General features: G+C 72.2%; 34 protein-coding genes and 1 tRNA gene. 27 read left to right on the forward strand and 8 right to left on the reverse strand.

From position 1 onward, the window contains the following. Window positions 1-1732: 1732 nt before the first annotated feature. Window positions 1733-2542 carry a heliorhodopsin HeR gene (gene heR / locus VMV22_09625; protein ID HUY22589.1) on the reverse strand — a complete coding sequence of 270 codons (810 nt, stop codon included), beginning with the start codon at window positions 2540-2542 and terminating at the stop codon, window positions 1733-1735. 81 nt (window positions 2543-2623) lie between these two features. Here heR and VMV22_09630 point away from each other — a divergent pair, with 81 nt between their 5' ends. From VMV22_09630 to VMV22_09645, 4 genes are all read left to right on the forward strand, one after another. Then, entirely contained in the window at window positions 2624-3088 is a 465-nt protein-coding gene (locus VMV22_09630) for a hypothetical protein (GenBank protein HUY22590.1), read from the forward strand. A gap of 141 nt (window positions 3089-3229) precedes the next feature. Then, entirely contained in the window at window positions 3230-4093 is an 864-nt protein-coding gene (locus tag VMV22_09635) for an SDR family NAD(P)-dependent oxidoreductase (protein HUY22591.1), read from the forward strand. Between the two features lie 740 nt (window positions 4094-4833). Then, the gene (locus VMV22_09640; GenBank protein HUY22592.1) at window positions 4834-5436 is read left to right on the forward strand and encodes a reverse transcriptase domain-containing protein; all 603 of its coding nucleotides are present in this window, start codon (window positions 4834-4836) and stop codon (window positions 5434-5436) included. Beyond that, complete coding sequence (locus tag VMV22_09645; GenBank protein ID HUY22593.1) at window positions 5427-6035, forward strand: group II intron maturase-specific domain-containing protein; 609 nt, start codon at window positions 5427-5429, stop codon at window positions 6033-6035. The genes VMV22_09640 and VMV22_09645 overlap by 10 nt, the downstream gene beginning before the upstream one ends. A gap of 207 nt (window positions 6036-6242) precedes the next feature. Here the strand turns inward: VMV22_09645 and VMV22_09650 are convergent, their stop codons facing one another. From VMV22_09650 to VMV22_09660, 3 genes are all read right to left on the reverse strand, one after another. Further along, complete coding sequence (locus tag VMV22_09650; GenBank protein HUY22594.1) at window positions 6243-6674, reverse strand: type II toxin-antitoxin system VapC family toxin; 432 nt, start codon at window positions 6672-6674, stop codon at window positions 6243-6245. After that, the gene (locus tag VMV22_09655; GenBank protein HUY22595.1) at window positions 6667-6918 is read right to left on the reverse strand and encodes a type II toxin-antitoxin system prevent-host-death family antitoxin; all 252 of its coding nucleotides are present in this window, start codon (window positions 6916-6918) and stop codon (window positions 6667-6669) included. The genes VMV22_09650 and VMV22_09655 overlap by 8 nt, the downstream gene beginning before the upstream one ends. A 65-nt stretch (window positions 6919-6983) precedes the next feature. Beyond that, on the reverse strand, window positions 6984-8168 hold the full coding sequence (locus VMV22_09660; protein HUY22596.1) for a tyrosine-type recombinase/integrase: 1185 nt from the start codon (window positions 8166-8168) through the stop codon (window positions 6984-6986). Window positions 8169-8276: 108 nt separating this feature from the next. Here VMV22_09660 and VMV22_09665 point away from each other — a divergent pair. From VMV22_09665 to recA, 6 genes are all read left to right on the forward strand, one after another. Then, window positions 8277-8365, forward strand: a tRNA-Ser gene (locus tag VMV22_09665). 70 nt (window positions 8366-8435) lie between these two features. Then, window positions 8436-9758: a 30S ribosomal protein S12 methylthiotransferase RimO gene (gene rimO, locus VMV22_09670; GenBank protein HUY22597.1), complete on the forward strand. Its 1323-nt coding sequence runs from the start codon at window positions 8436-8438 to the stop codon at window positions 9756-9758. Then, complete coding sequence (locus VMV22_09675; GenBank protein ID HUY22598.1) at window positions 9755-10498, forward strand: CDP-alcohol phosphatidyltransferase family protein; 744 nt, start codon at window positions 9755-9757, stop codon at window positions 10496-10498. The genes rimO and VMV22_09675 overlap by 4 nt, the downstream gene beginning before the upstream one ends. Beyond that, window positions 10495-11760 carry a competence/damage-inducible protein A gene (locus VMV22_09680; GenBank protein ID HUY22599.1) on the forward strand — a complete coding sequence of 422 codons (1266 nt, stop codon included), beginning with the start codon at window positions 10495-10497 and terminating at the stop codon, window positions 11758-11760. The genes VMV22_09675 and VMV22_09680 overlap by 4 nt, the downstream gene beginning before the upstream one ends. A gap of 175 nt (window positions 11761-11935) precedes the next feature. Next, entirely contained in the window at window positions 11936-12466 is a 531-nt protein-coding gene (gene thpR / locus VMV22_09685; protein ID HUY22600.1) for an RNA 2',3'-cyclic phosphodiesterase, read from the forward strand. A 143-nt stretch (window positions 12467-12609) separates the two neighbouring features. Continuing rightward, window positions 12610-13659, forward strand: a complete 1050-nt coding sequence (recA, locus tag VMV22_09690) for a recombinase RecA (GenBank protein HUY22601.1) — start codon at window positions 12610-12612, stop codon at window positions 13657-13659. 82 nt (window positions 13660-13741) lie between these two features. On the opposite strand, the gene VMV22_09695 is transcribed toward recA, so the two are convergent. Then, window positions 13742-15136, reverse strand: coding sequence for a DUF3048 domain-containing protein (locus VMV22_09695; GenBank protein HUY22602.1), 1395 nt, complete (start codon window positions 15134-15136; stop codon window positions 13742-13744). A 124-nt stretch (window positions 15137-15260) separates the two neighbouring features. Between VMV22_09695 and VMV22_09700 the strand changes: the two genes are divergently transcribed. Then, window positions 15261-16028: a methyltransferase domain-containing protein gene (locus VMV22_09700; protein HUY22603.1), complete on the forward strand. Its 768-nt coding sequence runs from the start codon at window positions 15261-15263 to the stop codon at window positions 16026-16028. A 47-nt stretch (window positions 16029-16075) separates the two neighbouring features. Next, on the forward strand, window positions 16076-16804 hold the full coding sequence (locus VMV22_09705) for an acyltransferase (GenBank protein HUY22604.1): 729 nt from the start codon (window positions 16076-16078) through the stop codon (window positions 16802-16804). Here VMV22_09705 and VMV22_09710 read toward each other — a convergent pair. Next, window positions 16720-17667 carry a class E sortase gene (locus VMV22_09710; GenBank protein ID HUY22605.1) on the reverse strand — a complete coding sequence of 316 codons (948 nt, stop codon included), beginning with the start codon at window positions 17665-17667 and terminating at the stop codon, window positions 16720-16722. The two genes, VMV22_09705 and VMV22_09710, sit on opposite strands and share 85 nt — an antisense overlap. A 60-nt stretch (window positions 17668-17727) precedes the next feature. Here VMV22_09710 and VMV22_09715 point away from each other — a divergent pair, with 60 nt between their 5' ends. The 10 genes from VMV22_09715 (at window position 17728) to VMV22_09760 (ending at window position 30560) form a co-directional block, all read left to right on the forward strand. After that, window positions 17728-18324 (forward strand): hypothetical protein, encoded by a 597-nt coding sequence (locus tag VMV22_09715; protein HUY22606.1) that lies wholly within the window; start codon window positions 17728-17730, stop codon window positions 18322-18324. Beyond that, window positions 18321-20162: a DUF4012 domain-containing protein gene (locus VMV22_09720; protein HUY22607.1), complete on the forward strand. Its 1842-nt coding sequence runs from the start codon at window positions 18321-18323 to the stop codon at window positions 20160-20162. Before VMV22_09715 ends, VMV22_09720 begins: the two co-directional genes overlap by 4 nt. A 608-nt stretch (window positions 20163-20770) precedes the next feature. Then, window positions 20771-21088 (forward strand): hypothetical protein, encoded by a 318-nt coding sequence (locus tag VMV22_09725; GenBank protein ID HUY22608.1) that lies wholly within the window; start codon window positions 20771-20773, stop codon window positions 21086-21088. Window positions 21089-21133: 45 nt separating this feature from the next. Then, window positions 21134-22645 (forward strand): sugar transferase, encoded by a 1512-nt coding sequence (locus tag VMV22_09730; GenBank protein HUY22609.1) that lies wholly within the window; start codon window positions 21134-21136, stop codon window positions 22643-22645. Window positions 22646-22737: 92 nt separating this feature from the next. Further along, window positions 22738-23907, forward strand: coding sequence for a glycosyltransferase (locus tag VMV22_09735; protein ID HUY22610.1), 1170 nt, complete (start codon window positions 22738-22740; stop codon window positions 23905-23907). Window positions 23908-24019: 112 nt separating this feature from the next. Next, on the forward strand, window positions 24020-25255 hold the full coding sequence (locus tag VMV22_09740; protein HUY22611.1) for a glycosyltransferase: 1236 nt from the start codon (window positions 24020-24022) through the stop codon (window positions 25253-25255). Continuing rightward, on the forward strand, window positions 25252-26457 hold the full coding sequence (locus VMV22_09745) for a glycosyltransferase family 4 protein (protein HUY22612.1): 1206 nt from the start codon (window positions 25252-25254) through the stop codon (window positions 26455-26457). The genes VMV22_09740 and VMV22_09745 overlap by 4 nt, the downstream gene beginning before the upstream one ends. Window positions 26458-26465: 8 nt before the next feature. Further along, window positions 26466-27599 (forward strand): glycosyltransferase family 4 protein, encoded by a 1134-nt coding sequence (locus tag VMV22_09750; protein ID HUY22613.1) that lies wholly within the window; start codon window positions 26466-26468, stop codon window positions 27597-27599. After that, entirely contained in the window at window positions 27596-29023 is a 1428-nt protein-coding gene (locus tag VMV22_09755) for an O-antigen ligase family protein (protein HUY22614.1), read from the forward strand. Before VMV22_09750 ends, VMV22_09755 begins: the two co-directional genes overlap by 4 nt. A 4-nt stretch (window positions 29024-29027) precedes the next feature. Next, on the forward strand, window positions 29028-30560 hold the full coding sequence (locus tag VMV22_09760) for an AAA family ATPase (GenBank protein HUY22615.1): 1533 nt from the start codon (window positions 29028-29030) through the stop codon (window positions 30558-30560). On the opposite strand, the gene VMV22_09765 is transcribed toward VMV22_09760, so the two are convergent. Beyond that, a complete protein-coding gene (locus VMV22_09765; GenBank protein ID HUY22616.1) occupies window positions 30545-31669 on the reverse strand; it encodes a glycosyltransferase family 4 protein in 1125 nt (374 codons plus the stop codon). The genes VMV22_09760 and VMV22_09765 overlap by 16 nt on opposite strands. 89 nt (window positions 31670-31758) lie before the next feature. On the opposite strand from VMV22_09765, the gene VMV22_09770 reads away from it, so the two are divergent. The 3 genes from VMV22_09770 to VMV22_09780 all read left to right on the forward strand — a co-directional run bounded on the left by VMV22_09770 (window position 31759) and on the right by VMV22_09780 (window position 36137). After that, window positions 31759-33525: an oligosaccharide flippase family protein gene (locus VMV22_09770; GenBank protein ID HUY22617.1), complete on the forward strand. Its 1767-nt coding sequence runs from the start codon at window positions 31759-31761 to the stop codon at window positions 33523-33525. Window positions 33526-33663: 138 nt separating this feature from the next. Next, window positions 33664-34968 (forward strand): hypothetical protein, encoded by a 1305-nt coding sequence (locus VMV22_09775; protein HUY22618.1) that lies wholly within the window; start codon window positions 33664-33666, stop codon window positions 34966-34968. Continuing rightward, window positions 34965-36137, forward strand: a complete 1173-nt coding sequence (locus VMV22_09780) for a hypothetical protein (GenBank protein HUY22619.1) — start codon at window positions 34965-34967, stop codon at window positions 36135-36137. Before VMV22_09775 ends, VMV22_09780 begins: the two co-directional genes overlap by 4 nt. A 16-nt stretch (window positions 36138-36153) precedes the next feature. On the opposite strand, the gene VMV22_09785 is transcribed toward VMV22_09780, so the two are convergent. Beyond that, window positions 36154-38730 (reverse strand): EAL domain-containing protein, encoded by a 2577-nt coding sequence (locus VMV22_09785; GenBank protein HUY22620.1) that lies wholly within the window; start codon window positions 38728-38730, stop codon window positions 36154-36156. A 515-nt stretch (window positions 38731-39245) separates the two neighbouring features. Between VMV22_09785 and VMV22_09790 the strand changes: the two genes are divergently transcribed. Together VMV22_09790 and VMV22_09795 are read left to right on the forward strand one after the other, a co-directional pair. Beyond that, on the forward strand, window positions 39246-40382 hold the full coding sequence (locus tag VMV22_09790; GenBank protein ID HUY22621.1) for a beta-ketoacyl synthase N-terminal-like domain-containing protein: 1137 nt from the start codon (window positions 39246-39248) through the stop codon (window positions 40380-40382). A gap of 88 nt (window positions 40383-40470) precedes the next feature. Beyond that, window positions 40471-41394 (forward strand): NAD(P)-dependent oxidoreductase, encoded by a 924-nt coding sequence (locus VMV22_09795; GenBank protein HUY22622.1) that lies wholly within the window; start codon window positions 40471-40473, stop codon window positions 41392-41394.

The raw sequence follows: 41394 nt of genomic DNA on the forward strand, positions 1-41394 counted from the left end.
CACTTATGCCGGTAATCAGAGATTACCGAAGCCCTTCGGGCGGCATAAGTGCAGATCATGCCGGTAATCGTTCGCTGCTCTGCTGAATGAAACGACGTGACGATTACCGGCATATCTGATTCTTTGTGCGTGGGGTCGTGTCGCCATGTGATCAAGGCCCGAGTGTCTCGTGGGACAGCGAACTCCTCGCTGCCCCGGGGTCGCTGAGAGTCACACCGGGTGACTCCAGGCGTAGGCTTCCCCTATGAAGCGGGGGCACTTGTCCTGTGTCTTGTGGGCCGACGCCACGCTCAAAGTTCGCAGTGAACGAGGGGCCGCTCTCCCTCTGATGACGGTAGTCATCTTTCTCACCCTGGTGGCAGGCGCTGCAGTCGGCTCGGCCATGACTGCGCCCGCTCAATCCTCGTTCACAGCCGCACCGACAACCCCGGTTCCACTTCCCACTACCGTTCCTCCTCCGACAAGCACAGAGCCACCTACGACGACGACCGTCCCGGCGCCGCCGACAAGCACCGTGCCTTCTACCACTATCACTGTCCCCATCGGCTCCGTCCCGCCCGCCGGTGCGTTGTCAAGCGCCATCGAACTACCCACGACCACACTGGTGGGGGGCTCCACGGTCAGTGGTGTGCTCGTTGTAACGAACCATACCGACAAGACCATCAACCTGACCGAGACCTGCTCCCCGGACTGGGAGGTCGGTCTCCAATCAGCGACCATCCCGTTCAACCCTGCCTTCCCGGCGGATTGCAGCACAGGTCCGTTCCTTCTCCAGCCGGGGACGAACCGCCTGCCCTTTACCCTCGACGTGAGTTACAACGCTTGTACGAACGGTGGGGGCGCCTCTCCATCGGTCCCGCCCTGTCTCACCGGAGGAATACCGCCCCTGCCTCCGGGCCCATACCAGGCGATACTCGTGGGTCCCTCGGCGCTCAGCGCGAAGCCCGTTGACGTCGAGGTGGTCCCTCCACCCGGCTGACTGGGGTGTCTCGCGCGAACGCGGTAGCGCGTACTGCCGGGATTGCTCGGCCAGCCCGGACGACCTCGTCAGGGACGATGACGGCAAATGCTCTGGTCCGGTGATACTGCTCGGGCGGCTCCCTGGCCAGGGCGAGCAGATCGGCACGTACCGGGTGCTCCAGCATGCGGCCCGCTCGATGTTGAACCCGGATCCAATGATCCGAGATTCTCATGATCTTCACAGCGGGTGCCTAGTTCACCCCAATCCTCGCCTGAGAGCATGAATTCAAGACGGAATCCCCAAATCCCGGAGTTGGTCCATGCTCGGCAGCACCACCGCTCGTAAGGAAACAACAGATCGGGGACGGAGGGCATGGTTTGGGCGGCACCGGCTCCAATCCATCGTCATCGCCGTTGCGTCAGTGGGGATGTTGGCGGGCTACCACGTCACCAGTCCGAAGACGGCGCCGAACACTGCCCTACGGGGAAACCACATCGTCATCACGACCTCAACTGACGGGACGGGTGGGACGGAATCGAAAGTCGACGTAGGTGACACAGATGAGCCGCTAGGGACTCCGCCACATAGTCTATGACCGATGTAGAGACCGACCGGAATTGCCGGGAGTAGCGCACCCCCCCCGGGGGTCCCTGACCGGCCAGACCATCCGGGATCGCTCCAGGCCGCGGGATTTGCGGGTGCCCTGTCGAGCCTCACGGCCAGGGCCGATGTATCGGCACGTTGCGCGTACCCTCCCCGGGCGTGTGCCCGTCAGTGTGCAGCGTTCGAAGCCAGAGTCGATGCAAAGATCTGCCAAGCCAGCAAGCTCTTGGCGACAAGGGACAACGTGACATACGCCCGCTCGCCAGCCAGATAGTCCTTCCACCGGCCCACCTGCCTGTACTGCAGCCACTGGTTGACGGCGAAGCAATTGAAGAAGGCAAAGAGGGAAAAGAAGATCCCATACACGAACCCTGGTGGGTGCGCGCCGGCGCCCGGTCCGAACAGATAGATGGCTATGGCGATCCAGGGGACGATGCCGGCGATGCAGCCAATCCAAAAGGGTCCGAGTCCCGCCCCGGGGGTTTCGTAGCGCTCCTGCATCCAGCCAAACCCGATCATCGAGGCATTGACGCCCACCAGGGCAACCAGGGCGGCGATGTCGTTGATGCCGACAAGCATGGCGATCAGCACGATCATGATCGAGGCGCTCAGCGAGTACTCCAACCAGCGGTAGGGGTTACGGCCCTTGCCGAGTTGGACCTGATACGACGTCCAACCGGGGCCCGCCACGGTGAAGTGCGCCAGAGCCGAGAGTGCGAAGAAGGCAGCGATGGCCCAGGGAAAGCTGAGGTTGAACAAGGAGACCGTCTGGCTTCCCACCGTCGGGCCAGGAGGGCCCGTCATGTAGGTGGCCCGTACGGGCAAAGCGAAGGCGTGGGCCAGAACCACAATGGCCCCTGCTTGCGCCAAGTGGAGGAACCCCGCCACGAGGTTGTAGGGACGGAGTCGAGCCAGTGATGAAGCGCTGTTACCCACATCGTAAGCATAGGCTCCGTGGTCCGAGGGCTTCGGACGCACTCGTCGCCAAGCCCGGGCGTTCTACTCTGGCGGCTCATGTCGTGCGGCTGCCCGACCCCAGCCCCCGCTTAGGCTGACCGAGTGCATTCCGACACCGCCTTCCCGAGCGTCTTGGCCCGCGACCTTCAGGGTCTCGATGTCAGGCTCCCTGGTGCGTTTCGCGGCGAGCGCAACATCGTGCTCATCGCGTTCTACCGTCGTCATCAGGAACTCGTCGATTCCTGGGTGCCCTGGCTCGAAGAGCACGTGGCAACCGATCCCGATCTCCAGTTCTACGAGTTGCCCACCATCGGCCGGATCTGGGCGCCGATGCGTAACCTTATCGACGGAGGGATGGCGGCGGCGATCCGGGAACCAAGGATCCTCAAGCGCACCTTGACCGTCTACGGCGATGTGCGTCACGTGACGCGACCTCTCGGCATCGAGGATCGCTCTACGATTGCCCTCGTCCTTGTGGACAGTTCAGGCATTGTGCGATGGTCCGGCGCAGGCGGGTTTGATCCGGATGTCGCCCGAGATCTTCTGCGGGCGATGGGCGATTCGTAGGCAGCTTCGCTGCCGGGGGATGCCGAAATCGATGTGTTTCTTACCAACGTGGTGGATGGAGCGGCCCAATCAGTGGTGGGGGCCTAGACATGACCGCAGTTCCGCGGACGTTGCGGTGACTGTCGCCATGAGGTCGCGGTCATGAAGACCATGGTGATCACGGGTGGTGGGCGTGGTTTGGGGCGGATCACTGCCGAGAAGCTCGCTCGAGCCGGCCATCAGGTGGTACTCGTAGCGCGAATCCGCTCCGCCGCCGATACTGCCGCACGCGAGATCCGTGCGGGTTGGCCGACGGCGATTGTCGACCCAAGGGCGGTCGACTCGTCCTCCATGGATTCGATCAGGGCGTTCGCTCCCGCGTTGGCCGACGACCTGGGTCGGATCGACGTGTTATTCAACATCGCCGGCGTGATGCAGACCAGCCCCACGCGGCGAATCACCATGGACGGCTTTGAGGAGACCTTCGCCGTCAATGCGTTGGCGCCCTTCCTGCTCACCGGGCTGCTACTCCCGGCGCTTGAGCGTGCCGATGCCGCCCGGGTGGTCAATGTGAGTTCACGGCTCCACCTGCCAGGTTCTCGGGGCAAACCCGTCAACTTCGACTTCGACGATCCCCAACTCGAAAGTGGGTACAACCCCGATCGGGCCTACAAGAACTCGAAGCTGGCCGTCTTGTGGTTTACCTACGAACTTCAGCGCCGGTTGGGGGCGAGCGCCGTCACGGTCAATGCCGTCTGCCCCGGATTCGTCCCCACGACTGCCGCGGCGAGCACCTCCGGCGCGATGCACTGGCTCATGGTCCACGTCATGCCGCACATGCCCTTCGCGACTAGCGTCGATGCCGCCACGGACTCCTTCGTGTTCATGGCTGTCGATCCCTCGCTCGGTGGAGTGGGGGGTAGGTTCTTCGGAGAGAAGCACGAACTCCGATCAAGTCCCGAGTCATACGACCTGGACAAGGCCAGACACTTCTGGGAACTGGCGACAGAGCTCACGAGCCTGTAGGGGCACGAGAACCGGCTAGAGCCACAGCGCGCAAGTGCCAGGAGTGCTCGGCCAGGGGGCCGCCTGATCAGCCCAGACGCACAGGATCACTGTGTGCCACGAACGAAAGGAAGGTGACGATGTAGAGGATCGCCGCCAGCCAATCGATGCTGTACCGGAGATGGGGGTCGGCCCCCCGGGATCGCCCTGCAGGGGGAGGTCCCAAACCACCGCAAGCTGCGTCGGTCAAGAGCCGGGGTGGTGAGCGTTGCGGACAAGGTGCACCGAGAGTGCGTCAGGTGTGGACCAGGAAGGCGAGCGAGAGCGAACCGCTGATGACGTGTCGAGAGTGCCTACCGACATCGAAACCAGGTCAGAGTGATAGGTCTGGGATGAGTTCGGGAGTTCCCTGTATCACTGCCCGAGCGGTGTCCGGCATGGAGGCGGCGCGAGCCTGGTCCAGGCTCCGGTACGGAACGTGGGAACCTGTCGTCCCGATAGCGACGGCCGTTCACTGGACCGAAATGGTCCCCCGGCCGCGAGAGGGAGAACCCCAAGCAGAGACGACGGCGAGGGCGAGAGTACCGATGCGGGGCACAGGGGCAGACCGGCCCGTCGTAGCGATGAGGCCCGGTAATGCGGGCGGAGCAAAGGGGCCGGGTCATCCGGGCTCGGGCGGTGGTCAACCGTGGTGACACGGGAGGAGCCGACGAACGAGTCGAAGCCAAAGGCACAGAAGTCGTTTGCCATCTCCAAAACGGGTGGTCTGGGAGGCCTACGAGAAGGTCAAGGCCAACCAGGGGGCCGCCGGTGTCGACGAGGAGTCCATCTCCGACTTCGAGGTTGACCTCAAGGACAACCTCTACAAGCTCTGGAACCGGATGTCCTCGGGGAGCTATTTCCCGGCGCCGGTTCGGGCCGTGGAGATACCGAAGAAGGCAGGTGGGGTCCGCATCCTCGGGGTTCCCACCGTGGCGGACCGAGTCGCCCAGACCGTGGTGGCCATGTACCTGGAGCCCGAGGTGGAGCCGCTGTTCCACCCTGACTCCTATGGCTATCGCCCGGGGCGCTCGGCTCTCGATGCGGTGGCGAGCTGCCGGGTGCGCTGTCAGAAGATGGGCTGGGTGATCGATCTCGACATCCGGGCCTTCTTCGACAGCTTGGACCACGATCTTGTCCTTCGCACGGTGTCGAAGCACACGGGACTGGCATGGGTGCTCCTCTACGTGAAGCGGTGGCTCACTGCGCCGCTACAACACGCTGACGGCACGATGTCGGCACGGGACCGGGGGACCCCGCAGGGTTCTGCGATCTCGCCCCTGCTGGCCAACCTCTTCCTCGCTATGCGTTCGACATGTGGCTGAGCTGGGAGTTTCCCGATGTCAGCTTCGAGCGCTATGCGGATGATGCGGTGGTCCACTGCGTGAGCAGGTTCCAGGCACAGCGTGTCCTGGACGCCATCAGCCAAAGGCTGGCGGGTCTCGGTCTGGAGCTTCACCCGGACAAGACCTGCATCGTGTACTGCAAGGATGCTCGGCGCCGGGGTGATCACGATCACACGAGCTTCGACTTCCTGGGCTACACGTTTCGTCGCCGGGCGGTGCGGAGCAAGGCCGGAGAGGTCTTCGACGGCTTCGCTCCCGCTGTAAGCGACTCGGCCGCCAAGGCGATGCGTCAGCAGATTCGACGCTGGCGGTTGCATCATCGCAGCGAGTCATCGCTCGTGGACCTCGCCAAGCAGATCAATCCCATCGTGCGAGGGTGGATCAACTACTACGACCGCTTCTACCGATCGTGGCTGGCACGGTCCCTCGCCCGCATCAACGACTACTTGGTGCGATGGGCCCGACGGAAATACAAACGGCTGGACAATCACCCGAGCCGGTCCTGGAGATGGTTGGAGGGAGTCGCGCGACTTTCTCCCGCCCTTTTCGCTCGCTGGAAGATCGGGGTGCTGCCCTAACGCTGGATGATGGGAGCCGGATGAATCGAGAGGTTCACGTCCGGTTCTGAGGGAGCCGGGGGGTGCGATTCCCCCCGGCCACCCGCTCAGGCCCACGTCAATCCCGGGCGGGTGCCGCAGATGGAACCATGGCCGCACCGCTCACTCTGATCAGGCAACCGTCGAGGCGAATTCCTTCGTAGAGCAACGAGGGCCGCATGCACCGACTCAGTGCTGCGCGGGTTTCTCTATAGATACGACTTCAACGAGATCGTCGATCCCTCGGAAGTCGTCCGGGTTACGCGTATAGAGCGGCAGTTGGACGGCACAAGCGGTCGCGGCTATCAGGAGATCGACCGCTCTAGGGCCTCGAGCCTTCCGACCGAGGCTGGCGACCGCCGCATAGATTCGACCGTAGGCGCGCGCTGCGTCACTATCGAATGGCAACGGGTCAAACGCAGCTTCGGCGCGCTGTAGGCGATCCTGCCGACGGCCTCTCTCATCGGGGTCGTCGGTCGCGTGTGGGCCTGCTGCGAGCTCAGCGAACGTGATGGCGCTGACTGCTACCTCGAGGGGCAGGGCCAGAGGGTCGAGGCGTTCGAGATCAATGAGAACGGAAGTGTCGATGATGCCCCGAGGCGGGCGGACATGGTCAGCCATGCGGCGTCGGATCTTGGGAGCTCACACGGTCGAGGTCCTCACGGAATTGTACGTAGTCGACGCTGGGAGCCTGGCGGAAGACGGCTACGGCCGTGTCGGCCTGTACGAACCGATGCCGACGAAGAGGGGTGAGCTCCCCGACAGGTACTCCATTTCTGGTCACGACAAAGGTCTCACCGTCATCGAGACGACGCATGATCTCGCCGCTCTCGTTGCGCAACTCTCGTTGGGATATTTCCCGCATCCGGCTAGTGTAGCACAGGGTGCTACACTAGCCTGCGTAGAAGAGGCCGCTGCCCGGCAACGGCCCTACGTCGCCGGATCCAGGATGGTGTCCTGAGGGTTCGGCAGCATCCGTCCGAGGACCACCGCCGCAACTCGATCCTGGGCGGTCAGTGCGTGCGCATAGCGATCGAGCGTCATCGTTGCCGTTGCGTGTCCCAACCTGCCCGAGACGGACTTGATGTCGACGCCGGCCGCCACGAGCTGGGTGGCGGCGAAGTGCCGGAGGTCGTGGAACCGGAAACGGAATGGCTCGCCTGTCTGCCGGGCGGCTCTCCGGCACAGTCCGACGAACTGGTTGGTGATCCGGTCGGGCTTCACGTGCGTGGCGCCGTTGGCGTTGTAGCTGAGCACGAAGGGGTCGTCGACCACGGGCGAGTCGGCCCGGTCGGACAGATCCAGTTGCCACTGCTGGTGGCCGGCCAGGATGCCGACCGCTCGCGGGTCGAGGGCCACGTGACGGATCTGGTGGGTCTTGGTGGGGCCTTCGTGGACCTCGTGGTCGGTCTCGGTCAGCGATCGCCGAATGTGCACCACCCCGACATCGAGGTCGATGTCGGACCATCGCAGCGCCACCAGCTCGCCCCTCCGCGCCCCGGTGAGGGCGGCGAGGGCCACGGCCACCGCCATGACGGGGTCAGTGTCCAGGGCCAGGCGGTAGAGGAGCTCGAGTTGCCCGGGACTCGGCGGGGTCAGCTCGATGCGGCGTTGGGGTGGGGCCGACGACCGCTGGGCGGGGTTGCTCGCGATCCACCCCCACTTCACCCCCTGGGTGAGGGCGGCCGAGATGACGGCGTGGTGGCGCCGGATGCTCGAGTCCGAGAGGCCCTCCGAGCGCCAGGTGCGGTAGGCGGTGTCGAGGTCGTGGGCGGTGAGCTTGCTCAGCTTGGCCTGGCCGAGGCGGGGCCGGATCCGGGTCTCGACCTCACGCCGGTGCTCGGCCATGGTCCGGGGTCGGCGAGCCGGCTCGACCATGTCCAGCCACGCGTCCAGGAGTTCGCTGAATGTGGCTGAGGGCCCGCTCTCGGTGCCGGCCTTGGCTGCGGTGGCCAGCCTGGAAAGCTCGGCCCTCGCAATGGTCTTGGACCCCCGGAAGGTCCGGTCGATGCGGGTCGGGCGGCCGGCGGCGTCGGTCCCCATGACCCGGAGCCGCCACACGCCGGGGGACCGCTCGAGCATGCTTCCCCCGCCGTAGCCATTGCGCTCGGCCATCGGACTTTCCCCCCTGGCTGGTAGCTTGGGCCCTGCCGGGACCGAGCCTAGCTCTGAATGTGGCCAAGATTGGTCAAGAGAAGGAGCTCCAAGGGCAAAGTCCCAGCTGGAGAGGTGCGAGAGCGGCCGAATCGGACTCACTGCTAATGAGTTGACCTGGGAAACTGGGTCCGAGGGTTCAAATCCCTCCCTCTCCGCTCAGGGCGCCCCGTCTCGCCCCACCGGCGGGGTCGGGGCCGTGCAGGCGTGCGCCGGTAGATTGTCCAGGTGCCCGAGCGATACTGGCTGGAGACCCTGGGCTGCCCCAAGAACCAGGTCGACTCGGACAAGCTGGCCGGCACCCTTCGTTCGGGGGGCTACGAGCCCGCGGCGTCACCGGCCGAGGCCGACCTCGTCGTGGTGAACACCTGCGCCTTCATCGAGGCGGCCCGCCAGGAGTCGATCGACACCATCCTCGAGCTCGCCGACGCCCGGCCCGAGGGCGCCCGGCTGGTGGTGACGGGGTGCCTCGCCGAGCGCCACGGTGCCCAGCTGGCGGCCGCACTGCCCGAGGTCGACCTGGTGGCGGGCTTCGGAGTGCCGGTGACCCTGAGCCGGCGGGTGGGCGCCCCCCTCACCGGCGGGGGCACCCTCACGGACGAGGGCGCCACCCTCGAGGCCCTGCCGTCGTTCGACCTCCTGAACCTCCCGCGTCCCGCGGCCGACGCGCCGTGGGCGTACGTCAAGGTGGCCGAGGGGTGCGACCGGCGCTGCGGCTTCTGTGCCATCCCGTCGTTCCGCGGTCGCCAGCGGTCGCGCCCCGAGGACGCCGTCCTGGCCGAGGTCGACGAGCTCGGCGACACGGTGCGTGAGGTCGTGCTCGTCGCCCAGGACCTGGCGTCGTGGGGGCTCGACCGCAGCGTGGCGGAGCGCGTGGCGCGCCCCGCCGGGGGTCCGCGCCCCATCGTCGACCTCGTCCGCACGCTGGGCAGGCGCGTCGACCGTGTCCGCCTGCTGTACCTCTACCCCTCGGCGCTCGACGACGCCCTCGTCGACGCCATCGTGGGCACGGGCGTGCCGTACTTCGACCTGTCGCTCCAGCACGTGTCGCGTCCCCTGGTCGAGCGCATGCGGCGGTGGGGCGACGGCGACCGCTTCCTCGAGCGCATCGCCGCTATCCGGGCCGCGGCGCCCGACGCCGCGCTGCGTTCGTCGTTCATCCTCGGCTATCCGGGCGAGACCGAGGAGGACCACGACCTCCTCCTGTCGTTCCTGGCCGAGGCCCGCCTCGACTGGGCCGGCTTCTTCACGTTCTCCCCGGAGCAGGGCACCTACGCCGCGGACCTGCCGGGCGCGGTGCCGGCCGGGCTGGCCGTCGAGCGGCTGCGGGAGTGCGCGGAGCTCCAGGACGCCCTGACCGCCGAGCGCCGGGCCGCGCTCGTGGGCGAGCGCTTCGAGGTCCTCGTCGACGAGCCCGGCGTGGCCCGCTCGCACCGCGAGGCGCCCGAGATCGACGGTGTCGTCCACGTCCCGGGCATGCTGGCGGCCGGCGAGTTCCACAAGGTGACGGTGTCGAGCGCGGCGGGGCCCGACCTGTGGGCCGAGCCGTGAGCGACCGGCCCCGCGAGGCGGCGCCCCTGCGCGATGCAGGGGCGCCCATGTCCGAGGCGCCGGCGCCCCGCCGCGACGCCGCGTCCGGGCGCGAGGCGGCGCGTGAGCCGCTGCGCGAGCTGGTGCGCGAATTCACCTTCGGCCCGTCCGCGCTCATCACGCCGGCCAACGGCATCACCGTGGTCCGCCTCCTCGCCACGCCGGTGCTGGTGGTGATGATCGCCGTGCACGGCCCCGGATGGGCGCCGTTCGCCGTGGCCCTCGCCATCGGCCTGACCGACGGGGTCGACGGGTGGCTGGCCCGCCGGCAGGGCACCACCCGGTCGGGCGCGTTCCTCGACCCTTTGGCGGACAAGGCGGCCGTGGTCGGCTCGCTGTGCGCCATCGCCGCCAACGGCGAGGTGGCGTGGCTGCCGGTGGGCATCATCGCGGCGCGTGAGGTGTGGATGAGCGCGTACCGCGCCGTCGTCGGCCGTCGCGGCATCTCCATCCCCGCCCGGCTCACCGCCAAGGTGAAGACGCTCGTCCAGGGCATCGCCATCCTGCTGTGCCTGGCACCCTCGGTGGCGCCGCACCGGCGCGTGCTCGAGGTGGCGGCGTGGGTGGCGGTGGTGTTCACCGTCGGCACCGGCGCGCAGTACCTGCTCGACGGGCGCCGCGCCTCGCAGTCGGCCAACGGGATGGGCCCGGTCGGCGGCGGCCCCGGGGGCATGGGGCCGGTAGGCGGGGTCGCCCCGTGAGGGTGGAGGTGCTGGCGGTGGGGACCGAGCTGCTGCTCGGCCAGATCGTCGACACGAACTCCGCGTGGATGGGCGAACAGCTCGCCCTCGCCGGCGTGGATTCCCATTTCCACCAGGTGGTGGGGGACAACAAGGCGCGCATCGTGCTCGCGCTGCGCACCGCGCTGGCCCGCAGCGACGGCGTGGTGGTGTGCGGGGGCCTCGGGCCCACCCACGACGACATCACGCGCGAGGCGATCGCCGAGGTGATGAACGTCCCCCTCGTGCGCGACGCCGGCATCGTGGAGCGCATCCGCGCCATGTTCGGCTCGCGCGGCCGGGAGATGCCCGAGAGCAACGGCCGCCAGGCCGACGTCCCCGTGGGGGCGGAGACGATCCCCCAACAGCTCGGCACCGCGCCGGGTCTGATCTGCCCCGTGGGCCACAAGGTCGTCTACGCGCTCCCCGGCGTGCCCTACGAGCTCGCCGAGATGTTCACGCGCGGCGTCCTCCCCGACCTGCGCCGCCGGGCCGACCTCGGCGGCGGGGCCGCCGTGATCGCGAGCCGCGTGGTGCGGACCTGGGGCATGAGCGAGTCCGGCCTGGCCGAGCTCCTGGCCCCGCGTATCGAGGCGCTCGACGCCGCCGGCGGCAACCCCACCATCGCCTTCCTGGCGAGCGGGATCGAGGGGATCAAGGTGCGCATCACGGCCAAGGCGCCCGACACGGCCGCCGCCGGCGCGCTCCTGGGCGCGGAGGAGGCCGAGGTCAGGGGGCTCGTGGGCGAGGCCGTGTTCGGCGTCGACGACGACACCATGGAGAGCGCCGTGGCCGCGCTGCTGGTGGCGCGGGGCATCACCCTCGGGCTGGCGGAATCGCTCACCGGCGGACTGGTGGCGTCGCGGCTCGTCGCCGTGCCCGGCGCCAGCGTGTGGTTCCGGGGGTCGGTCGTCAGCTACGCGTCGGCAGTCAAGCACGACGTGCTGGGCGTGCCCGACGGTCCGGTCGTCACCGAGGCCGCGGCGCGCGCCATGGCCGAGGGGGCGCGGCGCGTGCTCGGGGCCGACGTCGGCCTGGCCCTCACCGGCGTCGCCGGCCCCGACAGCCAGGAGGGCGTCGCACCCGGGACCGTCCTCGTCGGCCTGGCGCTGCCGGGTCTCGACGCCGACTCGCTCGAGGTGCACCTGCCCGGCGACCGCGAGCGGGTGCGCCAGTACGCGGCCATCTCCGCTCTCGACCTGCTGCGGCGACGGCTGGTGGCCGAGGTCCCCGCCCCCGTCTGACACGTTCGGGGTGCCGGCGCTCCGCTCAGGGCTCGAGGAGCCCCCGGTGGAGCTCGCAGGTGGCGCGGTCGAACGCACCGGCCCGCACCGTGCAGCACCGGCCCAACCGTGCAGCCCCGGCCCGACCGTGCAGCCCCGGCCCGACCGTGCAGCCCCGACGGTCAAGACTGTGGCCATGCGGCTGTTCGTGGCGGTGTCGCTCCCGACCCGCGTCGTGGGGATGCTCCGGCGCCTCGACCGCCCCGCCGCGGCGCGGTTGCGGTGGACCACGCCGGACCAGTGGCACGTGACCCTGCGGTTCCTGGGCGAGGTCGCCGATCCCGGGCCCGCGGCGGCGGCGCTGGCGGCGGTGCCCGCCGAGCTGCGCGCCACCGGGGTCGTGGCGGTCGAGGCCGTGCTCGGGCCGGCGGTGGCGTGGTTCCCGGGCCGCCAGGTCCTGCAGGTCCCGGTGGCGGGGCTCGACGGTGTCGCCGACGCCGTGGCCCGGGCGACGGCGTCGTGGGACGACCAGGCGCCGGTGGGCCCGTTCGCCGGGCACCTGACCCTGGCCCGCGTGCGGGGGCGGGAGCCGGGCCCGGCCCACCTGGCCGGCGCCGCGCTGCGGGAGTCGTGGCGCGTGGAGGAGATCGAGCTCGTGTCCTCCACCCTGGGGCCGGGCGGCTCGACCTACACCGTCCTGGCGAGGGTCCCGCTGGCGCCCGCCTGAGCCGGGGAAATCCGTCCCCCACCGAACAGGTGTTCGCAACTACACTGCTGTGAGTCACGAGGGATGTCACACCCCGTTCGTAGGGTCGGCCCGGTCGGAGCGGACGTAGCCGGATCACACAAGCGAAGAGAGGCATCGGGAATATGGAACGCGACAAGGCGCTCGACATGGCGCTGAGCCAGATCGAAAAGCAGTTCGGCAAGGGCTCCGTCATGCGGATGGGCGAGAACCTCAACATGGGGATCGAGTCGATCCCCACCGGGGCGATGGCGCTCGACATGGCGCTGGGCATCGGCGGCCTCCCGCGTGGTCGCATCGTGGAGGTCTACGGTCCCGAGTCGTCGGGGAAGTCGACCCTCGCCATGCACGTCGTGGCCGAGGCGCAGCGCAACGGCGGGATCTGCGCCTACATCGACGCCGAGCACGCCATGGACCCGGTGTACGCCGGCGCCATCGGCGTCAACGTGGACGACCTGCTCATCTCCCAGCCCGACACCGGGGAGCAGGCCCTCGAGATCGCCGACATGCTGATCCGTTCCGGTGCGCTCGACGTCCTCGTCATCGACTCGGTGGCGGCCCTCACCCCACGGGCGGAGATCGAGGGGGAGATGGGCGACAGCCACGTCGGGCTCCAGGCCCGGCTGATGTCCCAGGCGTTGCGCAAGCTCACGGGCACGTTGTCCAAGTCGGACACCATCGCCATCTTCATCAACCAGCTGCGCGAGAAGATCGGTGTGATGTACGGCTCACCCGAGGTCACCCCGGGCGGCCGTGCGCTCAAGTTCTACGCCTCGGTGCGCCTCGACATCCGCCGTATCGAGCAGATCAAGGACGGCGCGGAGGTCATCGGCAGCCGCACGCGGGTGAAGGTCGTCAAGAACAAGTGCTCCAGCCCGTTCAAACAAGCCGAGTTCGACATCATGTACGGCAAGGGGATCAGCCGCGAGGGCTCGCTCCTCGACGTCGGCGTCGAGCTCGGCTTCATCAAGAAGTCCGGGGCGTGGTTCACCTACGAGGGTGAGCAGCTCGGCCAAGGGCGCGAGAACGCCAAGCAGTTCCTCCTCGAGACGCCCGAGCTGATGATCGAGATCAACGAGCGCATCCGGTCGCAGCTCGCCGGCACCGTGGTGCCGGTCGGCACCACGGTCGGTGCCATCGAAGGCGACGACGTCCCGATCACGTTGAAGGACTGACGGGGCGTCCCGGGTCGTCGGGACCGCACGCGGGCCGGGTCGCCGTCGGGCGGTCCGGCCCGTGGCGCGTCCGGCGGTCCTCTCAGCGGTGTGTCGTGGTCGTGGTGGCGCCCGGTGACGTCGTGGTGACCGGGATCGCCGACGGCACGATCTCGACCCAGGTGGGACCGGGCCGCAGTGCGATGGTCGAGCCGTCGGCCGCCGTCAGGGTGGTGGGGTCGCTCGACGACGCCCGCCGCCAGGTTCCGGTGACGGCGACCCCGTCGCGCAGGACGGTGAGCGGACCGCTGCCGATCAGCTGCGACTGCACCTCGAGGCCCCCGACGTCGTTCTCGAGCCACGGGCCGTACGTGACGTGCACCGTCTGGATGACGATGTTCGACGTGGCGATCTGCCCGCCGCCGGCCACGGTGGCGTTGGTGCCCCGGTACGACAGCAGCCACTGCCCGCTCGCCGCGTTCCATGTCCACAGGGTGTCGTTGGTGGAGGCGAAGGGGATGTGGACCGTGCTCACCGGCGTGCCCGGCGGTGCCGTGGCGGCGTAGGTGAACAGCGCCGCCGGCGGTGTGGTGTCACTCGGGTCGAGCCCCCAGCCGGCCGCCGCCGAGATGTAGGTGTCGTACGGCGCCTGGCGACCGGCCAGGGTCTGGACGATCGACCCGTGGGTGAAGAGGTTCTCGTCGTTGAGGTTGCCGGCGCGCAGGAGGGAGATGACCGGGTCGATGCCACCGACGTGGATGAAGACGGGCTGGCTCAACTGGTCGAGGATCGGCACGTCCACGGCACGTGCCGATCGGATGGGGCCGACGAGCGACGGGCTCTGGCACTGGAACACGGCCACCAGCCGCGTGATCCCGCCCTCTACCGGCTCCTCGAAGACGATGTCGGCTTTGTCCAGGCCGGATTGCGGCCGGGCCTGCGGGTAGTTGTCGACCTTGACGGCCAGCGCGGGGCGCTGGGGCACCTCGTTCCCCGACGACGGTGTCCCGGTCAGGGGGCACGGCGGGCCGGGCTGGGTCGTGGGCGTGGGCCCGGTCGAGCCGCTGCCCGCTGCCTTGGGGTGGTTGTTCCCGCCGGAGACCGCCAGGGCGATCCCGGCCGCGGCGAGGAGGACCGCCGCCGCCACCAGGCCGATGAGCAGGGCGCGGTTCGTCGAGCTCGCACGCCCGGCGTCGCCCCCCGAGGGCGCCGCCGGTGCCGCCGCTCCGGCGGCGGGTCCCGCACCGGCCCCCGCGGCGGCTGCGGGGGCGGCAGCCGCGGTCCCCGTCGGCGGCGTGGCGCCGAAGGGCACGGCCTGGGTGGTCTCCCCAGCCGGGCCGCGTGCACCCGACGCGTCGGCCGGCACGGCCTGGGTGGCCTCGCCGAAGGGCACGGCCTGGGTGGCCTCGCCGGGGAGCGGCTCCGGGTGTCCGCCGCCGGGGCCGCCACCGGCGGCGTCCGCGTCGGCAGTGTCGTCAGGATCGGTGTCGTCGGGCATAAAGCTCTCGGGAGGCTAGTGCTCGTCCTCGGAGCCCCCGGCCATCCCGCCCGACGGCGACATCCCGCTCGACCGCGGGGTGCCGTCCGTGCGGTCCACCACCGGTGCGGGCTATGACGGCGGCATGGGCACCGAGGGTGTGCACGGCACGGCGACGGCCTTCTCGGAAGCCGCCGACGTCTACGAGCAGGCCCGACCGGGCTACCCGCCCGAGGTCCTGGCGTGGCTCGGCGAGCACGCGGGCATCGGCCCGGGCGTCCGCGTCCTCGACCTCGCCGCCGGGACGGGCAAGCTGACACGGGGGCTGGTCGCCCTCCGGGCGGCGGTGGTGGCCGTCGAGCCCGTGGCCGGGATGCGCCGGGCCCTGGCCGCAGCGGTCGCGGGCACGCCCGTGGTGGCCGGCGTGGCCCAGGCCATCCCCTTGGGCACGGGAACCGTCGACGCCTGCACCGTCGCGCAGGCGTTCCACTGGTTCGCCACCGAGTCGGCCGTGGCCGAGCTGCACCGCGTGCTGCGCCCCGGGGGCGCCCTGGCCGTGGTGTGGAACCGCCGGGAGCTGTCCGACCCGCTGCAGGCGGACCTCCAGCGGCTGATGGCGCCCCTGCGCGGCGATGCGCCGTCGTTGGAGTCCGGACTGTGGCGCGCTGCGCTCGAGGGCCCGGGCGGCGGGGCGCGCTTCACGCCCGACGCGCATTTCACGGTCGACTGGCGCCAGCCGATCGACGTCGACGGCGTGGCCGACCGGGTGGCCTCGGTCAGCTTCGTGGCCTCCTTGGCCGAGCCCGAGCGCGCCGGAATCCTGGAGCAGGCGCGCGCCGCGGCCCGCTCGCGCCCCGCCCCCCTCGCCCTGCCCTACACGGCCGAGGCCACCTGTTACCGCCGCAGGGACTGACACCGCCGGGGTGGGCGGCGGCCACGCCCGCCGGGTACGTTCGCCGGGTGCCGTCGCCCCGCCAGGTCCCGCCCTGGGCACGCCGCCTGGCGGCGGCCACCATCGACACCGCCTGGACGTGGGTCTGCGACCTCGGCGCCATCGGCCCCGACCACCCCCGGGCCCGCCGCTTCGGGGCCTTCGGCGAGGGGAGCCTGATCGCCTTCCCGCCGGGCGCCATCTTCAACGAGCAATGGATCCGCATCGGGAGCCGCACGATGATCGGGCCCCACGTGTCGCTGTCGGCGGGGATGGCGCCGGGGCAGGAGATGGTCAGCGACCCGGTCGTGTCGATCGGCGACCGCACGCTCATCGGCCGGGGGAGCCACATCGTCGGCCACTTCTGCATCGAGATCGGCGACGACATCCAGACGGGGCCCTACGTGTACATCACGGACCAGAACCACGTCTACAGCGACCCCGACGTGCCCATCGGCGCGCAGTGGCCCGTCGAGGCGAGCGTGCGTATCGGGTCGGGGAGTTGGCTGGGGACGGGCGTGGTCGTGCTGCCGGGCAGCACGATCGGCCGCAACGTCGCCGTCGGGGCGGGATCGGTCGTGACCGGGGACCTGCCCGACCACTGCGTGGCCGTGGGGTCGCCGGCGAAGGTGGTCAAGCGCTACTCGCCGGGCGAGGGATGGCGCGCCGTCGGTCAGAAGCTCGCCGGCAGCAGGGGGCTCACGGCGCCGAAGAAGAAGAAGATCGCCACCAGCGAGGCCGCGCCGCCCACGACGTAGACGGCCCACCGCTGCGCCCGCCGCCGCCGCCGGCGCGCCACCGACAGCACGGCGCCCACCACGACGGCGCTCAGCAGGCCCAGCCACAGCGCGGGGACCCAGTCGCCCTGGTCGCCGCCGAGCCCGCCGACCGAGCCGCGCGTGCCCCGCCGCCCTCCCGTCGACGGCGGTGCCAGCGCCGGCGCCGGGGGCGTCGTCAGATAGGCGTGGACGATCAGGCGCTGCGTGTCGCTGAAGCGCGGGTTGCAGGTGGTCAGGGTGAGCTCCGGGATGTCGGTGTTCGCCACCACCGACACGTCGTCGGGGCTCACGACCTCACTGCTGTGCACGACGTAGGTGAACGTCCCCTGCACCGTGGTGACGTCGATGGTGTCGCCGGGCACGAGTTGGTCGAGGTTGTAGAAGGGCGCGCCGTAGGTCGTGCGGTGCCCGGCGACCGCGGCGTTGCCCGCCTCCCCGGGCAGCGGGGTCCCCGCGTAGTGCCCCGGCCCCTGTTGCAGGTCGGTCGTGGAGGTCCCCTGCACGATCACCTTGTCGAGGCTGATCCTGGGGATGCGGATGACGCCGACCGGGCTTCCGTCGCCCGGCGCGGCCGTCGTGGCGCCCACCGTCGGCTGCTCGCCGGTGGTCGACGTGGTGGACGAGGGCGTCGGCGTCGGCGTCGGCCGGGACGTGGTCGTGGAGGTGGCGCCGGGAGGCGCGCCGTGGTGCAGCAGCGTGTCGAAGCGCCGGCGCAGGGCCGCCTGGCTGTGGGACTCCGCCAGGCCCGTCCCCCACAGCTGGTACGCCACGAAGAGCAGGATGACGACGCCGGCGCCGAGGAGGATTCGGCCCAGTACGCCGGTGACGAGTCCCGGTCGCACACACCGAGACTACCGACCACTGACCACGTTCAACCTGCATACCGCAGGTACACTCTCCTGGTGAAGGTGCTCTTCGTGTGCACGGCCAACCTGTGCCGGTCGCCGATGGCCGCCGCGCTGTTCCGCCGCCGGCTGCGCGCCCCGGAGTCCACGACGGCGCCCGACGGCACGCTCGAGACCGTCGCCATCGGCTCGGCCGGCCTGCTCCCGAGCGGCGTGGCACCCCCCCGGGAGGTCGTGACGGTCATGGCCGAGCTCGGCATCGACCTCGCCGCCCACCGCAGCCGGCAGATCTCGGCGGAATTGGTGGCCGTGGCGGACGTCGTCGTGTGCATGGGCCGCCGCCATGCCCGCGAGGTCGTCCTCGTGGACCCCGCGGCGTGGCCCCGGACGTTCACCTTGAAGGAGCTCGTGCGCCGCGGCGAGCGCGTCGGGCCGCGCCGGGCGGGCGAGCTGCTTCCCGACTGGCTCGGTCGCCTGCACGCCGGCCGGGAACGTGCCGGGCTCGTCGGGCAGTCCACCGACGACGACGTCGAGGACCCCCTCGGCGGCCCCCTCGACGCCTACCGCACCACCGCCGGCGAGCTCGCCGGGCTCGTCGACCACGTCGCCGGGCGGCTGTGGGCCCCGCGCATGGCCCGTCGGCGGTCAGGGTGAGCGACACCCCCGAGCCGCCCGGGACGCCCGGGCCGGAGCGGGCGCCCGGGGTGGGCCCGCCCACCGCGCCGGCCGAGGTCGACGGCACGCGCCGGCGCCGCCGGCGCCGGCGCGTGGTGTGGGGCGTCGTCGTCGTGGTCGTGCTGTGGCTGGCGGCATCGGCGGCTGTCCTGGCCGTCGGGCTGCTGCACGCCCGCAGCGGCATGGCCGACGTCGAGCAGGCGAAGAGCCGTCTGTCGGCGTCCGACGTCGTGTCGCGCTCGGCCGCGGCGCCGTTGCGCGCCGCCGGTCGGCAGTTCGATTCGGCCGGCGGCCTGCTGCACTCCCCGGTCCTGGCGCCGTTCGACATCGTGCCGGTGCTCGGCCGCCAGCTGCGCTCGGTCCAGGACCTGGCGGCGGCGGCCGGCAAGGTGGCACAGATCGGCGTCACCGCCATCACCCGGGCGCACGAGGTGCTGCACTCGCCGCACACGAGCGGGCCCGACCGGGTCGCCGCCCTGCGCGCGCTGGCGGGGTTGGCGACGACCACGGACCGGGAGCTCGCCCGGATCGACACGGGGCCGGGGCACGCGCTGCTCCCTCCGCTGTCGTCCAAGCACGACACCTTCGTCCGCGACCTCGCCGACGTCCGCACCCGGCTCCAGCACGCGTCGGGGGTGGCGGCCACGCTGGCGGGGATCCTCCACGGGCCCCAGACCTACCTCCTGGTGATGGCCAACAACGCCGAGATGCGGGCCGGGTCGGGGGACTTCCTCGAGGTCGGCACCCTCACCACCGCCGACGGCCGGTTCCACCTGTCGGACCTCCAGCCCACGGTGGCCATCCCCGTGGCCCCCGGCAAGGTGACCGCCTCCGGGGACCTCGAGGCCCGCTGGGGATGGCTGCGCCCGGGGGTCGACTGGCGGAACCTCGGCTTCACCCCCCAGTTCGACGTCAACGGCCCCATGGCGGCTCGGATGTGGGAGGCCGAGACGGGCCAGCATGTCGACGGCGTCCTGACCGTCGACGTCGAGGCGCTGCGCCAATTCCTCGAGGTGACCGGACCGGTCACCCTGCCCGACGGCGCCGTGGTGGGCGCCGACAACGTCGTGCCGCTGCTGACCCACGACCAGTACGCCGGGCTGACCGACCAGCAGACGAACCAGCAGGCCCTGGCCGAGGCCGGGCGCGAGGAGCGGCTGGGCGCCCTGGCCAAGGCCGCCCTCGACGCCCTCCAGAACGAATCGCTCGACCTGAGATCCCTCTCCGACGCCATGGCCGCCGCCACCCAGGGCCGCCACCTCCTGGCCTGGTCGGCCGCGTCGTCGGCCGAAGCAGCCTGGCAACAGGGCGGGGTGGCCGGCACGCTCACGTCGGACTCGATGATGGCGGCCGTCATCAACCGCGGCGGCAACAAGCTCGACCAGTACATGTCGGTGAAGGCCGGCCTCGACCTGACGGCGCACGGGGGGCGGACCGACGGGACGCTGACCGTCGACGTCACCAACCACACCCCTCCGGGCCAGTCCCAGTTCATCGCTGGGCCCTATCCGGGCCTGGGCACGGTCTACGGCGAGTACGTCGGGATCCTGGCCGTGAACGTCCCCGGGTACGCGTCCGTCCCCCACATCGACGGCAACCCCACCCTCGACGCCCTGGGCGCCGAGGGCCCGACCTGGGTCATCGCCACCCCGGTGGACGTCAAGGCGGGGGAGGCGCAGCGGTTCGTCGTCCGGTTCGTCCTGCCCCAGGCCTCGGGAAGGATCACCGTGCTCCCGAGCGCCCGGCTCACGCCCGAGACCTGGCACTACCGCAGCACCACCACGACCGACGCGGCGCGGTTCACGGTGTCCTGGTGAGCGACGGGCCCTGCCGGACGACCGCGTCCCGGTGATCGACCGCTCCGACCACGCCCCGCCGTCGCGATGACCCGCCCGGTGCCGGGCGGCCCCGCCGGACACCTGCGTGCCCGGTGTCGCGACCCGGGCGCGACCGGCAGCCGCCCGGGTACCGGCCTCGGGTACGGACTTCCCCGGCCCACCACTGTCCGCGGCCGTTTTCAGCTATCCTGCGGAGCGACCACTTTCCGCGCGGCCCGGGCGGGCGAGGGACTGGGTCATCGGCGGGGCATGCCCCCGCCGACCAGGACTTTGATCCGCTCAGCCCGTTCGGCAGTTGACCGAAAGTTGAGTTTCCATAGGGGCTGTGTCGATGCTGGTCCGTGACAATCCGTTGTGACACCCTCACGCAGTGGTGTGGGTGGCGACACCGGTGGATCGTGCCCAGGCAAGGGGCACAACACCGGCAGAGCAGGATCTTTGTTGCAGGTGACGGTGGTGGCGGGACCTTCCACCGGTGCCGAAGAGGTGGGTAGTGGGCTCCGGTCACAGGCGGTGGCGGGAGTCGATGACCAGGGAAACCGGCTGCGGGGGCATCTGCCGCAGCACGATGAAGGGTTGCGAGCGACATGAACAGGAAGCTCCTCGGACTGGGACTGGGCATTGCGATGTCCACGTTCGGCGTGGTGGCGGTCCCGACGATGGCATTCGCCGACAGCACCTGCTACACGGGCTGCTCGGCGCCTGGGGACGGCGGGACGACGCCGGCGCCGGCGCCCGTGCAGCCGGTGAGCGCACCGGTGGCGCCGACGCAGGCGCCCGCCTCGGGTGGTCTGGCCTTCACGGGCGCGGACATCGAGGGCATGGCGGCTGTCGGCGCCGGGGCCCTCGTCGTCGGTGGCGTGCTGGTCCGCCGCAGCCGCCGGCACCGTCAGGCCACGGCCTGATCGCACGCGCAGATCCCGAAGCGAACGACCACACCCCCCAGAGCGATGTCCGTCGGACTGAGCTACCAGTCCTGGGTCAACGCCAGGCCGTCTGACCGGCGCGCCCGGGCGCTGCCCCTGCGGGCCCGGGCCTCGGTGGCCTCGGCCATGCGGGCGGTCGCCGTCGTCGACGCCGTCATCCTCGCGGCGGTGTCGGCCGCCATCGGCCTGCCCGTCGGGACGTGGTGGGCGTGGGCCCCCGTGGTGGCCGTCGTGGTCGCCCTGACCGCCACCGGGCACTACCACTCGCGCATCACGCTGAGCGTGGCCCGCGAGACGGGACCGCTGGTGGCGTGGGTGGGCGCCCCCTTCATCCTCCTGGCGCTGGTCCGGGTGCACGGCGCCTCCACCGCCACGCTCGTCGTCACCGCCGCCGTCTCGGCCGTGGGGCTGCTGGTGTCGCGCAGCGTCATCTACGCGTTGGTGCGCCGGCTACGCACGCGCGGCTGGTTCGCCGAGCGGACGCTGTTCATCGGCGCCGGCCAGGTGAGCGCCAAGCTGGCTTCGACGCTCCAGGAGCACCCCGAGTACGGGCTGCGCCCCGTCGGGTTCCTCGACGAGGTCGACAGCGCCGGCCTTCCGCTGCCGCTCTTCGGTGGCGTCGGCATGCTCCGCATGGTGCTGTCCGAGGAGCGCATCGACCGGGTCGTGGTCGCCTTCGGCGTCACGCGCGAGTCGGACATGGTCGACGTCTTCCGGGCGTGCGAGAACGCCTCGGTCGACATCCACGTCCTGCCCCGCTTCTTCGAGCTCGCCACCGCGGTGAGCAGCCGCAACGTCGACGACGTGTGGGGCTACCCGCTCCTGCGCCTGCGGCGCTCGTTGCTGCGGCGCCACGCACGCGCCGTGAAGCGCACCTTCGACGCCGCCGTCGCCGCCGCTGCCCTGCTGCTCGTGTCCCCGCTCTACGCCGCCATCGCCCTGGCGGTGAAGGTCACCAGCCCCGGGCCCGTCCACTTCCGCCAGCAGCGAGTGGGCCAGCGTGGCGTCATCGTCGAGGTCCTGAAGTTCCGTTCGATGCGGGTGAACTCGCGCTCGGACGTCGAGTGGAACCCCACCAACGACGCCGTGACCCGGACGGGCCGCGTGCTGCGGGTCACCGGGCTCGACGAGCTCCCCCAGTTGTGGAACATCCTGAAGGGCGACATGTCGCTGGTCGGGCCCCGTCCCGAGCGCCCGTTCTTCGTGGAGCAGTTCAAGGCCGAGATCCCCCGGTACGACGACCGCCACCGCGTGCCCGTCGGCCTCACGGGTCTGGCCCAGGTCCACGGGCTGCGGGGGGACACCTCGATCGACGAACGGGCGCGCCTCGACAACCAGTACATCGAGAACTGGTCACTGTGGCGCGACGTCGTCATCCTCTTCCAGACGGTGTCCGCTGTCGTCCGTAACATGCTCGAGCCCAGCGGCGAGACCGGCAAGGCCGAGCCTGCGGCCCTGCGCGTCGTACGGGTGGACGAGACTCACCCCGTCGACACCGCCACTCCCGGCACGAAAGAGTCGACGCCGATCGGGTGATCCCGGCGCCGGTCGTGTCCCCGTCCGCGACGGACGGGGCGTGCCGAGGGCGCCCGCATGTCTACAGTTCATCGACCGCACCGCTCACGGCCATGACCGCTCACCCGTCACCTGACGACCCCGACGGGGTCGTTCCCGCACAGGCCCCGGTACCGGCCGCGCCCGTGCACCTGCGCGTCCTGCTCGTCGACGCGTCGGACCGCGGGGGCATCGCCCGCTACACGGCGTGCCTGCGCAGCGCCCTCGAAGCCGAGCGCGTCGACGTGGCGCTGGCCGCGCCGGCGGGGGTGGGTGATCCCGGCCTCGCCCTGCGGGGCCCGCGTTGGGGCCCCGAGGTCGCCCGCATGGGCAGGGCCCGGCTCTACGCCGTGCGCCTGGGCGAGCTCGCCCCGTCGGCACGGGCGTTCAGCCGAGCCGTCGCCCGGGCGCGCCCGACCGTGGTGCACGTGCAGACCGAGGTGGTCCCCGGCATCGACCCCCTGGTGCTGGCGCGCATCTCGCGACGCGTCCCGGTGGTCCTCACCGTCCACGACCCCGTGCCGCTCGAGGGCGGGGCGCGCGCCGTGGCCGACCAGGCCCGCCGGTGGCGTGCCGCCGACGCCCTCGTCATCCACGGCGAGGAGCCCCGGTGCTTCGTCGAGGCGAGCGCGCCGGGCGTGCCCGTCCACGTCGTGCCCGTCGACCTTCCCCTGGGCGGCCCCCGGGTGCCGCGTGCCGACGCCCGACGCAGCCGCGGGCTCACCGACGCCCCCACGGCGCTGTTGCTCGGCCAGGTCCGACCGTACAAGGGCGTCGGCCTGCTGGCCCGGGCGTGGCCCCGGGTGGTGGCCGCCCTGCCCGCCGCCCGCCTCCTCGTCGTGGGGGAGGCCTACGACTCGGCCGACCTCGCCCGCCTGGAGGGTTGCCCGGGCGTCGAGGTGCGCCGGGGCTTCGTGCCCGAAGAGGACCTCGACGGGTGGGCCGCCGCCGCCGACCTGCTCGTCCTGCCCTATGCCGTGGGATCGCACTCGGGGGTGCTGCACCGGGGCCTGGCGGCGGGGACCCCCGTCCTGGCGTCGCCGCCCCTGGCCGAGGAGGTCTTCCGGACCGGCGCCGGAGCCGTCGTCCCCCTCGACCCGGGCGCCTGGGCCGACGCCATGGTGGCCGCCCTGGGCGACCGGCCCCTGCCCCCGCCCGAGGCCCCCACCGGGCGCGGCACGGCGCAGGGCACCATCGACGTCTACCGGTCGGTCCTGGTCGCCCGGACGCGGGCGGTGGCCTAGCCATGCCACGCGGCGCGACCTCGGGGGACGCCCGGCGGCCTCCGGGCGAGGGGGCGGGCGCGGGCGCCGGCGTTCCTTCAGGGGGCGCCCGCACGGGTCGATGCAATTGCCCATGACCCGACGCTCCCGGCTGACCGTCGCCGCCCTGACGGCGGCCGCCTCGAGCGGCCACGCGCTGTACCCGGCCTGGCTGGCGCTCGCCTCGCGCCGTCACCCGGTCCCCTCCGTTCCCGAGCCGGCGCAGTGGCCGGCCATCACCGTGCTGGTGGCGGCGTACAACGAGGCGGACATCATCGCCGACAAGGTCCGCGACGTCCTCGGCAACGGGTACCTCGGCCCGCTCGAGGTGATGGTGGTGGCCGACGCCGACCTCGACACCGCCGAGCGCGCCGAGCAGGCCGGCGCCACCGTGATCACCGCCGACGACCGGCTCGGCAAGGCGCAGGCGCTGAACCTCGGCTTGTCGAAGGTGACCACGCCCATCGTCGTGATGAGCGACGCCAACAACGTCCTCGCCCCCGGCGCGCTGGCGGCCATGGTGCGGCACTTCGACAACCCGCGGGTGGGCGCCGTCGCCGGTGAGAAAGTGGAGGTCGACGGCGGCGGCGAGGACCTCTACTGGCGGTTCGAGTCCTGGCTCAAGCAGCGCGAGTGGCGGCTCGGCACCACCATCGGCCTCGTGGGCGAGCTGGCGGCCGTCCGCACCGAGGCGTGGCGGCCCATTCCCGCCGACATCGCCAGCGACGACCTGTGGATGGCGCTCGACCTGTCGGCGCGCGGGTACGTGGTGGCCTACGAGGCGAGCGCCAAGGCCTACGAGCCCCCGGTGCTGACCATGGGACAGCAATGGGAGCGCCGCACCCGGGTGGTGGCCGGGGGGCTCCACGTCCTGCTGCACCACCGGTCCCAGCTGGGGCCGAAGGGCGGGCTCATGGCCGTGCAGGCCTGGGGGCACCGGCTGGTCCGCTACACCGTGACACCTTTGGCGCACGTCGCCCTGTTGTGGATGGCGCTCCGGCGCGTGCGCTCCAGCCGGCTCGCCAAGCTCTTCCTCCTGGGCCACGTCGTCGCCGCGTGGCCCCTGCTGCGCCAGGCGCGCGACGACATGGCGGACGGCGACCCGGTGCGGCGGGTCACGCTGCCCGGCGACACCGTGCCCGGTGCGGCGCCCGGCACGACGGCGACGCGCTCGGCGGTCACGGTGACGGCGGACCGCGCCGTGAAGGCGGCGGGGCAGGCGCTCTTCCTGCATGCCGTCGCCCTCAAGGGGATGATCCGCTACCTCGGCGGCGATCGCCAGACGCGCTGGACGATCGTGCGCCACCGACAGAGCCCACCCCCCTCATGACCACCGTCGCACGGCTCCGCGTCCTCGAGATCAGCTACTCGCGCCAGGTGTGGGGGGCGGAGCTCGCCACCATGGCGCTCGCCGGCCCGCTGGCCGACCGGGGGATCGACCTGACCCTGGGCGCCCCGCCGGGGGGCGACCTCGAGGAGCACTGGCGCCGGCTCGGGCTGCCCTTCGTGCCGCTCGACTTCCCCGATCGCATCGGCATCCGCGGCGCCGATGCCGAGGGGCGCCCCACGCCGGTGCAGTTCGCCGGGGAGCTCGTCACCACCGCCCGCTCCGTGCGCCTGATCGCCCGGGCGGCGCGCGGTGCGGACCTGGTGCACTCCAACAGTCTGTGGGCCCACCTCGACTGCGCCGTCGCCGGCCGCCTGGCGCGGCGTGCCGTGGTCCTCGAGCTCTACGACATGGTGCGGCCCGGGCTGGGTCGACGCGTCCTCACGGCGGCGGCGGGCCTCTCGACCGTCGCCATCGCCATCAGCCACGCCGTCGCCGACTGCGTCGGACCCCGCGGCGAACGCCACGTGCAGATCGTCCCGCTGTCGGTCGACCTGGCGCGGTTCGGGCCGGGCCCCGCCGCACCCGACGTGCGCCGCCGGCTCACCTCCGACGAGCACGCCCCGCTGGTGGGGATCGTCGGTCGCATCGACCCGGAGAAGGGCGTCGACCTCCTGGTGCGGGCCATGGGCTCGCTCCGGGGCCCCGCCGCCGCCGCCCATCTCGTGGTGGTGGGGAGCGGCGGGCTCGCGCCCGACGGTTATGCGGCGCACGTGCGGGCCGAGGCCGAGCGCCTGCTCGACGACCGCGTCCGCTTCGTGGGCCGCACCGACGACGTGCCCGGCACCCTGCGGGCCCTCGACGTCCTGGTCAACGCCTCGGTGGCGGAGCCGTTCGGCCTCAGTGTGCTCGAGGCCCAGGCGAGCGGAGTCGCCGTCATCGGGACCCGGGCCGGTGGCATCCCCGACTTCGTGTTCGACGGCGACAACGGGCTCCTCGTGCCCAGTGGCGACGCCGACGCCCTGGCCAAGGCGCTCGACCGGCTGGTGACCGACCCCGAACTGCGCGCCCGGATCGCCGAGCGCGGCCGCGTCACCGCCCAGGCCCGGGGCATCGAGGCCCGGGCCGACGTCATCGCCGAGCTCTACCGGCGCGTGGCGCGCCGTGACGGCCGGTCGGAGCGCCGGGGGGCCCGCTCCCGGTGAGGGCGCTCATGGTCACCAAGTTCGTGCCGCTCCCCGACAACGACGGGGGCAAGCAGCGCGCCCTGGCGGTGGCCCGTCGCCTGGCGCAGGCGGCCGACCTCGTCCTGTGCGCCTACGACGACGGCGGCGCCGACGTCGCCGGCCTGACGGCGCTCGGCATCGACGTCCGCAGCGTGCCGTGGCGGCCCACCGCCGCCCGGGCGGCGCGCGGCGTGGCGCGCACCCGGAGCCTGTCGGCGGGCCGTTTCTACGGCGCCGACCTGGCCGCCGAGGTGCGCCGTGGCGCGGCCGAGGGCCCCCTCGACCTCCTCCAGGTGGAGTACCTGCAGATGGCGCCGCTGGCGCACGGCCTGGGCGCGGGCCGCCGGGTGCTCGACCTGCACAACGTGGAGTCGGCCCTGGTGCGCAGTTACGCCCGGGCGGGCCGGGGTCCGAGGGGGCTGCTGGCCCACGCCGAGGCGGTGGCGTTGGGGGCGATGGAGCGCGCCCTCATCCCCTCCTTCGACACGGTCGTGGTGGTGAGCGAGCAGGAGCGGCACCGCCTGCCGGCCGGGGCCCGCCACGTCCTGGTCTGCCCGAACGGCCGGGACCCGGACCCGCTGGGACCGCCACCCCTGGCCGAGGAGCCCGTGGCGGCCTTCGTCGCCACCCTGGGCTGGGCGCCCAACGTGGACGCCGCCGTGTGGTTCGGGCGCCAGGTCTGGCCCGAGGTGCGCCGGCGCGTGCCCGCGGCGCGCCTGCTCCTGGTGGGCCGGGACCCGGCGCCCTCCGTGCAGGGGCTCGCGTCCGATTCGGTGGAGGTTTCCGGTACCGTTTCCGACATCCGCCCCTACCTTGCCCGGGCACGTGTGGCGGTCGCGCCATTGCGAGCCGGAGGAGGTACCCGCCTGAAGATTCTCGAGGCACTCGATGCGGGGCGTCCCGTGATCGCCACGTCGATCGCCGTGGACGGGCTCGAGGACCTGATCGGCGAGGGCGTCGTGGTGGCCGACGACCCTGGCTCGATGATCGAGGCCGTCTGCGGGCTGCTCGACGACCCCGACCGGGCGGCCGCCCTCGGCCGCGCCGGGCACGATGCCGTGGCCGCCCGGCACACCTGGGACGTGGCCCTCGCCCCCCTCCTGCAGGCGGTCGCACCGTGAGCAAGCTCCCCCTGCTCCTGGGCGCGGTCGCCGTGGCCGGCCTCCTGCTGCACGTCTTCGTCCGGTGGGAGCGCGCCGGGCGCGAGCACTGGGTGGTGTTCCTGCTCATCGGGCTGCTCGTCTTCGAGTCGAGCCTCTACGAGAACGAGACCTACGTCCCTCGCAGCATCTTCCACCCCGGGAGCGGCTCGTTCCAGTTCCGCCTGCCCGAGGTGATCATCGCCCTCGCCATCGCGGCCCACCTCCTCGTCCGGGGGAAGCCCCGGCGCATCGGCGCCCCGGCGTTGTTCTGGGTGGCGGTGGCGGCCTGGTGGACGCTCGAGATGGTCGAGGGACTGCTCCGGCACAACAGCACGGTCAAGCTCCCCTACGAGGCCAAGGCCGTGATCTACGTGATGGGCGGCTACGCGCTGGCCTCGGCCGTGCCCATCCGGCGCTTCCTCGACGGCCCGGGGCTCCAGCGCCTGGTGCGCTGGTCGGCGCTGTCGGCGACCATCCTCCTCGTGCTCACCGCGGGGGGGAAGACCTTCTCCCTCCACGTCCCGCTCGTGCCGCTGAGCGACTTCGGCTCCCTCGGGACCGACGCCGCCACCATCTTCGTGTCCATCGGCGTCATCGGGTTCCTCCTCGAGCTGGCCAAGGAGCACCGCAGCCGGCTGAACCTCCTGTGCACCGTCCCCCTGCTGTTCAGCGCCTTCTTCGCCTACCAGCGGGCCGTGCTGCTCACGCTGGGCGCCTGCGTGACCGTCATGGTCGTGGTGGCGCTCGGGTCGACGGCCCGCCGGCGGCTGCGGGTCCGCGGGGGCGAGGTCGCCATCGTCGCCCTCGCCGTGGTCGGCGTCGTGGTGGGCGTGTCGGTGGTCCCCGCCATCACGTCGCAGCGCTCGGTCACCGGCCCGCTGTCGTCGGTGCTGTCGCAGACGGTGGGCGCCACGATCGGGTCCGAGGCCAAGGCCCAGTCCGCACAGAGCCGGCTCAACAAATGGAGCGTGGCCCTCGGCTACGCCGAACAGGACCCGATCCTGGGGAAGGGCCTCGGGTTCGAGTACAGGTACTTCACCCCGGGGCCGAACATCTTCGTGTTGACCGACCTCACGGAGAACATCGGTCTCGACCTGTGGCTCCGGACCGGGCTCATCGGCGTCGCCCTCTTCCTCGTCGCGCTCCTGACCTCGCTCGTCAACGGGTTCGCGGCTTGGCGCCTCCACTCGGACAGAATGGTGGCGGTCCTCGCCCTCGCCCTGTTCGCGGTGGTGATCGGGCTCATCGCCAAGGGCCAGGTCGAGTCGATCTTCGAGAACTATCGATTGGCCACCATGCTCGGGTTGTCGCTCGGCATGCTCAGGAGCGCGGTGACCTCCGGAGGGGGAATCCCCACAATGATGCGCAGTTTCGACACAGTGCGCCCGTACGAGGTGGTCTGACGACATGGAGATCCGACAAGTCATCCGGGACGTCCGGCGCAACCTCGCCGTGGCGTTGGCGGTGTTCATCGCGTGCCTCGTCATCGGCGTCGCCGCGGCCGTCACGCCCGCCAAGCAGTACAAGGCGACGACCCTCGTGGCGGCCCAGGTCAACCCCGGGACGCCCGACGTCGCCGGCGCGGTGCAGGAGATCTCGGTGGTCATGCCGCAGCTCCCGGTGGAGGCGACCACCGACGGGATCCTGGCGCAGGCGCGGGCGAACGTCCCCGAGCCCTATCGGGCCAAGGGCGCATCGGTGGACGCCACCTCCGACCCCGGCACCTTCATCGTGACCATCGACGCCACCAGCACCAGCCCGAAGGCGGCCTCGATGTACGCCAACGCCGTGGCCGAGGCGTTGATCCGCCACCAGCCCAAGCGCATCGACTACGTGCTCGACCAGCTCTCCAAGGCCACCCCGCCGGGTGCGCCGTCGAACCCCCGCACGCCCATCGTGCTCGGGGCGGCCGTCTTCGGCGTGATCCTCGGGATCTTCGGGGCGATGTGGGCGGCGGGCATCAGGCGCCGGCTGAGCCGGGTGACCGAGGTGAAGGAACGGATCGGCGCCACCGTCCTGGGCGAGGTGCCGCGTGTCGGCGTGGCGGGGCTGCGGCCGGCCGAGCTGTTCGTGAAGCACACCGAGCCCATGGCCATGGAGGCGTTCCAGGAGTTGCGCAGCAACCTCCTCATCAGCCTCCCCGCGGGTGCCTCGGCGACGATCGCCGTGACCTCGTGCGACCCCGGTGAGGGCAAGACCTCGGTGGCCACGAACATCGCCTGGGCGCTCGCCGCCCAGGACCGCCACGTCACCGCCATCGACTGCGACCTGCGCAAGCCGGCGCTGCACACCCAGATGGGCGTGCCCTTCGGCCCCGGGGTGACGAGCCGCCGCACCGAGGACGCGCTGGCCCACGCCTCGCGGACCTCCAACCCGTACCTCGACGTCATCCCGGCGGGGATCATCGACCGCCACCCGTCGGACATCGTCTCGGCCCACCTGCCCCTGCTCATCGACGAGCTACGCGAACGCCACGAGACAACGGTGATCGACTGCCCGCCGCTCATCGGCGTCGCCGAGACCGTCCTCATCGCGGCGATGGTCGACCTCGTGATCGTGGTGGTCGACGCCCGCCGGTTCAACCCCGAGCGGCTCCAGCAGTCCCTGCTCCGGCTCGACACCGCCAACTCGAACGTGGCGATCGTGCTGAACCGGGTGCGGTTCAACCGCCAGCGCCGTGACGGTGCCTACGGCTACGGCCACTTCCGCCGGGCCGAGGCGCCGCCGCCGGCACCGGCCGCACCGGTGGTCGCCGCCAACGTCACGCCCGCCCGCCCGCCGCGGGCCAACGGGCGCCGGGCCACCATCGAGCGCCCCGAACCGCTGCGGGCGCCGGGACCGAAGGTCCTCCGCTCGCCGTCGAACGAGGCGTCTCCGGGGTCCACCGGTGTCCCCGAGGTGACCGAGCAGAAGGGCCGGTCCGGCTACTGGCAGCGGTGAGCGGACAGGGTCGCGTACAGCGTTTCGAACTCGGCGGCCATCCTCGATGTGGCGAAGTGCTCCGTCGCCACGGCGCGGCCGCGCTCCGCGAAGGTGGCGCGCAGCGGCGCGTCGGCCAGCAGCCGCCCGAGGGCGCGGGCGAGCGGCTCCGCCTCGCCGGGCGGCACGAGCAGGCCGGTCTCGCCGTTGCGGACGACCTCGGGCACGGCCCCGACGGCGGTGGCCACCACGGGGGTCCCCGCCAGCATCGCCTCCACCGCCACCAGGCCGAACCCCTCGCTGAACGACGGCACGGCCAGCACGTCGAAGGCGAAGTGGGCGGCCCACGGGGCCTCCACCCAGCCGGCGAAGGTCACCCGGCCGGTGACGCCGAGCTGGGCGGCGAGCGCCTCCAGCGCGGGGCGCTGGGGGCCTTCGCCCACGAGGACGAGCCGGCACCCGGGGAGCGACGCCATGGCGCGCACCAGCACGTCGAGGCCCTTCTCGGGCGAGAGGCGACCCACGGCACCGACGACCGGCCCACCCCCGTCGCCGCGGGGCGCCACCGACGACGGGGCGGGGACGCCGTTGTAGATCACGCGCACCGACCCGTCGCCCAGCCCGAGGAGGGCCTCGGTGGACGCGGCCGCGTACTTCGACACCCCCACGTAGGCGTCGACGCGCCGGGACAGGCGGCCGACGAGCACCCGCTGCACGCGGGCGGGCTGGTCCCAGACGCTGTGGACGACGGCCACCACCGGGGTCCGGGTGAGAACGGAGGCGAGCAGCCCGTACTGGGCGCTCCACTGGCTGTCGAGGTTGGCGTGCACGACGTCGGGCCGCAGCGCGCGCAGGGCCCGCACGTGCGCCCGCACGGCTCCGATGTCGGCCTTGTTGCGCACCGCGCCGAGCACGACGGTGGCGGTGCCGGGCCGGGCCCCGGCGACCTGGGCCACGACGTCGGCGGACGTGCCGACCACCGTCACCTCGATGGCCGGGTCGAGCGCACCGAGGAGCGTGGCCAGGCTGGTCGACGACCCGCCGCGCACGGGTGCGTCGAGATAGCAGGCCAGCCGCAGCGCCCGCGACGCCCGGCGGTCCTGCCCGGTCCCGCCGTCGTCCTCGGACATCGGGCACCGACTCTACCGTCCGTCGACACCGCCCCGGCTGTCCGTGGGGGCCCCCGCTCCGCACGCCCCGCGCCGGGCGCGGGGATGCCATGAGCCCCGTCGAGCACCGCCGCCCGGCCGGCGCCGCGCCCGACGACCGCGAGCCCGACGCCGGCATCCGCTGGGTCAGCGCCTCCATGCCCACCCACGGCGGCGTGGTCGCGGCCGACCCCAGCATGCCGGTCGACGACGTCCCCTCCGAGCCGCCGTGGCCCCCCCGGGCCGACGCCGGGCCCACCGGCGGGGCCGGCGCTCCCGGCCCACCGGGCACGGGTGCCCCCAGTGCGCTTCCCAGCCGTTTCGGGCGCAACGTGCTCATGAATTACGTGGCGCAGATCGTCACCGCCCTGGCTGCCATCGTGATCACGCCGTTGCTGCTGAAGCACCTGGGCCGCTCGGCGTTCGGCGTGTGGATCCTCGCCAGCAGCATCGTCACCTACCTCCAGCTGTTCGCGGCGGGGTTCGGCGGTGCCACCACCCGCCTCGTGGCCGAGGACGCCGCGGTGCGGCCCGAGGTGGCCGTGCGCACCCTCAACACCACGTTCTTCGTCCTCGTCCCGCTGGCCGCGCTGGCGCTGGTGGCGGGCGTCGTCATCGCGTTCCTGTTCCCGTCGATGTTCCACGTGACCCCCGCGCTGCACACCGACGTGGTGATCGCCGTGGCCGTGCTGGCCGTGGCCATGGCCGCCGCCTTGCCGTGCGACACCTTCGGCGGCGCGCTCCTCGGCCACCAGCGCTTCGACCTGCTGTCCATCTCGAACGCGCTCCTCGTGGCGACGACGACGGCGGCGAGCATCGTCATCGTGGTGAACGGCGGCGGCATCGTGCCGCTGGCGGTGGCCACCACGCTGATCTCGCTGTCGTTCCACGTGGTGCGCTACGCCATGCTCCGCCACATCGAGCCGTCGACGCGGCTCAGCCGCCGGCTGGTCGACCGCGTCCAGCTGCGCCGCGCCGCACGCCTGTCGGGCTGGTTCCTCGTCCTGGCCGTGCTCACGGCCGTCTACAACACCCTGTGCGACGTGCTCATCGTGGGCATCGTCGCCGGCGTCAGGGCGGCGGCCGTCTACGCGGTGGGTTCGCGCCTCGCCAAGGCCGCCATGCAGGCCCTCGACTCGCTGGCGCAGGTCTTCTTCCCCCACGCGGCGCACACCGCCCGCAACGAGTCGAGGGACGCGCTGGCCGGGATCACCATCGACGGCACCCGGGTGACCCTCCTCGGCGGCACCATGGCCGCCCTGGTGTTCGTGGTCCTGGCCGCCCCGGGGATCCGCGCCTGGGTGGGGCCGGGGTACCGGACCTCGGCCCAGGTCCTGGTGGTGCTGGCCGTGGCCATGGCCCTCGGGTCGCCGTTCCGGGCGCTCGCCAACATCATGACCGGGGCGGGCGACCTGCGGAGCCTGACCTTCGTGCGGGCCGGGGAGGTCGCCGTCAACCTGGCGGTGTCCGTCGTGCTCGTGATCGTCATGGGCCCGGTGGGCGCGGCGTGGGGCACCCTGGCGGGGGTGGTGCTGTTCCGCCTGCCGGTGGGCATGGTCATCGGCTGCCGGGCCGTGGGGCTGCCGGTGCGGACGCTGCTGGTGCGGGCGGTGGTCCCCCACCTGCTCCCGGCAGGCGCGTGCACGCTCGTCCTGGTGGCCATGATCCGGGTGGCCGAGGAGTCGGTCCCGGGCCTGTTCGCGGCGGCCGCCGCCGGGTGCATCGCCTACCTCGGCGTCTACTTCGCCACCGGCTCCACCCCCGGCGACCGCCGGCGCATGCTCGGTTACGTGCACTCGCTGCGGTCGCGGCGAGTCGGCGCCACGCCGTCGGCGTAGGCACGAAATCCTCCACCAACACCCGGAGCCTCCCTGTGCGACGACTACGATCCCGGGCCGTGAGGTCGACCGGGTGACCCGGCTGTCCGGGCCCACCGCGCTGACGCGGAATATCGAGACGACCGCCGGGACCGGGCCGTGAGGCCCCGCCGCGCCCTGCCCCCGGCGATCCTGCTCGGCGGGGCGGTGACCACCCTGAGCGTGGCCCGGTCGCTCGGCAGCGCGGGTGTCGAGGTCGTCATCCTGAGCGACGACGTCACCGACTGCCTGGGGCGGCACTCCCGGTACTGCCGGCGCTACGTCCATTTCGGGCCGGAGGCGGGCGTCGACGTCAAGGACCGCTGGATGGACTGGATCGCCGGCTTCGACGAGCCCGCCGTCGTGCTGCCGTGCTGCGACGAGGGCGTCGAGCTGGTGGCGCGCCACCGGCGCACGCTCATCGACGCCGGCCACCTCCCCATCGAGGCCGCCGACGACGTGCTGCTCGCCATGCTCGACAAGACGAAGACCTACCGCCTGGCCGCCGCCATCGGCGTCGTGGCGCCCCGCATGGTGACGGCCCACCGTCCCGACGACACCAGCGCCGCGCTCGACGAGGGCCTCACCTTCCCGTGCGCGGTCAAGCCCACGCGGTCCGACGCCGCGGTCCGGAAGCTCCCGGGGTACAAATCGTCCAAGGGCACCGTGGTCCACGACGACGCCGAGCTCGCGGCGGCGGTGGGCATCTTGTTCTCGGTCGACGTCGGCGCGCTCATCACCGAGATCATCCCGGGGGGTGACGACCGCTTCTGCTCGTACTACACCTACCTCGACGAGGAGGGCGAGCCCCTCCTGCACTTCACCAAGCGCAAACCCCGCCAGTTCCCGATCGCCTTCGGCACGGGGACGTACCACGTCACCAAGTGGCAGCCCGACGTGGCGGAGCTCGGGCTGCGGTTCTTCCAGGGCGTGGGCCTGCGGGGGCTCGGCAACGTCGAATTCAAGCGTGACGAGCGCGATGGCCAGTTGAAGCTCATCGAGTGCAACCCCCGCTTCACCATGGCCAACGGGCTCGCCCGGCTGGCGGGCATCGACTTCGCCCTGCTCGCCTACAACCGCCTGGTGGGGCGGGGGCTTCCCCCCCTGGAGTCGTTCCGCGACGACGTCAGCCTGTGGTTCCCGCGAGAGGACCTCCGGGCGCTGCGCGCCTACCGGGCGTCGGGCGAGCTCTCGACGACCGAGTGGCTCCGGACCGTGGCCCACGTGCAGCACTTCCCGACCTTCGCCTGGTCCGATCCCAAGCCGTGGTTGGCCGGCGTGCGCGCCGGGCTCCGCCGCATGGGCGCCGGCGCCCGGCGCCCGGCCGTGCCGTCGCCGGCCGCACCGGCCGTGCCGTCGCCGGCCGCACCGGCCGTGCCGTCGGGGGACGACCGGGGCGGCCCCGCAGCGACCTCGACCCCGTGACCGGGGCACGCCGCCGCCCGTCGGCCCTCACCCGGGCCCTGCACACGCTGCCGCGTGCCGGCGGTCCCGGCCTGGCCGTCGCCCACCGGGTGGAGCGCCTGCGCGCCCGGGGGCTGCGCGCCGCGCTGCACCGGTCGAAGGGCCGCCCCGCCGACGACACCCAGGCCCTCGGGCGCAACGACGCCGCCGCCTACCGCTGCATCTGGCAGGCGGCCGCCGACGCCGCCGGCGCCGAGGTGGAGGAGCTCGGTGGCGGGTTCCTGCTCGTCCGCCGGGACGGGGTCGAGACCATGGTGTGCCGGAACCTGGCCATGGTGGACCACCCGGTGTCGATCGCCCTGGCCCTCGACAAGTCGCTCATGGCGGCCGTGCTCGGCGCCCACGGCGTGCCCGTGTCGGAGCAGGTCGAGGCGCACCGCGGCGACATCGCCTCGGCGGCGGCGCACCTCGCCGCCGGCGGAGGCCGGTGGGTGGTGAAGCCCGCCAGCGACACCGGCGGCGGCTACGGCGTGACGTGCGGGGTCGAGACGGTCGACGACCTGTGGCGCGCCTGGCTGTGGGCCTCGGTGTGGAACGACCGCATCGTCCTGGAGCGCCAGGTGGAGGGGGAGGAGTTCCGCCTCCTCTTCCTCGACGGCGAGCTCCTCGACGCCGTGCACCGCAGCCTCCCCACCGTCACCGGCGACGGGCGGGCCACCGTGGCCGAGCTCATCGCCGCCGAGAACCACCGCCGGCTCGTCGCCGACGACGAGGTGGGCCGGGCGATCAAGATCGATCTCGACTGTGAGCTGGCCTTGCGTCGGGGCGGGCTCACGCTGCGGTCGGTCGTCCCCGCCGGGGAGCAGGTGGCCGTGAAGGGCAACGTGGGCGACAACTGCGCGGCGGAGAATGCCACGGCGCGCGACCTCCCACCGGCGCTGGTGGCCCGGGCCGCGTCGGCCGCCCGCCTGGCCCGCCTGCGCTTCGCCGGCGTCGACGTGGTCACGCCCGACCCGCGCCGGTCACTCGAGGAGGCCGGGGGCGTCGTGCTCGAGGTGAACGGCACGCCCGGCCTGCAGCACCACTACCTGGTGCGCGACCGCTCGGCGGCGACGCCGGTGGCCACCGTGCTCCTGGAGACCCTGCTGCGCGAGGCCGCCGACCGCTCGACGGGACCGCCCGGGGCGTGACGCCGCCGGTGCGGCGTCAGCTGGCCGCCTTGGCCGCCGACGACCGCGGCCGCCAGAAGGCCGGGATGTCGCGGGGCCGGCGCGGCTCGGCCAGCAGGTAGCCCTGGTAGAGGTCGCAGCCGAGCTGGCGCGCCACGTGGCGCTGCTGGCGGTTCTCGACGCCCTCGGCCACCACCCGCAGTCCCAGTCCGTGCCCGAGCTCGTTGATGGCGGCCACGATCCGCTCGTCCTCGGTCTCGGTGCCGAGCCCGCTCACGAAGGAGCGGTCGATCTTGATGTGGCTGACGGGGAGCTTCTTCAGGTGGCTGAGCGACGAGTAGCCGGTGCCGAAGTCGTCGATGGCGAGTCGGACGCCCACCTCGCGCAGCTCGTCGAGCATGCCGGTGAGGTGGCCGTCGTCGGAGACGAGGCCCGACTCGGTGATCTCGAGCATGAGCGCTCCCGCCGGCAGCCCGCTGCTCTCGAGCGCGCTTCGCAGCGCGGGCAGCAGCTGCTGGCCGTCGAGCTGCCGGGGCGAGACGTTGACGGCCAGGAAGGAGTCCTGGGCCTCGGGGTACATGGTCCGCCAGCGCGCCATCTGGGCGCAGCCCGCTTCGAGCACCCACTGCCCGAGCGCCACGATCAGCTCCGACTCCTCGGCCAACGCGACGAACCGGCCCGGCAGCAGCAGCCCCCGGCGCGGGTGCTCCCAGCGCACGAGCGCCTCCAGGCCGAGGACGCGGCCGTTGCTCAGCGAGGCGAGCGGCTGGTACTCCAGGCGCAGCTCGCCGTTGTCCACCGCGACGCGCAGGTCGTGCTCGAGCTCGAGCCGGCTCCCGACCTCGTCGCGCAGGCCCGCGTCGAAGATCGCCACGCGGCCGCGGCCGCGCGTCTTGGCCTGGAGCATGGCCATGTCGGCGTCCTGGAGCACGTCCGAGGCCTCGCGGCCCACGTCGGCCAACCGCACCAGCCCGATGCTGGGCGTGACCGCCAGGGTGCGACCGGTGCTCAGGTGGACGGGGCGTGACAGGATGGCGCGCAGCTCCTCGGCCCGCTGCAGGGCGGCGTCGGTGTCGGGCACGTTACGCTCGAGGGCCGCGAACTCGTCCCCGTGGAGCCGGCTGAGGCTGATGACGTCGGGCATCGAGGCGCGCAGGCGCTCGGCCACCGCCAGGAGCACCTCGTCCCCGACGGCGTGGCCGAGCGAGTCGTTCACGAGCTTGAAGCGGTCGAGGTCGAAGAAGAACATCACGAAACCCGCCATGTCGGCCGGGTCGCTCTCCTCGATGGCGCTCTGCACCGACGTCAGGAAGCCACTGCGGTTGGCCAGCCCCGTGAGGGGGTCGTTGCGCGCCTCCCATGCCAGCCGGTCGAGGAGCCGCTTGCGGTCGGTGATGTCGGAGACCGAGCACACGACGGCCGCGGTGTCGGTCCCCTCCCCGTCGCCCAGGGGGCGGGAGCTGACCGACAGCCACTGGTCGTTGCCCTCGTCGTCGCGCACGCCGATGACCACGTTGGTCGTCGCCGCATGCCGGGCCAGCGAGGCCGCCAGGGGCAGCGCCTCGGGCGGGAAGGGCGTGCCGTCCTCGCGCTGGGCGGGGTTGCCGCCGGTGAAGATGTCGTCGCCGCGCCCGTTGCGCAGGCGGTCGCCCAGGATGCGCGTGGCCGAGTCGTTGGCCGCCGCCACCGTGCCCTCGCGGTCGATGACGACCACGCCCTCCTCCAGGGCGGCCACGGCCGCCGCGTAGCGCCGTTCGAGCGCGGCGCGTGCCGCCGCCGCCTCCTCGGCGAGCTTGCGCTCCGAGACGTCGCGCATGATGGCCTGGAAGGCGGGCTTGCTGTTCCAGCTCGTGCGGGCGCTGGCGATCTCGACGGGCAGCTGCCCGTCGGGGCGCAGCAGGGTGGCCTCGAAGCCCTTCACCACGTCCCCCGGCTCCTTCAGCTGGGCGAGGCGGGCGATGGTGGCGGTGAGGTCGTCGGGAGAGATGAACGACGTGATGGGCTTGCCCAGCGCGTCGGACGCCGATGACAGGCCGACCATGCGCACGGCCGCGGGGTTGGTGTAGACGATGAGGCCGTCCTGGTGGACGATGATCCCGTCGGGGGAGTGCTCCACGAGGAGCTGCAGGCGCTCGCCGACGTCGGCGGTGACCCACGGGACGTCGCCGGGCTCGGTGACGTCGGCCACGATTCCGAGGAAGTGCGCCATGCCTTCGTCGGGCACGGACACGGCCCGGACGAGCAGGCGGTGCACGCCGCCGTCGGGCGCCTCGAACTCCTGGATCAGCTCGTAGTTCTCCCAGGTGATGCCGGCCTTGACCGTCTCGACGATGGGCCCCAGCACGGCGTCGCCGAGCTCGTCGGCAGCCACCGTGCGGCCGTCCTCGCCCGGCGGCACCCGGTAGACGCCGCCCACCGGCTGGCCCCGCAGCAGGCGGGCGAAGGGGGCGTGCCACACCACGCCGGGCCCGGGCACCTCGAGCTCCCAGACCACGACGTTGGTGAGGTCCGACACCGTCGACAGATGGCGGGCCGAGTCAGGGGGCTCGTCGAGGAATCCTCGTCGGGCGAGCGGGGGCGCGGGTCGCACCGGCCCGAGACGTGCTTCGGCCATGCAATGGCTATCGGCGCCCCGGGGGGGGACCTTGACCCCACCCGCCGCACGCCACGTTGCGCGCGTCATCATCACTTTCCGTGCCTGTTTTGGCGGTGTTTTTCGGGCCCGGGCGGGCGGTCACCGGGCTCCCGGCCGGGCGGGCGACAGGCGCACGAACCCACCCGTGAGCACGGTAAAGACGTCCCCTGGCCCTGTCGGACGCCCCGGACCACGGCGCGCCGGCGTCGGGGCCCTCCGTCGCGCCCCCCGGCCCTTCCCCGAATCATCAAGCACAAGATGTGGTGGCCTATGCCCGAGGTGACCACCATATCTGGTGGATCTACCACCCCGGCCGCCGCCACGGGCCGGGCGGCCGATAAGCCACAACAGCCCCTTTACGAACACGTGACCCGGGCCGTACTCTGTGGCCCCTCCCCGATCGACCAGAAGGAGCCAGGACGATGTCCATGGCAACCCCGCAGGGTACGAAGACGAATGCGACACGTGTCGGTGAGCCCGTTTCGATGTGTGGTGTGGGTGCCGTCACCGGCTATGGCTGGGGCCACAAGCTGCTCATCGAGGGCATGCTCTCGGGCGAGCCGGCGCTGCGCCCCACGCCCGGTTTCTCCCCCCATTTCGAACACGACATCGCCTGGGTGGCCCGGATCGCCGACGAGGGCGACCCCTCCGACGGGCCCACCCGCTACACCCGGGCCATCCGCCACGCCGCCCGCGAGGCGGTGCACGACGCCATGGACCGGGGCTGGCGCCCGGGCGGGGTGGTCGGCATCGTCCACGGCTACGTGCTCGGCGACGTCGATGCCTGGCGCGACTACCACCACCGCGGCGGGCTCGACGCCTCCAAGCGCGAGTGGGTGAGCCTGATGCCCTCGACGGTCCTGTCCGAGGTCGCCCAGGAATTCGACTTCCACGGCCCGACCATGGCCGTGACCGCCATGTGCGCCTCGGGCGTCGCCGGGCTGCTGACCGCCAAGATGTGGATCAACGCGGGCATGGCCGACGACGTCCTCGTGCTCATGGCGGACCTCTCGCTGACCCCGGAGAACTGCGCGGCGTTCAACAGGGTGGGCGTGCTGTTCGTCGACTCGCCGTCGCTCGACGCCTGCCGGCCGTTCCAGGAAGGCAGCCGCGGCTTCACAGGCGGCGAGGCGGCCGTGGGCTTCGTGGTGTCGGGGCGCCGCGGCGCCGCGTACGCCAACATCCTCGGCGGCGCCATGACCCACGACGGCCACCACGCCATCCACATCGCGCCCGACCACGCGCAGGTGTTCCGGGCCTTCGCAGGCGCCATCGACAACGCCGGCGTGCACCCGCTCGACATCACGTACCTCAACGCGCACGGCCCGGGTACGCGCCAGTGCGACACCGCCGAGGCCGCCGTCCTCGACGCCATGTTCCCGGCCGCCGAGGGTATCTATTCGGTGAAGCCGCTGGCCGGCCATTGCCAGGGCGCCGCCGGCGCGGTGGAGCTCACGGCCGCGCTGTACGGGCTGGAGCGCGGCGTCATCCCGGCGCCGCCCCGCGTGGCCAAGGGGCATCCCCGCCTGCTCGACGGGCCCACTGCGTGCGTCGAGGGCCCGGTCGTGAAGTCGTCACTCGGGATGGGCGGCCACAACGCCGTCATGGTCCTCGAGGCCGCGCCCGCCTGAGCGCGGCGGCAGGCGCGACGGCGGCAGGCGCGACGGCGGCAGGCGCGACAGGCTCGATCACCCCAGCCGCCGTCGTAGGATTCCGGCCGTGAGCCCGTCGGTGCCCCTCGTCGCCGTCGGGCCCACCGACTGGCGGCTCGCCACCGATGCCGTCGTCGCCGGGGGTGGCCGCGTGGTCGTCCCCGAGGAGGCCGAGGCACTCGTGTGGGTCGACTGGTCCGACGTGCAGGGCCTCGACGGCATCCTCGAACGGTCGCCGGGCATCCGGTGGGTGCACCTGCCGGGGGCCGGGATCGAGCGGTTCCTCGACTCGGCCCGGCGCTTCGGCGGCCGGACGTGGACGTGCAGCAAGGGTGCGCACTCGGCGCTCATCGCCGAGCACGCGCTCGCCCTGGCGCTGGCCGGCGTGCACGCCGTCGTGCCATCGGCCCGGGCGTCGGCATGGGAGCCCATGTCGGTGGGCTCGCTCATGGGCCAGCCCGTCACCATCGTCGGCGGGGGCGGCATCGCCGCCGCACTGATCGCCCTGCTGGCACCCTTCGGGGCGCGCGTCACCGCCGTGCGCCGGAGCGACCGCCCGCTCCCCGGGGCGGCGCGTACCCTCACCACCGCGTCGTTGCACGACGCCCTGCCCGACGCCCGCCTCGTGGTGCTCGCCCTGGCCCTCACCCCCGACACGACGGGCATCATCGGCCGCGCCGAGCTCGAGTCCATGCACCGGCGGGCGTGGTTGGTGAACGTCAGCCGCGGTGCCCATGTCGACACCGACGCCCTCGTCGAGGCCCTGACGTCCCAGGCGATCGCCGGCGCCGCGCTCGACGTCACCGATCCCGAGCCGCTGCCCGACGGCCACCCGTTGTGGAGCATGCCGAATTGCCTCGTCACGCCGCACAGCGCGGGAAACTCCAGCGCCGTCATGCGGTTGTTGGCGCGGCGCGTGGAGGACAACGTCCGCCGCTTCGGTGCGGGCGAGGAACTGATCGGCGTCGTGGACCCCGTCGCCGGCTACTGA

This window comes from Acidimicrobiales bacterium (assembly GCA_035531755.1).
Taxonomy (GTDB): Bacteria; Actinomycetota; Acidimicrobiia; order Acidimicrobiales; family UBA8190; genus DATKSK01.

What these genes read in the sequence shown, in the direction of transcription:
- VMV22_09740 (HUY22611.1), top strand. Translation starts at nt 24,020, where the DNA reads ATGACCCGACGCTCCCGGCTGACCGTCGCCGCCCTGACGGCGGCCGCC.
- VMV22_09745 (HUY22612.1), top strand. Translation starts at nt 25,252, where the DNA reads ATGACCACCGTCGCACGGCTCCGCGTCCTCGAGATCAGCTACTCGCGC.
- VMV22_09735 (HUY22610.1), top strand. Translation starts at nt 22,738, where the DNA reads ATGACCGCTCACCCGTCACCTGACGACCCCGACGGGGTCGTTCCCGCA.
- VMV22_09650 (HUY22594.1), bottom strand. Translation starts at nt 6,674, where the DNA reads ATGGCTGACCATGTCCGCCCGCCTCGGGGCATCATCGACACTTCCGTT.
- VMV22_09700 (HUY22603.1), top strand. Translation starts at nt 15,261, where the DNA reads ATGGGCACCGAGGGTGTGCACGGCACGGCGACGGCCTTCTCGGAAGCC.
- recA (HUY22601.1), top strand. Translation starts at nt 12,610, where the DNA reads ATGGAACGCGACAAGGCGCTCGACATGGCGCTGAGCCAGATCGAAAAG.
- VMV22_09645 (HUY22593.1), top strand. Translation starts at nt 5,427, where the DNA reads ATGTGGCTGAGCTGGGAGTTTCCCGATGTCAGCTTCGAGCGCTATGCG.
- VMV22_09730 (HUY22609.1), top strand. Translation starts at nt 21,134, where the DNA reads ATGTCCGTCGGACTGAGCTACCAGTCCTGGGTCAACGCCAGGCCGTCT.
- VMV22_09725 (HUY22608.1), top strand. Translation starts at nt 20,771, where the DNA reads ATGAACAGGAAGCTCCTCGGACTGGGACTGGGCATTGCGATGTCCACG.
- VMV22_09785 (HUY22620.1), bottom strand. Translation starts at nt 38,730, where the DNA reads ATGGCCGAAGCACGTCTCGGGCCGGTGCGACCCGCGCCCCCGCTCGCC.
- VMV22_09770 (HUY22617.1), top strand. Translation starts at nt 31,759, where the DNA reads ATGAGCCCCGTCGAGCACCGCCGCCCGGCCGGCGCCGCGCCCGACGAC.
- thpR (HUY22600.1), top strand. Translation starts at nt 11,936, where the DNA reads ATGCGGCTGTTCGTGGCGGTGTCGCTCCCGACCCGCGTCGTGGGGATG.
- VMV22_09765 (HUY22616.1), bottom strand. Translation starts at nt 31,669, where the DNA reads ATGTCCGAGGACGACGGCGGGACCGGGCAGGACCGCCGGGCGTCGCGG.
- VMV22_09760 (HUY22615.1), top strand. Translation starts at nt 29,028, where the DNA reads ATGGAGATCCGACAAGTCATCCGGGACGTCCGGCGCAACCTCGCCGTG.
- VMV22_09635 (HUY22591.1), top strand. Translation starts at nt 3,230, where the DNA reads ATGAAGACCATGGTGATCACGGGTGGTGGGCGTGGTTTGGGGCGGATC.
- VMV22_09750 (HUY22613.1), top strand. Translation starts at nt 26,466, where the DNA reads ATGGTCACCAAGTTCGTGCCGCTCCCCGACAACGACGGGGGCAAGCAG.
- VMV22_09655 (HUY22595.1), bottom strand. Translation starts at nt 6,918, where the DNA reads ATGCGGGAAATATCCCAACGAGAGTTGCGCAACGAGAGCGGCGAGATC.
- VMV22_09660 (HUY22596.1), bottom strand. Translation starts at nt 8,168, where the DNA reads ATGGCCGAGCGCAATGGCTACGGCGGGGGAAGCATGCTCGAGCGGTCC.
- VMV22_09695 (HUY22602.1), bottom strand. Translation starts at nt 15,136, where the DNA reads ATGCCCGACGACACCGATCCTGACGACACTGCCGACGCGGACGCCGCC.